This window comes from Streptomyces ambofaciens ATCC 23877 (assembly GCF_001267885.1).
In the GTDB taxonomy this organism is placed as follows: domain Bacteria; phylum Actinomycetota; class Actinomycetes; order Streptomycetales; family Streptomycetaceae; genus Streptomyces; species Streptomyces ambofaciens.
Map to the genome: position 1 here is coordinate 8,134,452 of NZ_CP012382.1, position 57,671 is coordinate 8,192,122.

Here is a 57,671-nt window from a genome sequence, read left to right on the forward strand (position 1 = left end):
CCGCCCCCGCCCGACGCCCCCGCCAAGTGCCCCTGGAAGTGAGGACACCCGTATGTCGCCGTCGATACAGCGCCCGGACGCCGTGACGGTGCCCGAATCGGTCGAGGCGTTCCTGACCGGTACGGCGCTCGTCGCCGCGTTCACGACGCCGCGGCCCAACGGCACGCCGCACGTGGCCCCCGTGCGTTTCACCTGGGACGCGGCCGCCGGCCTCGCGCGGGTGATGACGGTCTCCTCCTCGCGCAAGGCCCGTAACCTGCTCGCGGCGCCCGGCAGCCGGGTGGCGCTGTGCCAGGTGGACGGTTTCCGGTGGGTGACGCTGGAGGGCACCGGCACGGTGGTGACCGACCCCGCGCGGGTGGAACTCGGCGCCCGGCTCTACGCCCGCCGGTACTGGTCCGCCCCGCCCACCCCGCCCGGCCGGGTGGTCATCGAGATCACGGTCGACCACCTGCTCAGCCTCAACGCCTGACCCCCGAACTCCCGGCCCCCGGCCGCCCCGAACTCCCGGCCGCCCCGAACTCCCGGCCGCCCCGAACTCCCGGCCGCCCCGAACTCCCGGGCCCCCGAATTCCCCGGCCCTCGAATCCCGGCGCCTCGGGCCCCGGCCTCCCGGCCCTCCGCCCGGGTCCCCTGAACTCCCGGGCCCCGCACTCTCAGGCCCGCCCCCGGCGGTTCCCGTCCCCCCCGGCGGTTCCCGCACCTACCCGCCCCCGGCCGGTGCCCCCGGCCGGTGCGCCCGGCCCGGCCCCTGCGGCGGGGCACCCTGCCCCGCACGTCCGCGCGGCGGTACCGGACGCTTCCGGTACCGCCGCGCGGACGTGTCAGGTCACCGTGCGGGCGGCGGCGGTGAGCCGTCGGCCCACAGCAGCCGGAACGCCAGCAGGTTCAGCCGCCAGCCCTCGGGGGTGCGGCGGGCCTCGCCGTTGACGAACGTGCCCGTCGCGAAGAGCGGGGGCAGGCTGCCCTGGGGGAGTGCGTGGTGCGCGTGGTGCACGTGGGTGGAGATCAGGTTCGCCCGCAGCGTGGCGCGTGGCCCGTCCAGTTCGACCACGGCCGGGGAGCCCAGGTGCTGGGTCGCCGCGAACGCCGACAGCGCCGAGCGGTGGTAGGCGGCCATGCCGTCGGCGCCCTGGTGCCGGCTGACCGGGAACGCCACGACCGCGTCGTCGGTGAACAGGCCCGCGGTCCAGGCGTCGTCGAGTTCCTCGTCGTCCAGCGAGAGCAGGTACCGGTGCAGCAGGCCGGCGATCTCGGCGCGCGCGCCGGAACCGGAACCGGAGCCGGAGCCGGAGCCGGCTCCGGTGGCGGGCTGATCGTTCGTCACAGTGGAGGTCATTGTTCGAGAATGCCGTCATCCGGCTTCTGCGGGGCAAGACCGTCTGTCGAAGCTCTGACGTACCGGACGTTTTTCTGCCGTTCGCTGCACAAGACCTGTAATAACGCCTATTTACGCCCGCCGTTTTCTCTCTCCATACTGGCGGAACACCAGTGAGAAGAGGGCAGATGGAATTCTACGATTCGGACGTCGTTGTCGTGGGAGCCGGTCCCACCGGTCTTATGCTCGCAGGTGAATTGAGGCTTGCTGGAGTTTCGGTGGTGGTCCTGGACAAACTCGCCGAGCCGATTAAGGAATCCCGGGCGCTGGGATTTTCGGCACGGACCATCGAGGAGTTCGCGCAGCGCGGCCTCATGGACCGGTTCGGTGAGGTCGGAGTCATCCCGGTCGGCCACTTCGGCGGCGTACCGCTCGACTACCAGGTGATCGAGGGCGGTTCGTACGGGGCGCGCGGCATTCCGCAGGCCCGCACCGAAGGCATCCTGGGCGGCTGGGCGCGCGAGCTGGGCGCCGAGGTCCGCCGCGGGTACGAGGTCACCGCGATCGAGGACACCGGCACTTCGGTGACCGTCGAGGCCGCCGGCGCCGACGGCTCTCCCCTTTCCCTGCGCGCCCGCTACGTCGTGGGCTGCGACGGTGCCCGCAGCAGCGTGCGCAAGCTCGCCGGCATCGACTTCCCCGGCACCGAGCCGGCGATCGAGCTGCGTTTCGCGGACGTGGCCGGAGTGCAGCTGCGGCCCCGTTTCAGCGGCGAGCGGGTCCCCGGCGGCATGGTCATGGTCCTGCCGATGGGCCCCGACCGCTGCCGCGTCATCTACTTCGACAGCTCCCAGCCGCTGCGCACCGCCCCGGAGGCGATCACCTTCGAGGAGGTCGCGGACAGCTGGCAGCGGCTGACCGGCGAGGACATCAGCGGCGCCACCCCGCTGTGGGTGAGCTCCGCCACCGACGTCAGCCGCCAGGCCGCCCAGTACCGCAAGGGCCGCGTCTTCCTGGCCGGTGACGCCGCGCACATCCACCTGCCGATCGGCGCGCAGGGCATGAGCGCGGGCGTGCAGGACGCCGTGAACCTCGGCTGGAAGCTCGCCCTGGACATCAGCGGCCGCGCCCCCCAGGGGCTGCTGGACACCTACCACAGCGAGCGCCACCCGGTGGGGCAGCGGATCCTGACCAACACCCTCGCCCAGCGCATCCTCTACCTCGGCGGCGACGAGATCACCCCGATGCGCGAGGTGCTGGCCGAGCTCATGGGCTCCCACGTCTCCGTGCAGCGCCACCTGGCCGGCATGGTCACCGGGCTGGACATCCGCCACGACGTCGGCGAGGGCGACCACCCGCTGCTGGGCCGGCGCCTGCCGGACCGGGAACTGGTCGTCGACGGGGAGAAGATCCCCTTCTACTCGCTGCTGCGCCCGGGGCGGGCCGTGCTCCTGGAGCTCGGCGGCGACCGGGGCCTGCGCACCGCGGCGGCCGGCTGGGCCGACCGCGTCGACCTGGTCGCCGCCGAGTTCGACGGCTGCGAGGCGCCGGTGGACGGCATCCTCGTGCGCCCCGACGGCTACGTCGCCTGGGTCGCCGCCCTGGGGGCCGGCGCCGACGGCCTCACCACCGCCCTGGACCGCTGGTTCGGCCCCACCGCCTGACCCCCCGCCCGGCCCCCGGCCCGGCCCTCCGCCGGGCCGGGCACCCGGCCGGGCACCCCGCCGGGCATCCCGCCGGGCATCCCGTCCGGCATCCGCCCGGTATCCGGCCGGGCATCCCGTCCGATGCCCGGCCGGCACCCCGGCGCGGCCCCGCGCCGCGCCGACCGTGCCGCGACACCCCGTCCGCACCTTGAAGGGAAGCGAAGAAACCCATGCCCATCATCTCCGCCGAGGACAAGCACCTCACCGTCCTGAACCTGTTCACCACGGACACTCCCGAGAAGCAGGGCAAGCTGATCGAGGAGATGACGAAGATCGTCGACGCGGCCACGTACGAGGGCTGGATGTCCTCCACCGTCCACTCCGGCGTCGACTCCCACGGCACCCTCAACTTCATCCAGTGGCGCAGCGGCGAGGACCTGGAAAAGCGGTACGCGGGCGAGGAGTTCAAGCACCGCACGCTGCCGGTCTTCGGTGAGATCACCACCTCGATCCGGCTGATGCAGAACGAGGTCGCCCACACGCTGACCTCCGACGCCCTCGGCGGGAAGATCGAGATCGGCCCCGGCCGCGACGACTACACCGTCTTCACCGTCTTCCCGGTCACCCCCCAGGGCCAGGACGAGGCCCTGGACGCCCTCGGCCCCGGCCAGGCCTTCCTCGCCCAGGTGCCCGGCTTCCGCGCGCACGTCGTCCTCAAGGGGCTGCGCGCCCGCGGCCTGGAGGGCGCCTTCGTCATCTCCTACTCCCAGTGGGACAGCAAGCAGGCCTGGGAGGCCTACCGCGACCAGGCCCCCCAGGACCAGGACGAGGCCCGCAAGGCGGCCGTCGGCCGGGTGCGCGCCGTCGTCGCCGGTGAGCCCTACAGCAACACCTACCAGGTCGTGCACACGCGTTCGGCCGGCGAGTGAGTCCGGCGCGCCGGACGGCGTAGAGGGGCTGCGCATGCCTGGCGGACGTTCGCCCCGCACACCCGGGGCGGGCGTCCGCAGGCATGTGCCCGCCCCAGGGGTGTGCGGCTGCGCCGGACCCCCCGAAGGGCGTGCGGCTCCGCCGGGGCTCAGGCAGGCCCCGTGCGGGGCGCTACCGCCGCACCGCACCGTCGTAGGCGACGGCGTCGTCCCACCCGGCCACCGCGCCGGGCCTGTCCGCGCGCTGCGAGAACCCTTCCGTGCAACCGCCGAGGAGCCAACCCTATGCACAGCACGCTGATCGTCGCCCGGATGGCGGCCGCCTCCAGCAACGACGTGGCGAAGTTGTTCGCCGACTTCGACGCCACCGAGATGCCGCACCGCATGGGCACGCGGCGCCGCCAGCTGTTCTCCTACCGGGGCCTGTACTTCCACCTGCAGGACTTCGACGAGGACAACGGCGGCGAGCTGATCGAGGCGGCCAAGGCCGACCCGCGTTTCGTGGGCATCAGCGAGGACCTCAAGCCGTTCATCGAGGCCTACGACCCCGCCACCTGGCGCTCGCCGGCCGACGCCATGGCCACCCGCTTCTACGACTGGGAGGCCTCCCGTTGAGCAGGCGACGTGTCGTGATCACCGGGATCGAGGTGATCGCGCCGGGCGGGGTGGGCCGGGAGAACTTCTGGAACCTGCTCAGCTCGGGGCGCACCGCGACCCGCGGCATCACCTTCTTCGACCCCGCCCCCTTCCGCTCCCGGGTGGCCGCCGAGGCCGACTTCGACCCCTTCGCGCACGGTCTGAGCCCCCAGGAGGTCCGCCGCCTGGACCGGGCCGCGCAGTTCGCCGTCGTCGCCTCGCGCGGCGCGGTCGCCGACAGCGGCCTGGACGTCGCCGCCCTGGACCCGCACCGCGTCGGTGTCACCGTCGGCAGCGCCGTCGGCGCCACGATGGGCCTGGACGAGGAGTACCGCGTCGTCAGCGACGGCGGCCGCCTGGAGGCGGTCGACCACACCTACGCCGTCCCGCACCTGTACGACTACATGGTGCCCAGCTCGTTCGCGGCCGAAGTCGCCTGGGCGGTGGGCGCCGAGGGCCCCAGCACGGTGGTCTCCACCGGCTGCACCTCCGGCATCGACTCCGTGGGCTACGCCGTGGAACTGGTCCGCGAGGGCTCCGCCGACGTCGTGATCGCCGGCTCCTCCGACGCGCCGATCTCCCCGATCACCATGGCCTGCTTCGACGCGATCAAGGCGACCACCCCCCGCCACGACGAACCCGAGTGCGCCTCGCGCCCCTTCGACAAGACCCGCAACGGTTTCGTCCTGGGCGAGGGCTGCGCCTTCTTCGTGCTGGAGGAGCTGGACAGCGCCCGCAAGCGCGGCGCCCACATCTACGCCGAGATCGCCGGGTACTCCACCCGCTCCAACGCCTACCACATGACGGGGCTGCGCCCCGACGGCGCGGAGATGGCCGAGGCGATCGACCTGGCGCTGGCCGAGGCCCGCCTGAACCCGCAGGCCATCGACTACGTCAACGCCCACGGCTCGGGCACCAAGCAGAACGACCGGCACGAGACGGCCGCGTTCAAGCGCAGCCTGGGCGAACACGCCTTCCGCACCCCGGTCAGCTCCATCAAGTCCATGGTCGGGCACTCGCTGGGCGCGATCGGCTCCATCGAGATCGCCGCCTCGGCCCTGGCCATGGAGTACGACGTCGTCCCGCCCACCGCCAACCTGCACACCGCCGACCCCGAGTGCGACCTCGACTACGTGCCCCTGGTCGCCCGCGACCAGCTGATCGACGCGGTCCTGACCGTCGGCAGCGGATTCGGCGGCTTCCAGAGCGCCATGGTGCTCGCCAGCCCGGAAAGGAGCCTGGTATGACCGCCTCCGTGGTGGTGACCGGCCTGGGCGTCACCGCGCCCAACGGCCTGGGCCTGAAGGACTACTGGGCCGCGACGCTGGGCGGCAAGCACGGCATCGGCCGCATCACCCGCTTCGACCCCACCGGCTACCCGGCCCGCCTGGCCGGGCAGATCGACGGCTTCGAGGCCGACCGGCTGCTGCCCAGCCGGCTGCTGCCGCAGACCGACCGGGTCACCCGCCTGGCGCTGGTGGCCGCCGACTGGGCCCTGGCCGACGCCGGCGCCGACCCCGCACAACTGCCCGAGTTCGACATGGGCGTCATCACCGCCTCCGCCGCCGGCGGCTTCGAGTTCGGCCAGGGCGAACTGCAGGCCCTGTGGAGCCAGGGCAGCCAGTACGTCTCCGCCTACCAGTCCTTCGCCTGGTTCTACGCCGTCAACAGCGGCCAGATCTCCATCCGCAACGGCATGAAGGGCCCCGCCGGCGTCGTCGTCAGCGAAGGCGCCGGAGGACTCGACGCCGTCGCCCAGGCCCGCCGGCAGATCCGCAAGGGCACCTCGCTGATCGTCACCGGCGCCGTCGACGCCTCCCTGTGCCCGTGGGGCTGGGTCGCCCAGCTGGCCGGCGGCCGGCTCTCCACCAGCGACGAACCCGACCACGCCTACCTGCCCTTCGACCGCGACGCCCGCGGCTTCGTCCCCGGCGAGGGCGGCGCGATCCTCATCGCCGAGGACGCGGCCGCCGCCCGCACCCGCGGCGCCCGCCCCTACGGCGAGATCGCCGGCTACGGCGCCACCATCGACCCCCGGCCCGGCAGCGGACGCGAACCCGGCCTGCGCAAGGCGATCGAGACCGCCCTGGCCGACGCCCGGCTGAGCGCCGCCGACATCGACGTCGTCTTCGCCGACGGCGCCGGCGACCCGGCCGGCGACCGCATCGAAGCCGACGCCATCAGCACCGTCTTCGGCGACCGCGGCGTGCCGGTGACCGTGCCCAAGACGATGACCGGACGCCTGTACTCCGGCGGCGCGCCCCTGGACCTGGCCGCCGCGTTCCTCGCCCTGCGCGACGGCGTCATCCCGCCCACCGTGCACATCGACCCGTGCGCCGACTACCCCCTGGACCTGGTCCTGGGCGAGCCGCGCCCGGCCCCGCTGCGCACCGCCCTGATCCTGGCCCGCGGCCACGGAGGCTTCAACTCCGCCATGGCCGTACGCGCCGTATGAGCGGCACACCCGCGCCGCACCACCACCCACGCACCCCGACCGCACGCCGCACGACGAAAGGAACCACCATGGCCACCAAGCTCTTCACCCTCGACGACCTCAAGCGCACCCTGCGCGACGCCGCGGGCGTCGCCGAGGGCGTGGACCTGGACGGCGACATCCTCGACACCGAGTTCGAGGTCATCGGCTACGAGTCCCTCGCCCTGCTGGAGGCCGGCAGCCTCATCGAGCGCGAGTACGGCATCTCCCTCGACGAGGAGGCCGTCGGCGAGGCCAACACCCCCCGCACCTTCATCGAGGTCGTCAACGCCCAGCTCGCGCCCGCCCAGGCCGCCTGAAGGAGCACTCCCATGACCGACACCACCACCCAGCGCGTCGCCGTCATCACCGGCGCCACCAGCGGCATCGGCCTGGCCAGCGCCCGCCTCCTGGGCGCACAGGGCCACCGGGTGTTCATCGGCGCGCGCAGCGCCGACAACGTCGCCGCCACCGTCAAGGAACTCCAGGGCGAGGGCCTGGACGTCGACGGCGCCGTCGTCGACGTCCGCGACACCGCCTCCGTCGACGCCTGGATCCAGGCCGCCGTCGACCGCTTCGGCACCCTGGACGTCGTCGTCAACAACGCCGGCCGCTCCGGCGGCGGCCCCACCGCCGACATCGCCGACGAGCTGTGGGACGACGTCATCGACACCAACCTCAACAGCGTCTTCCGCGTCACCCGCGCCGCCCTGACCCTAGGCGGCCTGCGCGCCAAGGACCGCGGCCGCATCATCAACGTCGCCTCCACCGCCGGCAAGCAGGGCGTCGTCCTGGGCGCCCCCTACTCCGCCTCCAAGCACGGCGTCGTCGGCTTCACCAAGGCCCTGGGCAACGAACTCGCCCCCACCGGCATCACCGTCAACGCGGTCTGCCCCGGATACGTCGAGACGCCCATGGCCCAGCGCGTGCGCCAGGGCTACGCCGCCGCCTACGACACCTCCGAGGAGGCCATCCTCGACAAGTTCCAGGCGAAGATCCCCCTCGGCCGCTACTCCACCCCCCAGGAGGTCGCCGGCCTCATCGGCTACCTGGCCTCCGACACCGCCGCGTCCATCACCTCGCAGGCCCTGAACGTCTGCGGCGGCCTCGGCAACTTCTGACCCCGCCCCTGATTTTTCCGGGCACCCGACCCCGACGAGGAGAAGAGGTCTCATGACGACGCGTGAGGTCGAGCACGAGATCACGATCGGCGCCCCGGCCGCCGCGGTCTACGAACTGCTCGCAGACGTGACCCACTGGCCGCGCATCTTCCCGCCCACCATCCACGTGGACCGCCTCGAGACGAGCGGCGACGAGGAACGCATCCGCATCTGGGCCACCGCCAACGGACAGCCCAAGGACTGGACCTCCCGCCGCACCCTGGACGCCCGCGCCCTGACCATCACCTTCCGCCAGGAGATACCGGCCGCCCCCGTCAAGCACATGGGCGGCACCTGGATCATCGAGGAACTCACCGCGGACACCTCCCGCGTGCGCCTCCTGCACGACTACAGCGCCCTGGGCGACGACCCCCACGACCTGCTGTGGATCGAACAGGCCGTGGACAAGAACAGCACCCAGGAACTGGCCGCCCTCAAGGTCAACGTCGAGGCCGCGCACGCCGCCGCCACCGAGGAACTCACCTTCTCCTTCACCGACACCGTGCACATCGCCGGCGCCGCCAAGGACGTCTTCGACTTCATCAACGAGGCCCACCTGTGGTCCGAGCGGCTCCCGCACGTCGCCGTGGTCCGCCTCACCGAGGACACCCCGGGCCTGCAGGAACTGGAGATGGACACCCGCGCCAAGGACGGCTCGGTGCACACCACCAAGTCCTACCGGGTCGTCTTCCCCCACCACAAGATCGCCTACAAGCAGGTCACCCTGCCCGCGCTGATGACCCTGCACACCGGCGAGTGGACCTTCACCGAGGACGAGCAGGGCACCACCGCCTCCTCCCAGCACACCGTCACCCTCAACACCGCCAACATCGCACGCATCCTCGGCCAGGACGCCACCGTCGCCGACGCCCGCGCCTACGTGCACAGCGCACTGTCCACCAACAGCAGCGCCACCCTCGCCCACGCCAAGGCCCACGCCGAGCAGAAAAAGGCCTGAGCCGTGACAGCGGACCACCTGAGCACCGACGTCGTCGTCGTCGGAGCCGGACCCGTCGGGCTGATGCTCGCCGGGGAACTGGCCCACGGCGGCGTCGACGTCGTCCTCGTGGAGAAGCGGCACGCCCCCAACACCGAGTCCCGGGCCTCCACCCTGCACGCCCGCACCATGGAGATCCTCGACAGCAGGGCACTGCTGCCCGAGTTCGGCGACCCGCCCAACGAGCCCCGCGGCCACTTCGGGGGCCTGCCGCTGGATCTGACCCTGCCCACCTCCCACCCCGGCCAGTGGAAGGTGCCCCAGACCCGCACCGAGGTGATCCTCCAGGAATGGGCGCTGTCCCTGGGCGCCACCCTCAAGTGCAAGCACGAGGTGACCGCCCTCAAGGACACCGGCCACGGCGTGGAGGCCGAAGCCACCGGCCCCGACGGCACCCTCCTGCGGCTGCACTGCCGCTACCTGATCGCCTGCGACGGCGAGGACAGCACCGTCCGCCGCCTCACCGGCGCCCCCTTCCCCGGACAGGACGCCGCACGCGAACTGCTGCGCGCCGACGTCGCCGGCATCGACATCCCCGCCCGCCGCTTCGAGCGCCTGGAGACCGGCCTGGCCATCGCCGCCCGCCGCCCCGACGGGGTGACCCGCGTGATGGTCCACGAGTTCGGCTCCACCGCCCAGCACCGCCCCGGCGGCGACGTCTCCTTCGAGGAGATCACCGCCGTGTGGAAACGCGTCACCGGCGAGGACATCAGCTCCGGCACCCCCCTGTGGGCCAACGCCTTCGGCGACGCCTCCCGCCAGCTCACCCACTACCGCCACGGCCGCATCCTGTTCGCCGGCGACGCCGCCCACCAGCAGATGCCCATCGGCGGCCAGGCCCTCAACCTCGGCGTCCAGGACGCCTTCAACCTCGGCTGGAAACTCGCCCTGGTCGTCCGCGGCAAAGCCCCCCACACCCTCCTGGACACCTACCACAGCGAACGCCACGAGACCGGCCGGCGGGTCCTGGCCAACATCCGCGCCCAGGCCCTGATGCTGCTCGGCCCGCCCCAGGTCGGCCCGCTGCGCGCCCTGCTGGGCGAACTGACCGCCCTGGACGACGTACGCCGGCACCTGGCCGGCATGATCAGCGGCCTGGACGTGCGCTACGACGTCGGCGGCCCCGCCCACCCGCTGCTCGGAGCCCGGCTGCCGTGCACCGAACTGCGGCTGCGCGAGCGCACCGTCACCACCGCACGGCTGGTGCGCTCGGGCGGGGGAGTCCTGCTGGACCTCACCGCCAGAGGATCCGGCCCGCCCGCACCCGCCGAAGGCTGGGCGGACCGCGTCACCGAAGTGGCCGCACAGCCCACCCCCGGCAGCGCCCTGTACGGCACCGAGAGGGTCCTCGTACGCCCCGACGGCCACGTCGCCTGGGCCGGCTCGGGCACCGACGGCCTCACCGAGGCCCTCACCCGCTGGTTCGGCCCTCCCCGCTGACCCGCCGAGCCCCCTCCCGGCAGGGGCACCGGCGCCACCACGACCAGCCGCCCCCCACCACCACCGCCGGGCCCCCGACCCACCCCACCGTTTCAGGAAGGACCACCATGGAAGGGACAACGGCGGACACCGATGTCATCGTCGTCGGCGCCGGCCCCACCGGACTGATGCTCGCCGGCGAACTGCGCCTGGGCGGGGCCCGAGTCGTCGTCATCGAGAAACTGGCCGCGCCCACCGGCCAGTCCCGCGGCCTGGGCTTCACCGCCCGCGCCATGGAGACGTTCGACGAGCGCGGACTGCTGCCGCGCTTCGGCCAGGGCGACACCCTCGCCACCAGCCCCATGGGCCACTTCGGCGGCGCCCAGTTCGACTTCACCGTCCTGGAGGACGCCCACTTCGGCGCCCGCGGCATCCCCCAGGGCGACACCGAAGCCGTCCTGGAGGACTGGGCGGGCGAACTGGGCGCGGACATCCGGCGCGGCTGGGAATTCGTCTCCCTCACCGACGGCTTCCAGGACGGCGACAGCGTCGAGATCACCGTACGCACCCCCCAGGGCGAACAGCGGACACTGCGCGCCGCCCACCTGGTGGGCTGCGACGGCGGCTCCAGCCGCGTCCGCCGGGCCGCCGGCATCGACTTCCCCGGCACCGACGCCACCCAGGGCATGTACCTGGCCGACATCACCGGCGTCCAGCTCACCCCCCGCTTCCTGGGCGAACGCCTCAACGGCGGCATGGTCATGGCCGCCCCGCTGTCCGAGGGCGTGTGGCGCATCATCGTCTGCCCCGACGGCCGCCCCGCCCACGACCGCGAACGCACCGTCACCTTCCAGGAAGTCGCCGGCGCCTGGCACGACATCACCGGCGAGGACATCAGCCACGGCGGCGCGAGCTGGGTCAGCTCCTTCACCAACGCCACCCGCCAGGCCGCCCACTACCGGCGCGGCCGCGTCTTCCTGGCCGGCGACGCCGCCCACATCCACCTCCCCGCCGGCGGCCAGGGCCTGAGCACCGGCGTGCAGGACGCGGCCAACCTCGGCTGGAAACTCGCCGCCGTCATCCGCGGCGACGCCGACGACACCCTGCTCGACACCTACCACGCCGAACGCCACCCCGTCGGCGCCCGCCTGCTGATGAACACCCGCGCCCAGGGCATCGTCTTCCTCGGCGGCCCCGAGTCCGACCCGCTGCGCGAACTGATGGCCGAACTCGTCCAGTACGACGACGTCAAACGCCACCTGGCCGGCATCGTCAGCCACCTCGACATCCGCTACGACCTCACCGGCGACGACACCGGCGACGACACCGGCACGGCGCACCCGCTGGTGGGCCGCCGGATGCCGCCGCGGACCCTGGTCGGCGCCCACGGCGAGACCACCACCGCCCGCCTGCTGCACACCGGACACGGCGTCCTGCTCGACCTGGCCGACGACGCCGGGATACGCCGCGCCGCGGCCGGCCGCCCCGACCGGGTCGACGTCGCCACCGTCCACGCCAAGCCCACCGACGGCCCCGACGCCCTCGCCGGCGCCACCGCCGTCCTGGTCCGCCCCGACGGCTACGTCGCCTGGGCCGGCACCTCACCCCAGGGCCTGGAAGAAGCCCTCCAGCGCTGGTTCGGCCCCGCCCGCTGACCGCCCCACCCCATGCCCCCGGCGCGTGTGCGGCACGCCGGGGGCACCGCACGTTCCCCGGCCGGCCACCGCACCCCGGGGACGGCACCCGCCCCCGCCGGGTGGCACCCCACCCCGGGGACGGCATCCACCCCCGCCGGGCGGCACCGCACCCCGGGGACGGCATCCACCCCCGCCGGGTGGCACCTCGCCCCGGGGACGGCACCCGCCCCCGCCGTGCGGCACCGCACCCCGGGGACGGCACCCGCCCCCGCCGGGCGGCACCCCACCCCCCGGCGGTCACCCACTCCCCGGGGGCGCGCCCCTGGCAGTCACCCACACCCCGGGGGGACGGGCTCGGCAGTCACCCACACCCCCGGGGGAGGGGGGCTCGGCCGGCGGGCCCCGACCCCACGCCCCGGGGCGGCGCACGGGCGGCCGGCCCCTGTGCCCCGGGACGGTGCCTCCAGCGGCCTGGCGACAGCAGACCCTGCTGACCGGCCCCGCCGGACGGGCGGCCGGCAACTCCCGGGCACCACCGCGCCCTTCGGGCAGCCCCGGGAGCCCCTTTCGGAGCCCCGCCGGGCGGGCCCGCCCCACGAACACCGCCGCGCGGCCCCCACTCTTTCTCCCCGAGCGGCAGCACCACCCGCCGCCGGGCACCACCCGCCCATGACGCCCCCCGGCGGCACCGCACCCCCCCGACACCCCCGCGGGACGGCTCCACACCTGCGCACAGCCCCGGCCGGACAGCCGCGGCGCGACAGCCACCGGACAGCCGTGTCCCGGCAGAGGACTCCGCCGGACCGCCGCGTCCCGGCACAGGACTCCGCCGGACAACCGCGCCCCCGGCACAGGCCCCCGCCGGACCGCCGTGCCCCCGGACGGGCCCCGCCCGACAGCACCCCGCCCCCGCGGCCGGCCCCGGCGTGTCCCGGCGCGCGCGGGAAGGCCCCGCCGCGTTCCCTCATCCCGCGGCGGGGCCTTCCGTCCAAGGGGGGCGGATCACACGGGCACGGCCTCCACCAGGGAGATCGCCGCCGCCGTCTCCACGACGCGCTCCAGACGGAACCCGGCACGGGCCAGGAGGTCCGCGTACTGGCCCGGAGTGCGCTCACGGCCGCCGACCAGCAGCATCAGCCACAGGTCGACCAGCTTGCCGGAGTGCGGCTCGTCGCCCTGCTCCGGAATCACCATCTCCGCGATCAGCAGCCGCCCGCCCGGCTTGATCGCCGCGCGCACGTTGCGCAGGATCTGCAGCGCCTGCTCCTCGGGCCAGTCGTGCACGATGTGCTTGAGGACGTAGGCGTCCGCCCCGCCCGGCGGCACCTCGAACAGGTCGCCGGCCACCCGCTCGGTCCGGTCGGCGACCCCCTGCGCGGCGAGGAACTCCGCCGCCCCGTTCTCCTCGACCCGCGGGTCGTACAGGACGCCCCTGGTCGCGGGGGAGGAGGCCAGGATGCCCGCGAGCAGACCGCCCTGGCCGCCGCAGAAGTCCACCACCGTGCCGAACCGCGTGAAGTCGTAGGCCGCGACGATCGGCCCGGTCTCCGAGGCGGACATGCTGCCCATGCCCTCGAAGAACACCTGCCCGTACTCGGCGTTCTTCGTCAGGAACTCGAAGGCGTGCATGCCGCGCAGCTTCGGCAGCGCCGGCTCACCGGTGACCACGGTCTCGGGGAAGCCGCTCCAGTCCTCCCAGTGGATGGGATGACCCATCAGCAGCGCGATGGGGCGCATCGACATCGGGTGATCGGCGCGCAGCGCGTCCGCCATCGGCGTCAGCTCGAACGTGCCGTCCGCACGGGTGGCGAACACCCCGTTGCTCGCCAGCAGGCGCAGCACCCGCCCGAGCGCGTCCGCGTCCGCGCCGACCCGCCCGGCGAGCTCCTCGGCGGACAGCGGCCCCTCGGCGAGTGCCTCGGCCACCTTCAGCTCGGCGACGACGTGCACCGCCCGCGACACCATGACACCCATGATCATTTCCAGCAGGGCGAACGGCGGCGGCGCGAGTTCCCGGCTCTGCCGCTGCAGCTCCGCTCGCGCTTTCTCCGCTTCCCGGACGACGTGCGGGGGCGGCAATTCGGGCATGAGTTTCCTCCGTTGCAGGAGTGCATGATCTGTCCCAACCGCGTCCCACACCGAACCGCCGGAAGGGACCCGGACTACCACGATAGGTAAAAAGGTCGAAGCCGCCTGGAGGGGTACTCGAACGCCGGTGGTTTATGGGTTCGCCCCTCTTTTCCTGCGGAACATTTGACGCGATAAACAAGGTGACTGCCCTATGGTGGCGCTGATTTCGCATCCGCTCTCCGAACAATTGGGGGGAGCAATGAACCGAGGAGAGAAATGCCGAACTCGCGCAGTTCCTGGACGAAGATAATCCTGGCGGCAGGCGTGGCCGGTGCCGTCGCCGTCCCGCTGACCGCCGGTCCCGTCCAGGCGCAGCCCCAGACCCACCGTCACCACCGCACCCACACGCCCGCCGAGGCGACCCTGACCGTCGTGGCCTCCCAGCTGAACAACCCGCGCGGCGTCACCGCGCTGCCCGACGGCGGGGTGCTGGTCGCCGAGTCCGGCACCGGACTGGCCGGCTGCCCGCTCGACCAGACGTGCCTGGGCGCCACCGGCTCCGTCTACAAGGTCAAGGGCAGCTTCAAGGGCCGCGTCGCCACCGGCCTGGCCTCCACCGCCAAGGGCGTCGCCCCCGGCGCCCCCATCTCCGCCAACGGCCCCAGCGACGTCCTGCCCGACCGCTTCGGCGGCTACGTCGTCGCCAGCGCCCTGGGCGGCACCAACGACTCCCGCGCGGCCCTCGGCGAGGGCGCCAAGACCCTGGGCACCGTCTTCCGCACCCGCGACGGCAAGGTCCTGGCCGACCTCACCGACCACGAGACCCGCCTCAACCCCGACGGCGGCGACGTCCACGCCAACCCCTGGCGCCTGGTGCGCAGCGGCAGCGGCTACCTGGTCACCGACGCCGGCGCCAACACCGTCGTGCGCGGCAACAGCGACGGCACCACCACCACCCAGTACCTGCTGCCCAAGAACGAACTGCCCACCGGCGCCGCCGAGACCGTGCCCACCGGCATCACCAAGGCCGCCGACGGCACCGTCTACATCGCCGACATGAGCGGCGGACGCCTGGGCGCCTCCCGCGTGTGGAAGATCGCCCCCGGCCAGCAGCCCCAGGTCCTGGCCACCGGACTGACCAACCTGGTCGACCTCGAGCTGGACCGCGACGGCGACCTGCTCGCCCTGTCCTACAGCTCGGCACAGCTGGCCGGCCCGCCGCAGCCGGGCACCCTGTCCAAGGTCGACACCGCCACCGGCGCCGTCTCCGTGATCCCCACCGGCGACCGGCTGCGCCAGCCCACCGGCCTCGCCGTCGACCACTGCGGCAAGGTGTACGTCACCAACAACACCGTGGGCACCAACGGCGAACTGCTGCGCGTGACCTACTGACCCCGGCGTGCCCCGCGCACGCCACCCTCCAGGCCCCGCCGGCCCCTCCACGGCCGGCGGGGCCCACGCATGCCCGCCCCGCCAACGCCCTGCCCGGTCCGCCCTGCCGGGGCGGGCGGTGGGATCCGGCTCGGCGGCCGCTCGACATCCGGCGGAGGACCGCACCGCCGCCCCGCCCGGCTCGGCATCCTGGCCCCACACCCCCACGCCACCACCACGTCCCACGCCCAGGGAGGCCGCCCGTGACCCCACATGCCACCACCTCAGCCGCCGGTGACACCACCGGCGTGTGGCTGATCGGAGCCCGCGGCTCGGTGGCCACCACAGCGGTGGCGGGCTGCGCCGCGCTGGCGGCCCAACTGCTCGCGCCCACCGGCATGGTCACCGAGACGGACGCCTTCACCGGCAGCGGCCTGCCCGCCCTGGACTCGCTGGTCTTCGGCGGCCACGACACGGCGAGCACCCCGCTGCCCAAACGCGCCGAGGAACTGGCCGCCCAGGGCGTCCTGCCGCCCTGGCTGCCCGCCGCCGTGCACAGCGAACTGGCCGCGGCCGACGCACGCATCCGCCCCGGCGGCCCGGTGGACGGCGACAGCCGCGCCCCCGAGGAACTCATCGCCGACTTCGCCACTGACCTCAGGGACTTCGCCCGCCGCACCGGCGTCGCGCGCACCGTCGTCGTCAACGTCGCCTCCACCGAGCCCGAACCGGCCCCCGGCACCTGGCCGGCCAGCTCCCTGTACGCGGCCGCGGCCCTGCGGGCCGGCTGCGCCTTCGCCGACTTCACCCCCTCCACCGGACTGCGCCACCCCCAGCTGGCAGGGGCGGCCCGCGTGTCGGGCCTGCCCTACGCGGGCCGCGACGGCAAGACCGGGCAGACCCTGCTACGGGCCGTACTGGGCCCGATGTTCGCCCAGCGGGCGCTGGCGGTGCGGGCCTGGTCGGGCACGAACCTGCTGGGCGGCGGCGACGGCGCCGCCCTGGCCGACCCGGCCGCCGCGCGCGCCAAGAACGCCGGCAAGGAACGCGTCCTGGCCGACACCCTCGGCACCACGCCCCAGGGCGAGGTCCACATCGACGACGTGCCCGCCCTGGGGGAGTGGAAGACCGCCTGGGACCACGTGGCCTTCGACGGGTTCCTCGGCACCCGCATGGTTTTGCAGACCATCTGGCAGGGCTGCGACTCCGCGCTCGCCGCGCCCCTCGTCCTCGACCTGGCCCGGCTGCTCGCCCGCGCCCACGAGAAGGGCCTGTCCGGCCCGCGGCCCGAACTCGGCTTCTACTTCAAGGACCCCGACGGCGACGAGTCCGCCCTGACGGAACAGTACGCACACCTCCTCGCCTTCGCCGCACGGCTGGGCCACTCCCGGTGAACACACCCCGCCCCGCCACCCGGACCCACCACCCCCGGCCGGCCCACCTGCCACCCCCCGCCCCCCGCCCCGCCACCGCCGCCCGGATCCGCGCCTGGGCCGAACTGCTGCACGCCCCGGCCCTGTTCACCGTGCCCGGCGACGTCCTGGCCGGCGCCGCCGCCACCGGCCGCCCGCCCACCCGGCGCACCGCCCTGGCCGCCGGCGCCTCCCTGTGCCTGTACGAGGCGGGCATGGCCCTCAACGACTGGGCCGACCGGACTGAGGACGCCGCCGTGCGCCCGCACCGGCCCCTGCCCTCCGGCCGCATCCGCCCCGGCGCCGCCCTCGCCGCCGCGGGCGCCCTGTCCGCGGCCGGCCTCGCCCTCGCGGCCTGCGCCGGGCGCCGCACCCTCGCCCTGGCCGTCCCGCTGACCGCCACCGTCTGGGCCTACGACCTGGGCCTCAAACACACCCCCGCAGGCCCGCCGGCGATGGCCACCGCCCGCGCACTGGACCTGCTCCTGGGCGCGGCCGCCACCACCGGCACCCCCCGCCCCGCCCTCGCCCCGGCCACGGTCCTGGCCGCCCACACCCTGACCGTCACCCTCGTCTCCCGCCGCGAGGCCGAAGGAGGCTCCAGCGCCGCCCCCCTCGCCGCCCTCGCCGCGGCCGGCGCCCTCACCGCCGTCCTCGCCGGCCGCCGCCCCACCGGCACCCTCCTGGGCCGCCACCGGCCCACCCCGGCCCCCGCCGACGCCCTGCCCACCGCCCTGGCCGCCTCCTACGCCACCGCCTACGCCCGCCCCCTGGCCCACGCCGTCCTCAACCCCTCCCCCCAGCTCACCCAGCGGGCCGTCGGCGGCGGCATCCGCGCCACCATCGCCGTCCAGGGCGCCCTCGCCGCCCGGGCCGGCGCGCCCGCGACCGCCGTGCTCACCGCCGCGCTCGCCCCCCTGGCCGCCCGCCTGGCCCGCAAGGTGAGCACCACATGAGCCGGCCGCGCCTGGGCTACGGCACCAACGGGCTGACCGACCTGCGCCTGGACGACGCCCTGACCCTGCTGGCCGACCTCGGCTACGACGGCGTCGGCCTGACCCTCGACCACATGCACCTCGACCCGCTCGCGCCCGGCCTGGCCGCCCGCACCCGCCGGCTCGCCCACCGCCTCGACACGCTCGGCCTGTCCGTCACCGTCGAGACCGGCGCCCGCTACGTCCTCGACCCCCGCCGCAAACACGGCCCCACCCTGCTCGACGCCGACCCCGACGACCGCTTCGCCCGCATCCGCCTGCTGATCCGCGCCGTGCGCGTCGCCGCCGACCTGGGCGCCCACGCCGTGCACTGCTTCAGCGGCATCACCCCGCCGGGCACGGACGAGGACACCGCCTGGCAACGCCTGGCCGATGCCCTCGGCCCGGTCCTGGAGGCCGCCGAGGACACGGGCGTGCCCCTCGCGGTGGAGCCCGAACCCGGCCACCTGCTGGCCACCCTCGCCGGCTTCCACCACCTGCGCCGTCTCCTGGGCGACCCCGCACCCCTCGGTCTGACCCTGGACATCGGGCACTGCCAGTGCCTGGAGCCCCTTTCGCCCGCCGACTGCGTGCGCGAGGCCGCCCCCTGGCTGCGGCACGTGCAGATCGAGGACATGCGCCGCGGCGTCCACGAACACCTGCCCTTCGGCGACGGCGAGATCGACTTCCCGCCCGTCCTCCACGCCCTCGCCGACACCGGCTACCAGGGCCTGACCGTCGTCGAACTGCCCCGCCACTCCCACGCGGGACCCGAACTGGCCGCGCAGTCACTGCGGTTCCTGCGCGACGGAGGAACACGATGACCCTCCAGCCCACCACCCCTAAGGCGGGCCCGCCCCCGCACCTCACCGGCCTCGGCGCCGAAGCACACCACTGGCTGAGCGCCGCCCACGCCGCCGCCACCGCACAAGATGCCCGCTGGGAACTGCACTTCGCCGAAGCCGGCCGCCGCTGCGGCCCCGCCCACGCCGACTCCGCCCGCGTCCTGCTGCTGACCGCGGCCCGCCCCCACCCGGCGACCCTGACCCGGCTCTACCGGCAGGGAACAGCCCCCGAGCGGCGCGCCGTCCTGCTCGCCCTGCACCCCCTGCACTGCGACCCCGCCGTCGGCCTGCCCCTGGTGGAAGACGCCCTGCGCACCAACGACACCACCCTGTTCACGGCAGCCCTCGGCCCCTACACCGCCCGCCACCTCGACGCCCACCAGTGGCGGCACGCCGTACTGAAGTGCCTGTTCACCGACGTGCCCGTGACCCGGATCGACGGCCTCGCCGCCCGCGCCCGCGGGGATGCGGAACTGGCCCGCATGCTGCGCGCCCACGCCGCCGAACGCACCGCCGCCCACCGCGAGATCCCCGCCGGCCTCCCGCACGTGCTCGCCCTGACCCAGGAGCAGTGACCTTGCGCATCTTCGACCCGCACATCCACATGACCTCCCGCACCACCGACGACTACGAGGCCATGTACGCCGCCGGTGTCCGGGCCGTCGTCGAGCCGTCCTTCTGGCTCGGCCAGCCCCGCACCTCGCCCGCCTCCTTCCGTGACTACTTCGACGCCCTGCTGGGCTGGGAGCCCTTCCGCGCCGCCCAGTACGGCATCGCCCACCACTGCACGATCGCGCTCAATCCCAAGGAGGCCAACGACCCGCGCTGCCTGCCGGTCCTGGACGACCTGCCCCGCTACCTCGTCAAGGACCGGGTGGTGGCGGTCGGTGAGATCGGCTACGACTCGATGACGCCGGCCGAGGACACCGCCCTGGAGCAGCAGCTCCAGCTGGCCGCCGACCACGGCCTGCCCGCCCTCGTGCACACCCCCCACCGCGACAAGCTCGCCGGCCTCCACCGCACCCTCGACGTGGTCCGGGGGTCCGCGCTGCCCACCGACCGGGTGCTCGTCGACCACCTGAACGAGACCACCGTCAAGGCCGCCAAGGACAGCGGGGCCTGGCTCGGCTTCTCCGTCTACCCCGACACCAAGATGGACGAGGACCGCATGGTCGCCGTGCTGGGGGAGTACGGACCCGACAAGGTCCTGGTCAACTCCGCCGCCGACTGGGGCAGGAGCGACCCGCTCAAGACCCGCAGGGTCGGCGACGCCATGCTGCGCGCCGGCTTCACCGAGGACGACGTGGACCGGGTGCTGTGGCGCAACCCCGTCGCCTTCTACGGCCTCAGCGGACGCCTCGAACTCGGCGTCGCGGACACCGGCACCACCCACGAGGGCAACTCCGTCCTGCGCGGCGCCCCCGCCACCGAACCGCTCCCCGCAGGCGCGTGACCCGTGCGCTTCCGGCACCCCGACGGGTCCACCGTCCATCTCGCCTACTGCACCAACGTGCATCCCGCCGAGACCCTCGAGGGGGTGCTGGCCCAGCTGCGGGAGCACTGCGAGCCGGTCCGGCGCAGGCTGGGCCGCGACCGGCTGGGCATCGGTCTGTGGCTGGCCCGTGACGCCGCCCACGCCCTGGTCACCGACCCCGCGGCCCTGCGCGCCCTGCGCGGCGAGCTGGAGCGGCGGGGACTGGAGGTCGTCACCCTCAACGGCTTCCCCTACGAGGGATTCGGCGCGGAGGAGGTCAAGTACCGTGTCTACACGCCGGACTGGGCCGACCCCGAGCGCCTGGAGCACACGACATCGCTGGCGCGGGTCCTGGCGGGGCTGCTGCCCGACGACGTCACCGAGGGCACCATCTCCACGCTGCCGCTGGCCTGGCGCACCGCCTACGGCCAGGCCCGCGCCGACCAGGCCCGCGCCGCGCTGCTCACCCTCGCCGAACGCCTCGACGCCCTGGAGGAGCTGACCGGCCGCTCGGTGCGCATCGGCCTGGAACCCGAGCCGGGCTGCGTGGTGGAGACCACCCGTGACGCGATCGCGCCGCTGACCGCCGTCGGCCACGACCGCATCGGTGTCTGTGTCGACACCTGCCACCTGGCCACCTCCTTCGAGGACCCGGACACCGCCCTGGACGCCCTGACCGCCGCCCGCATCCCGGTCGTCAAGTCCCAGCTGTCCGCCGCCCTGCACGCCGAGCAGCCCGCCCTTCCCGAAGTCCGCCGGGCACTCGCCGCCTTCGCGGAGCCGCGGTTCCTGCACCAGACCCGCACCACCACCCCCAGCGGCGCCCTGCACGGCACCGACGACCTCGACGAGGCCCTCGCGGGTGACGCACTGCCGAACGCCGGACCCTGGCGCGCCCACTTCCACGTCCCCCTCCACGCGGCCCCCGCCCCGCCGCTGACCTCGACGACGGAGGTCCTCAAAGCCGTGCTGGCCCGCCTGGTGGGCGGCCCGCACCCCCTCACCCGGCATCTCGAGGTGGAGACCTACACCTGGCAGGCCCTCCCGCCCGAGCTGCGGCCCCGCGCCCGCGCGCAGCTCACCGACGGTATCGCCGCCGAGCTGACCCTGGCCCGCGACCTGCTGACCGACCTCGGCCTGAAGGAACTGCCATGACCGATCCTCTCCAGACCGATGCCGGCCGCGATGGTCGCCCGACCCCGCTCCTCGTCCTGGACGTCGTGGGCCTCACCCCCCGCCTGCTGGACCACATGCCCCACCTCAAGCAACTCGCCCAGGCCGGCTCCCGCGCCCCCCTCGGCACCGTCCTGCCGGCGGTGACGTGTGCCGCCCAGTCGACGTTTTTGACCGGCACGCACCCTGCCGAGCACGGCATCGTCGGCAACGGCTGGTACTTCCGCGAGCTCGGCGATGTCCTGCTGTGGCGCCAGCACAACGGCCTGGTCGCCGGCGACAAACTCTGGGACGCCGCCCGCCGCGCCCACCCCGGCTACACCGTCGCCAACATCTGCTGGTGGTACGCGATGGGCGCCGACACCGACTTCACCGTCACCCCCCGCCCCGTCTACTACGCCGACGGCCGCAAGGAACCCGACTGCTACACCCGGCCCCCCGCCCTGCACGACGAACTCACCGGCAAACTCGGCACCTTCCCCCTCTTCCACTTCTGGGGACCGGGCGCCGACCTCGTCTCCAGCCAGTGGATCATCGACGCCACCCGCCACATCATGGCCACCCGCCACCCCGACCTCACCCTCACCTACCTGCCCCACCTCGACTACGACCTCCAGCGCTACGGCCCCCACGACGCCCGCTCCCTGAAAGCCGCCGCCGACCTCGACGCCGCCCTCGCCCCGCTGCTGGACGACGCCCGCGCCCAGCAACGCACCGTGGTGGTGCTGTCCGAGTACGGCATCACCCCCGTCACCCGGCCCGTCGACATCAACCGCGCCCTGCGCCGGGCGGGGCTGCTGGAGGTCCACACCCAGGACGGTATGGAATACCTCGACCCGATGGCCTCCCGCGCCTTCGCCGTCGCCGACCACCAGATCGCCCACGTCTACGTCCGCCGCCCCGAAGACCTCGACGCCACCCGCGCCGCCCTGACCGGCCTGCCCGGCATCGAGCAGCTCCTGGACGACGAGGGCAAGAAGGCCCACCACCTCGACCACCCCCGCGCGGGCGAACTCGTCGCCGTCGCCGAGCCCGACGCCTGGTTCACGTACTACTACTGGCTCGACGACCGGCGTGCGCCCGACTTCGCGCAGCTCGTCGAGATCCACCGCAAACCCGGCTACGACCCCGTCGAGCTGTTCATGGACCCCCACGACCCCTACGTCAAGGTCAAAGCCGCCGGCGCCCTGGCCCGCAAGAAACTCGGCATGCGCTACCGCATGGCCGTCGTCCCCCTGGACCCCGCACCCATCCGCGGCAGCCACGGCCGCCTCCCCGCCGGCGACGACGACGGACCACTCCTGCTGTGCTCCACCCCCCACGCCCTCGGCGACCGCGTCGCGGCCACCGAAGTGAAACAACTCCTCCTCCAGCTCGCCGGAATCGGCTGACACACCACCACCTTCGGCCCGAGCGGCTCGACCCGGTTCCCATCACCGCTCAGGGCCCGGTCGAGAAGGCCGAACGACCATCTGAGGCATCCCGGTTGTGGCCAGAAGACTCACCCAAAGGGGTTCGAGCTCATGAAAAAAATCGCTTCGCCGGCCGCGCTGTCCGGGCGCGCCGAGCGGATCGCCCAGCGCGACCGTTCCGACGCCTGGAAGAAGCCGCCGCGGCGCATCGAGAAGTCCGAGTGCATCACGTGCGACACGTGCCTGCGCAGCTGCCCCGCTGAGTTCGGTGCCATCTTCGACCGCGGCCTGGACGTAGTGATCATCCCCGAGCTGTGCTCGGGCTGCCCCGCCTGCGTGCTGGAGTGCCCCGTGGACTGCATCTACGTCGACGAGGACTGGACGCCGACCGACGACGCCATGTGGAACCACATCGAGCTCACCGCAAAGGGTGCGTGATGAATGCCTTGCCCGAGCGCGGGGAGTCCCGCCGTGCCGCCAACGCCCGCAAGCGGGTCAGCCGCCGGCCCAGCCGTCTCGGCCTGGTCGCGGGAGCCACACTCAAGCCCGACCGGGTACGGGAGGCCGACGCCGGCTTCCCGGGCCTGCTCAAGCGGGCCTGGCAGCGTGCCGAAGAGGCCGATGACCTGCGGTCGTTCGTCGAGGTGCTGCTGACCCTGGACGGCCACGTACCGGCCGACGTCCAGCTGCGGGCGCTCAGCGCGCCCGAGGAGGCGGCGCTGGCCACCCTGTGCGGCCTGACCTGGCGCACCCAGGAGACCACCACCACCGCCGCGGATGCGGGCGCGGACGGCGACGGCGGCCCGGAGCCCGTCTTCCTCGGCGAGATCGCCCTGGCCACCAGCGGCCGTGTCGTCCTGCGCGTCCCCTCCCAGGCGCCGCTCAAGGCCGACCAGCTGGTGGGCGGCGTACGCCGCGTGCCCTGGACCCAGGCCGACCTCGACGGCTACCGGGAGTATCTGCGCCGCGCCGAGGTGCGGGTGGCCGAGACCGTCGCCGACTGCCGCCGCTGGCTGGACGCCCAAGGGCCCCAGGGCCGTGACGCGCTGCTGGAGCAGGCCAAGGAGGCGGCGCTGCGCACCGCGCCGTTCGTGCTCTACCAGCAGGGCAGGCAGTACACGAACTTCCGCGACCACAACACCCTCACCGGCAAGACGCTGTGGCCGGGCCACCCCGACTGCGCCCTGAGCAGCCTGCAGGGCCTGCCGCTGGAACTGTGGTCCGACCACGACGCGCAGCTGCTGGTCTGCCTCACCCTGCTCGTCCGCTCGGCCGGCCCCGGCCGCGTCGAGGAGGCCAACGGCACCCAGCTCACCGTCGACCACCTCGCCCACATGCTGGAACGCATCCGGCTCGGCTACAACGCCGCCCTGGGCCGTGAGCAGGTGCCGCCCGCCGCCTCCACGTCGGTGGCCGACCTCAACGACCTGGCCGTCGCCCTGCGCACGCACCGGGCGGAGGTCGCCGGCCACGCCCAGCTCTACCGCGAGATCCACGGCGCCCTCATGCACAAGATCGAGAAGGTGGCCCGGCCCTACGCCGATGCGGCCAGGGCCCGCGAGGATGCGGTGGTGGCCCGGCTCACCGACCGGCTGCCGCTGACCGGTGACACCCTTCAGGAACTGGGCCGGGAACTGGCCGCCGCCCCGCACTGGCTCGCCGCCCCGCACGGCGACTTCGCGACCGGACTGGAAGCGCTGGTGTACGCCTCGGCCGGCGCCGCCACCGAGGCGTTCGACGCCGACTTCGCGATGAGCCGCGGCATGCGCTCCCTGCCCGACCTGATCAGCGCGCTGCGCGAGGAGCGGTGGGCGGAGATCTGCGACTGGGAGATCACCCGCTTCTTCTGCTGCGTGGTGCCCGACCCGTCCGCCGCCCGGCACTTCGGCGGCTCCACCGCCGCCCTCGCCGACGCCGCCTGGGCGATGTCCTCGCGCATGCAGTACAACTCCTGGCACTTCATCGCCGGGAACCTGCCCAAGGGCCCCGAGGTCGTCGACCGCGACCACTTCGTGCCGCCCACCATCCCCGACGTCGCCTTCTACTCCGACCAGCACCACCACGGGCACGTCAACAACAACGTGCGGTTCTCCATCCGGTCGCCGCAGTCCGTCGTGGTGGACGGCCGCCGCTTCAACGGCTTCGTCGACCTGCGGCTGCTGCGCTGCGACGGCACCCCCTTCGACGAGCAGGACCTGCTCGCCGCACACCGGGTGTCCGCGTTCACCGCACAGGCCACCGGCCTGGCCGCCGAACTGGCCGCGGCGGGCGAGGAAGTGGAGGTCACCGCCTTCGACTCCCCGTGGCACTGGTCGGCCGTCACCGGCCAGGACAAGCCCGCCAGCCGCGCGTCCTGACCGCACCCCCCCAGCCGCCCGGCGGGTCCTTCCCCCGCCCCGCCGGGCACACGGCCACCCCAGCACCGTCCGCAGCGCCCCTGGACGCCCCCAGGCAGTACAGGAGCAGAAGGGAGTGAGCGATGACCGCCCGCGGCATCCGCCGGACCAAGGAGCTGCTGTCCCGCCGGGAGCTCACCGCCGTCGAACACGTCCACCAGGTGCTGTCGGCCATCCGCGAGCGGGACCACCTGGACGCGTACGTGGCCGTCGCGGGCGACGAGGCGCTGAAGGCGGCCGAACACGCGGACGCCCTGATCCGCGAACGCGGCCGCGAGGCCTGGTGGGACCTGCCCCTGCTGGGCGTGACGGTCTCCGTCAAGGACCTGCTGCAGACCCGCGACCTGCCCACCACGCGAGGCTCCCTGCTGCCCAACACCCGGCCCGCGCAGGACGCCCCGGCCGTGGCCCGGCTGCGCGCGGCCGGCGCGATCGTCGTCGGCAAGACCAGCACCTCCGAGTTCGGCTGGAGCGCCTCCACCGTGGGCCGCGTCGCCCCGCCCACCCGCAACCCCTACGACCCGCGCCTGACCGCCGGCGGCTCCAGCGGCGGAGCCGCCGCCGCCGTCGCGGCCGGCCTGTGCGAGGGCGCGCTGGGCACCGACGGCTCCGGATCGATCCGCATCCCCGCCGCGTTCTGCGGCGTCGTCGGCTACAAGCCCTCCTACGGCCGCGTGCCCTACTACCCCAACGGTGCCGACCGCCTCGCCCACCAGGGCCCCCTCGCCGCCTCCGTCGCCGACGCCGCGCTGCTCGGCCAGGTCATCGCCGGCCCCCACCCCACCGACCCCGACTCCGGTCTCGGCTCGCTGGACTCCCCGCGCGACGTGCGCTCCCTGCGCATCGGCTGGATCGAGTACGAGGGCACCGACCCGGAGATCCGCCGCGTCACCGACACCGCCCGCGACATCCTCCTGGACGAAGGCCACCACGTCGACGAGGTCGAGGTGCGCTGCAACAACCTCTACCCGGCCGTCGTCGACATCCTCGCCGCCAACGAGGCGGCCGGCACCAGCCCCCAGGACGAGCACCTCATCGACCCCGGCCGCCTGCACGTCGTACGCCACGGCCGCACCCTCAGCGGCGTCGCCGTGATCCAGGCCGAGGAGATCCGCCAGAACCTGCGCGCCACCCTGCGCTCGGTCATGGACAACTACGACCTGCTCGCCATGGCCACCGTGCCCGTCGAGCCGTTCGAGGCCGACGCCATCGGCCCCCAGTGGGCCGCCGACGCCCGCGACCTGCTGTGGCTCGCCTGGGCGCCCGCCTCCTACCCGTACAACATGACCGGCCAGCCCGCCGCGTCCCTGCCCGCCGGCCTGACCTCCGCCGGACTGCCGGCCGGGGTGCAGCTCGTCGGCCCGGTCGGCGCCGACGACCTCGTTCTGACCGTGGCCCGCCGCCTGGAGGCGATGCTGGCGCCGCTGCCGCACCCGCCCACCGACCACCTCACCCCCGCTTCCACCGGTACCACCGGCGAAAGGACGTCCTGAACCATGTATGCCCGGTCATGGTCCACGCCCGCCCGCGAAGGCAGCGTCGGGCGCCCGTCCTTCGTCACCGACCACGGACTGTGGGACGAGGAGCGCCTCGCCGCCGCCGAACGCGTCGAAGCCGCCCTCGACGACGTCGACTACGTCCGCCTCGTCTTCGGCGACCCGCACGGACTGGCCCGCTCCAAGACCCTCACCACCGACGCCTTCCGCACCGTGCTGCGCAACGGCATGAACTTCAGCCCCGGCCCGTTCCTCTTCGACACCGGACACGCCGTCGCCGTCGACTTCCTGGGCGAGCACGGCATCGGCGTCGACGAGATCTCCGGCGCGGGCAACTTCCTCCTCGTGCCCGACCCGGTCACCTTCCAGGTGCTGCCCGGACGCGGCCCGCGCACCGCCTGGGTCCTGGGCGACGAGTACCTGCGCGACGGCACCCCCCACCCGCTGTCCTCCCGGGCCGTGCTGCGCCGCGTCCTGGAGCGGTACACCGCCCTGGGCCTGGAACCCGCGCTGGGCCTGGAGGTCGAGTGGTACCTCACCCGCCGCCTGGACGACGAACCCGGCAACCAGGGCAACGGCTTCGGACTCCAGGGCCAGGCCCCGCGCGTGGCCGCGGTCAACGCCGGCTACCAGTTCAACCTCGACGCCGCCTACGACACCGTCGCCCCCATCACCGGCCCGCTCGGCCTGTACCTGCAAAAGCTCGGCCTGCCCCTGCGCTCGCTGGAACACGAGTCCGGCCCCGGCCAGGTCGAGACCACCTTCAGCCCGATGTCGGCCCTGGACACGGCCGACGCGATGCTCCTCTTCCGCACCGTCACCAAGCGGTACTGCGCCCGCCGCGGCCACCACGCCTCCTTCATGTCCCAGCCGCAGCTGGAGGCCGCCGACCCCAGCGGCTGGCACCTGAACCAGTCCGTCGTGGACACCGCCACCGGCCGCAACCTCTTCAGCGCCGAAGGCCTGTCCGGCGGCCTGTCACCCAGCGGAAAGTCCTACGCCGAAGGACTGCTGACCTGGGCACGCGAACTGTTCCTGCTGTCCGTGCCCACCGTCAACGGCTACCGGCGCCTGGCCGCCGAACACGCCCTCGCACCCACCCGCCTGGGCTGGAGCTTCGAGGACCGCACCGCGATGCTGCGGGTCGTGGGCAACGGAGCGGGCGCCCACATCGAGAACCGGATGGGCGAGCCCTGCGCCAACCCCTACCTGAACATCGCCGCCCAGCTGTTCGCCGGACTCGAGGGCCTGCAGGCACAGCCCACCGACCCCGGCCCCGCCGCTCCCGCCGGCCCGCCCCAGCCGCAGACCGTGCCCCAGTCCCTGGAGGAGGCCCTGGACGCCTTCCGCGCCGGCCGCGCCGCCCGGCTCCTGGGAGCACCCCTGGCCGCCTGCATGACCAAGCTCAAGGAGAGCGAACTGCGGCGCTACACCGCCTGGAGCAGCGAACACCCGCCCGTGCCCGGACAGGTCACCGACTGGGAGCAGCGTGAGTACTTCGGCGCGTACTGACCCCCCGGGCGCCCGCGACACCACCCCCCTGGTGTCCCGGGCGCCCGGCCCGCTCCCGTCCACCCCTCCTCCCTCGACGAAGGCCCACCGATGATTCCTCGCTACACGCTGCCCGAGATGGCGGACCTGTTCGCGGACCAGTCCCGCTACGCGACCTGGGTCAAGGTCGAGATCCTCGCCTCCGAGGCACAGGCCCGCCTGGGCCTGGTCCCCGAGCGGGCCGTGCAGGACATGCGCCGCGCCCGGGTGCCGCTGGCCGCACGCGTCGCCGAGATCGAGAAGGAACGCGACCACGAGGTCCTGTCCTTCCTCGCCGCCTACTGCGAGGACATCCCCGAGGACTCCGCCCGCTGGGTCCACCACGGCATGACCAGCTACGACCTCGTCGACACCGCCCTGGGCCACACCCTGGCCCGCGCCACCGACCTGCTCCTGGCCGCCGCCCGCCGCCTGCGCACCACCCTGGTCACCCGCGCCCTGGAGCACTGGGACACCGCCATGGTGGGCCGCACCCACGGCGTCCACGCCGAACCCACCACCTTCGGCCACAAACTCGGCGTCCACGCCTTCGCCGTCCACCGCTCCCTGGCCCGGCTCACCGCCGCCCGCGAAGCCGTCGCCGTGGGCACCGTCTCCGGCTCCGTGGGCACCTACGCCCTCATCGACCCCGCCGTCGAACGCCACGTCTGCGACGCCCTGGGCCTGGGCATCGAACCGGTGCCCAGCCAGGTCGTCGCCCGCGACCGGCACGCCCAGCTGATGCAGGCCGTCGCCGCGCTGGGCGCCTGCATCGAACAGATCGCCCTCGAACTGCGGCTGCTGCAGCGCACCGAGGTCCGCGAGGTCGAAGAACACCGCACCGGCGCCTACCAGGGCTCCAGCGCCATGCCCCACAAACGCAACCCCACCACCAGCGAGCGGCTGTGCGGACTGGCCCGGCTGCTGCGCGGCTACGCCGACACCGCCCTGGAGAACGTCGCCCTGTGGCACGAACGCGACCTCGCCCACCAGTCCGTGGAACGCGTCATCCTGCCCGACAGCCTGTCCGTGGGACACTTCCAGACGGTCGCGGCCACCGACCTGATCGACACCCTCACCGTGCACCCCGACCGGATGCGCGCCCACATCGACACCACCGACGGCCTCGTCCACAGCTCCCGGGTCCTGGCCGACCTCCTCACCCGCGGGGTGGAACGCGAGCACGCCTACCGTTCGGTGCAGGCCGCCGCCACCCACACCCTCACCACCGGCGAGCACTTCGCCACCGGCCTGGCCCGCCAGGGCATCGACCCCGGAAGCCTCGAGGCCGAACGCTTCCTCACCCGACACGACGTGATCCGCACCCGATTGGAGACCCTCCGTGAACTGGACGACTGAGCGGACCGAAGGCAAGGACCTGGACCTGGACGAGGTGCTCGCCGTCTACCGCTCGTCCGGACTGGGCCAGCGGCGGCCCGTGGAGGACCGCGACCGCATGGCCGCGATGCTCGCCGGCGCCAACCTCGTCCTGGTCGCCCGCGACACCGACGGCACCCTGCTCGGCATCGCCCGCAGCATCTCCGACTTCTCCTACGTCACCTACCTGTCCGACATCGCCGTCACCGGCCGCCTCCAGCGCTCCGGCATCGGCCGCGCCCTGATCGACGCCACCCGCAAGGAAGCCCCCACCGCGAAGATCGTGCTGCTGTCGGCGCCCGCGGCCACCGACTACTACCCCCACATCGGCTTCACCCGCCACAACTCCGCCTGGGTCCTCAACCCGTGACCCCCGCCCGGCACCCCGGCCGCCCCTCGACGCGCTCCGGGCCGGGGCTGTACCGGGGCTCGACCACCGGTTTGTAGCGTCCAGGTGGGGTGTACGACAGGGACCGGACCCCCGGGTCCGGTCCCTCGCGCCCCGCCCACGGACGTGCATGACCTTTGGGGGAGGCATGAGCCAGATGTCGCTACCGACGCTGCCGGACCTGCGGACACCCGCGGCGCAGCTGATCCGGCTGGTCCAGGACGGCGCGGCGCCCGCCGCCCCGGCCCCCGGCGGCCGCCGCATCCTCGTCGTGGACGCCGACGTCGACCCCGCCGACTCCCTGGTGACCCAGCTGCGCCGCTACGGCCACGAGCCCCTCGCCGTGCAGTGCGGCAGCCAGGCCCTGCAGGCCCACGCCGACGCCGACCTGGTGCTGCTCGCCCTGGAGCTGCCCGACCTGGACGGGCTGGAGGTGTGCCGCGCCATCCGCGCCGTCAGCCGGGTCCCCGTCGTCATCGTCACCGCCCGCCAGTCCGAACTGGACTGCGTCCTGGGTCTGCAGGCCGGCGCCGACGACTACGTGACCAAGCCCTACGGGCTGCGCGAACTGATGGCCCGCATCGAAGCCGTCATGCGCCGCGCCCACTGGCAGCCGGCCGCCCGCAGGTACATCCGCCGCGGGCGCCTGCACATCGACGTCAACTCCCGCGAGGTCACCGTGGACGGCAGCGGGATACCGCTGACCCGCAAGGAGTTCGATCTGCTGTGTCTGCTCGCCTCGCACCCCGACACCGTCATCCCGCGCAAACAGCTCCTCAAGCAGGTCTGGGGCGACTCCTGGTCCCAGCGCACCGTCGACACCCACGTCAGCAGCCTGCGCGGCAAACTCGGCGGCAGCGGATGGATCGTCACCGTCCGCGGCGTCGGCTTCAAACTGGGCGCCGGATAACCACCGCCGCCCTGGGGCCCACCGGCCGGGGGACACGGTGACCACCTTCGACGACACCTCCGCCGTAGCCGCCCACGGACCGGCGGCCCGCCGCTCCTCCGTACGCGTACTGCTCGTCCCGCTGATCCTCGCGATAATGCTCTCCCAGCTCGACAACATGATCGTCGCCACCGCCCTGCCCACCGTCACCGCCGAACTCGGCGGCCTGGAACACGTCTCCTGGGTGGTCACCGCCTACACCCTGGCCACCGCCGCCTCCACCCCCCTGTGGGGCCGCCTGGGCGACACCCGGGGCCGCAAGGGCGTCCTGCTCGCCGCGATCACCGTCTTCCTCATCGGCTCCGCACTCAGCGGAGCCGCCCAGAGCATGGGCCAGCTGATCGGCTTCCGCGCCCTGCAGGGACTGGGCGCCGGCGGCCTGATGGCCGGCGTCATGGCGACCGTGGCGGAACTGGTCCCGCCCCGCGAACGCGGCCGCTACCAGGGCATGATCTCCGCGGCGATGGCGATCGCGATGATCGGCGGCCCACTGGCCGGCGGCGCGGTCACCGACCACCTCGGCTGGCGCTGGGCGTTCTACCTCAACCTGCCCCTGGGCCTGCTCGCCCTGACGATGATCTGGCTGCTGCTGCGGCTGCCCGAACGCCGCTCCACCGCCCGCCTGGACCACCTGGGCGCCGCCCTGCTGATGACCGGCATCACCGCGGCCGTCCTCCTCACCACCTGGGGCGGCACCCGCTACGCCTGGGACTCGGCCCCCACCCTCGCCCTCGGCGCGACGGCCGGCGCCGCCCTGTGGGCCTTCATCCGCCGCCAGCACCGCACCGCCCACCCGATCATGCCCCCGCACATGTTCCGCGTCCGCAACTTCACCCTGATGTCCGTGATCGGCTTCCTGACCGGCTTCGTGCTCTTCGGCGCCCTGCTGTTCCTGCCGCTGTACCAGCAGGCCGTCCAGGGCGCCTCGGCGACCAACTCCGGACTGCTGCTCCTGCCGATGCTGGCCGCGATGATCGCCACCTCGCTGGCGGCGGGCCGCACCGCCACGGTCAGCGGCCGCTACAAGATGTTCCCGGTGGCCGGCGGCGCCCTGCTCACCGCCGGCACCTGGCTGCTGTCACGGATGGACACCACCACCTCCCGGCCCACCGCCGCCCTGTACATGGCGGTGCTCGGCGCGGGACTGGGCTTCCTCACCCAGATCGTCACCGTCGTCGCGCAGAACAGCGTCGAGGCACACGACCTGGGCGCCGCGTCCGCGGCCATCACCCTCTTCCGCACCCTGGGCAGCTGCCTGGGCGTCGCGGTCATGGGCACCCTGTTCAACCGCGAGGTGCAGCGGGTGATGGCCGAACGCGCCCCCGGCCGCCCCGCCCTGGACAACGCCCAGCTGGACGCGGCCGGCCTGGCCCGCCTGGAACCCGCCCTCCACGAGGCCTACCGCCACGCGACCGCCGCCGGCACCCACGCCGCGTTCGTGCTCAGCGCCCTCGCCGGGATGGCCGTGTGCGCCGCCGCGCTGCTCGTACGGGAGGTCGCCCTGCGCAGGACCGCACAGCCCACCGGCCGGCCCGCCCGCCCGCAACCCGACGGGAGCCGCTGAGCGGGACCGGCCCCTCAAGCGGTCCTCGAGCCCCACCGCCCTGGCGGGAAGAGCCTCCAGCATTCCTCAAGGCCCCTTCGTCCGCGCTCCTGTGTACTGGCCGCGGCCCACGGGACCCCCCACCGGAATCCGTGTCCGGCCATGGCCTGCCCCTGCGAAACGGGAGTTTCCATGAGCGATCCGGCGCAGAGCCCGGGCGCCCGCATGTACGAGGAGTTCGTCGCCATCCACGCGGTGCTGCGGCGCGGCACGCGCCTGGTGGTGGACGCCTACGAACGCCTCGCCGACGGCCACGCCGTCGACACCGCGACGCTGGCCGAGGCCGGCAGGTGGCTGCTCGCCTTCACCCACGCCCACCACAAGGCGGAGGACGACCTGTTCTGGCCCGTGCTCCAGGGGCTGTATCCCGACGCGCACGCACAGCTCAAGGAGCTGTCCGAGGACCACGCGGTCCTCGACGGAAGGCTGAACGCCCTGGAAAGGGCCGTCGAGGACCTCGCGACGGCCACGACGGCAGGGCGGGCCACCGCCGGGACGGACGGCGCCCACGAGGGCGCCGAGGCCGCCCGGCAGGTCCACCAGGTGCTCGACGCGCACCTGAGGGCCGAGGAGGCCGTGGTGGAGGACCTGTTCCCGCAGGTTCCCGCCGACGACATCGACCGGCTGCGCGAGGCGTTCATCCAGGGCTCCCCCCGCTTCGGTGTGCACTTCCTGTTCGGGCTGCTCGACGACCCCGAACCGGCCCGCGGCCGGGACCTGCTGATCGAGAACTTCCCGCCGCAGCTGCGTGCCGCCGCACCCCAGATGACCGGCCGCTACGAGGACAGCAAGCAGGGACTGCGGGGTGGGCCCGCAGGAATTTCCAGCTGACCGGTCACATCCACCGGTCCCCGTTCGTCAAAGCACCGACGGACGCCCACTCCGGCCGCCGGGACCATCCCCGGCGGCTGTCCCAGCGGCTCCCACCAGCACCGCTCTGGCGGGTGGAACCGCGTTCGATGACCCGATCCTGCACCTTTTTGAGGAGTAATCGATGGCTGCCTCCGACGCCACCACGGCCCGGTCAGCACCAGGGGCGGGCCTCAGCCCCGGGCTGATCCTGGCATTCGTCTGCATGGGCCAGTTCATGGTCTTCACCGATGTGTCGATCGTGAACCTCGCCCTGCCGTCCATCCAGGAGGGCCTCGGCATGTCCGAGGTCAGCCTGAACTACATCGTCACGGCCTACGCGACCGTCCTGGGCGGCTTCCTGCTGCTGGGCGGGCGCCTGGCGGACACCTTCGGCCGCCGCCGGCTCATCCAGGTCGGCTTCGTCATCTTCGCCCTGGCGTCGCTGACCTCCGGCCTCGCCGACAGCGGCACGATGCTCATCGCCTCCCGCGCCGTCCAGGGCTTCGGCGCGGCACTGATCACCCCCGCCGCCCTGGCGATCCTGACCAACACCTTCGCCGAGGGCCCCGAGCGCAACAAGGCGCTGGGCGTGTGGGGCTCGCTGTCCGGTATCGCCTCCATCGTCGGCGTGATCCTCGGCGGCGTCCTCGCCGACACCTGGGGCTGGGAGTGGATCTTCTGGATCAACGTGCCGATCGGCCTGACCGCCGCCGTCCTGGCGCCGCGCATCCTGCCCGAGAGCAAGGCCGAGGACCGCGGCAAGTTCGACACCGTCGGAGCGGTCACCCTCACCGCCGGCCTGCTGCTGCTGATCTTCACCCTCGGTGAGGCCACCACCGTCGGCTGGGACACCTTCCGCACCATCGGCTCGCTGGTCGGCGTCGTCGCCCTGCTGACGGCCTTCGTCGTCATCGAGGCCAAGGTCGCCTCGCCGATGATGCCGCTGCGCATCTTCCGGCTGAAGACCATGCGGGTCGCCAACATCTCCGCCGTGCTGGTCTTCGGCACCTTCGGCTCGCTGTTCTTCTTCGCCAGCCTCTTCATGCAGCAGGCGTTCGGCTACTCGCCCCTCAAGGCGGGCTTCGCCTACGTCCCGCTCGCCTTCTCCGTCGCGGCCGGCGCGGGCATCGCCTCGGCCATGGTCACCAAGATGGCGGCCCGCCCGGTCGTGATGATGGGCCTCACGCTCACCGTCGCCGGTCTGCTGCTGATGTGGCGGGCCCCCGCCGACGGCAGCTACGCCGTCGACCTGCTCGCCCCCTTCATCCTGCTCGGCCTCGGCTGCGGCATGGTCTTCGTAACCCTGCAGATCGCCGCGTTCGTCGGCGTCACCGACGAGGACGCGGGCGTCGGCGCCGGCCTGATCAACACCAGCCAGGAAGCCGGCGGCGCGCTCGGCCTGGCCGTCGTGGCGACCATCGCCTACAGCGGCATGAGCTCCGAGATGGCCGCGACCGGCGGCAACCCCGACCTGATCACCGAGGTCCACGAGGCCGCCAACCACGACGCGTTCCTCTCCGGCGCCCTGCTCGGCACGGTCGCGCTGCTGGTGGTGACCTTCATGATGCCCCGCGGCAAGCAGTCCATGAGCTCGGGCCCGGCCGAGGCCGGCGAGGGCCCCGCCCTGGTGAAGGCCGACGCGGAGAAGTAACCCCACCCACCGGGCCGCACCAAGGCCCCCAGACACGGCCCCGCCGGCCATCCCCCGAACCGGCGGGGCCGTCCCACGCCCCGGTACCGCCCCACACCCGGGCACCGCCCCGCACCCCGGCACCGCCCCGCACGCGAGCACCGCAGCGCGCCGCGAGCGCCCCGGCACCGCCCCCGGGCGCCGCCCCGCGCCCCGGCGCCGCCCCGCACCGTCCCGCGCTTGGGGTACCTCATCACCGCCCCGCGCCCGGGCACCGCAGCGCGCCGCGGGCACCCCGGTGCCGTCCCACCCCCGGGCACCGCCGCGCAGCCCGATCGCCCCGGCACCGCCCCGCACCGTCCCGCGCCGCGGGCACCCCAGCGCCGCCCCGCACCCGGGCGCTGCCGGGCACTCTGGCACCGTTCCGCAGCCGGGCGCCGCGAGCGCCCCGGCGCCGTCCCGTATCCGGGTACCGTCCCGCGCTCGGGGCACCTCATCACCGCCCCCATCCCAGCGCCGCCGCGCACCCCAGCACCGCCCCGCATCCAGCGCCGCCGCGCACCCCGGCGCCGTTCCGCGCACCCGGGCACCCCAGCGCCGTCCCGGCGCCGTCCTGCTACACGGGCACCCCAGCGCCGCCCCGCATCTCAGCGCCGCCGCGCACCGGCACCGGTCCGCGCTCCGGGCACCGCCTCGCACCTCGAGTGCCTCGGCACCGCCTCGCACCTCGGGTGCCCCGGCACCGCCTCGCACCGCCCCGGCGCCCACCCGCACAGCCCCGCTCCCGGAGCCCGCGCCGGCCGCCGCCCGGCCTCAGCCCGCCGGCGCCCGGAGCGGACCCGCCCGCCTCGCGGAGCGCCCCGGCCGCACACCTGCCCGCAGCCTCTGGCCCGCCCTGCCGGACCGGCGAGACCACCGCGGACCCGTACCCCGGCGGTGCCCTCCGTGCTCACGGCGGAGCCGTCACCCCCGGCCCCTTCGCCGCCCACAGGCCTCCGAAGACGGCCCGCCCACAGCCGTCACGCCTGACCCCCTTTCCGTCCGCCTGCTGCCGTTGCGGCCCCGCACCCGCCGGAACCGGCGAGACACCACACGCCCGCCCCCGGACGATGCCCTCCCGCACGCCCACACCCAGGCCGAGCCGTCCCGCACCTCCCGGCCGCCGCACGCCCACACCCACGGCGGCCCCCTCCCGCCCCAGGTCCGCCGCACGCGCCCGCCCCCGCGCAGAGCCCTCCCGCCCCCGCGCAGAGCCCCGTCACACCCCCGGCGGAGCCGTCCCGCACCCCCGGCGGAGCCGTCCCGCAGGGCTCCGCCCCCGCCCCGCCCCCGCCCCGCCCGCGGCGCGCCCCGCGGTGCGGCAGGCCGCCTTTGAGACGCCCTGCACTCCGCCTGCAGCGCCGCTCGATCGACGAGGTCTTTCCTGGTCCCTGGCTGCCGCCGCGCACACGGGAGCGGTCCCCAAACGATCTGCGTGAGGAGTACGTCATGGCAAAGGGCGCGATAGTCGTCGGCGCCGGGCCGGTCGGACTGATGCTCGCCGGCGAGCTGCGGCTCGGCGGCGTGGACGTGGTGGTCTACGACAAACTGCCCGCCCCCAGCGGGGAATCGCGTGGCCTGGGCTTCACCAGCCGCACCGCCGAGGTCCTCGACCAGCGCGGGCTGCTCACCGAACTGGGCGACTTCCGCTGGGGCCAGCACGGCCACTTCGGCGGCGTACGCATCGACTTCACGCTGCTGGAGGAGAGCCACTTCGGCGTGATGGGCCTGCCCCAGTCCCGCACCGAGCAGCTGCTCGGCGACTGGGTGGCCCGCCTGGGCGTGCCCGTGCACCGCGGCTGCGAGGTCACCGGCTTCGAGGAGACCGACGACGGCGTCCTCGTGCGCTACGACGGCCCCGAGGGCCCCGGCGAGGACAGCGCCCAGTACCTGATCGGCTGCGACGGCGGCCGCAGCACCGTACGCCGCCTGGCCGGCATCGCCTTCACGGGCGACGCGGCGACCCGCGGCATGTACCTCGCGGACGTCACCGGCGCCGGCATCCGCCCGCGGCCCATCGGTGAACGCGTCGAGGGCGGCGGCATGGTCCTGTCGGTCGGCCTGGGCGACGGCTACGACCGGATCGTCATCCACGAGCCCGGCATCCGCCCCCACCACGGCGAGGGCACGCTGACCTTCACCGAGGTCGCCGACGCCTGGCAGCGCCTGACCGGCGAGTCCATCCACCACGGCCAGACCCGCTGGATGACCGCCCTCACCAACGCCACCGGACTCGCCGAGCGCTACCGCAGCGGCCGCGTCCTGCTGGCCGGTGACGCCGCCCACGACCACGCCCCGCTGGGCGCGCAGGGCGTGAGCGTGGGCCTCCAGGACGCCGTGAACCTCGGCTGGAAGCTGGCCGCGACGATCAACGGCTGGGCCCCCGAAGGCCTCCTGGACACCTACCACGCCGAACGGCACCCGCTGGGCGAGCAGTTGCTGCGCAACGTCCACGCCCAGTCGCTGCTCTACCTCAGCGGCCAGGAGATGGAACCGCTGCGCGCCGTCATGCGCGAACTCGTGCAGATCCCCGACGCCGCCCGCTACCTGGCCGGCCAGGTCAGCGGCCTGCACATCCGCTACGACGTCGGAGCCGGCGAGCACCCGCTGCTGGGCCTGCGCCTGCCGCCGCAGCGCGAACTGGTCCGCGCCGGCGGCACCGCCGTCCGCGTCGCCGACCTGCTGCACGGCGCACGCGGCGTGCTCATCAGCACCGGCGACCCGGCCACCGCCGAGAAGACCGCCGCCGGCTGGTCCGACCGCGTCGACGTCGTCACCGGCACCTGGAGCGAGGACGGCGGACCCGAGGCGGTGCTGCTGCGCCCCGACGGCCACGTCGTGTGGACCGCCCCCGACGGCGGCGAACCGCACGACGCCCTCACCCGCTGGTTCGGCACCGCCACCACCTGAGCCGGCCCCCGCCCGCAGCCCCGCCCGCAGCACCGCGGCGGCCCCGCCGGCCCCCCGGCCGGCCGCCGCGGGGCCGCCGCGGCCGGGTGCCGCACCGCCGGACCGCGCCCCGCACCCCCCGACCCCGGAAAGGCCCTGTCATGACCGTCCTCGTCACCGGCAGCCGAGGCAAGGTCGGCTCCCTGCTCGTGCAGATCCTGCACGAGCGGGGCGTCGCCGTCCGCGCCGCCTCCTCCAGCCCCGAGAAGCTCTCGCCGCCCGCGGGCACCGAGACCGTACGCCTCGCGCTGGACACCCCGGCCGACTTCGCGCCCGCCCTGGACGGAGTCGACTCCGTCTTCCTGTACTGCGAGCCCGCGGCGGTCGACGCCTTCGTCGAGCAGGCCCGCACGGCCGGCGTGGAACACGTGGTGATCATGTCCGCGGACGCGGTGCTGCGCCCCGGCGCCGCCGACGACCCCATCGCCGCCCCCCACCTCGCCGTCGAACAGGCCCTGGCCGCCTCCCCCCTCACCTCCACCCCCCTGAACTGCGGCGCACTGGCCTCCAACGCGCTGCCGTGGGCGTGGTCGCTCAAGGCGCGCGGCGCGGTGGGCCTGCCCTACCCCGACAGCCACGCCGACCCGGTCAACGAGCGCGACATCGCGGAGGCGGCCTGCGCGGTCCTCACCGACCCCGCGCTGCGCGGCCGCTCCTACCACCTCACCGGCCCCCAGTCCCTCACCTTCGCCGAGCACGTCGCCGTCATCGCCGCCGCCGCGGGCCGGGACATCCCCGTCGAGCGGATCCCGCCGCAGGTGTGGCGGGCGAACAAGCCCGGCTTCATGCCGGACGACATCGCCGACGCCCTGCTGGAGCTGTGGGCGGCCAGCACCGAGCCGGTGCCGCTGACCGACCACGTCGAGCGGCTCACCGGCCACCCGGCCCGCCCCTTCACCGAGTGGGCGGCCCAGCACGCCCACGCCTTCCGCTCCTGAAACGGGCAGCACCGGCCAACCGCCACGAGGACATGGGTAGATGACGCTGAACAGACGAAAGATGCTCGCCCTGGGCACGGGCGCGACGGCCCTGGCCGTCACCGGCTCCCCGGCCGCGGCCCACCCCGGCCCGCACCCCGGCCCCGTGCCCTCGGACCGGGAACTGGCCCGCTCGCTGCCCGGCGGCTTCCGCAGCCGCCACGCGAGGGTGGGCGGCGTGCGCCTGCACTACGTCAGCGGCGGCCACGGCGAGCCCCTGCTGCTCGTGCCCGGCTGGCCGCAGACCTGGTGGGCCTACCGCAAGGTCATGCCCCAGCTCGCCCGCCGCTACCACGTCATCGCCGTCGACCTGCGCGGCATGGGCGGCTCGGACAAGCCCGCCGGCGGCTACGACAAGAAGACCATGGCGGCCGACCTGCACGCCCTGGTGCGCGGGCTGGGCCACCGGCAGGTGAACGTCGCCGGACACGACATCGGGTCCATGGTGGCGTTCGCCTTCGCCGCCAACCACCCCGAGGCCACCCGCAAGGTCGCGCTGCTGGACACCCCGCACCCCGACCAGAGCGAGTACGAGATGCGGATCCTGTGCCGGCCGGGGACCGGGACGACCCTGTGGTGGTGGGCGTTCAACCAGCTCCAGGCGCTGCCGGAACAGCTGATGCACGGCCGCATGCGGCACGTCATCGACTGGCTGTACGCCAACTCCCTGGCCGACCAGAGCCTGGTCGGCGACCTCGACCGCGACATCTACGCCAACGCCTACAACAGCCCGCAGGCCGTGCGGGCCGGCACCCGCTGGTACCAGGCCTGCCACCAGGACATCACCGACCAGGCCGGCTACGGCAAGCTGACCATGCCCGTGCTCGGCATCGGCGGCAACTTCACCTTCGAGGACCTGCGGAACAAGCTGACCGCGCAGGCCACCGACGTGCACATGGTGCGGGCGTCGAAGTCGGTGCACTACCTGCCCGAGGAGGAACCCGACGTCGTCGCCGGGGCCCTGCTCGACTTCTTCGGCTGACGCCACCTCCACGGACACGGGCCCGCCCCCGCGCGCGGCACGGTCCCGCCCGCACCCCGGTGCGGAGCTCACGCCATCCATCTGCATGAGGAGTACGAAATGGCAAAGGGCGCGATAGTCGTCGGCGCCGGCCCGGTCGGGCTCATGCTCGCCGGTGAACTGCGGCTCGGCGGTGTGGACGTCGTCGTCTACGACAAACTGCCCGGCCCCAGCGGGGAGTCGCGCGGTGTCGGCTTCACCCGGCGGGCGGCCGAGGTGTTCGAGCAGCGCGGCCTGCTCGAACGCTTCGGCGACGTCGAATGGGCCCAGGGCCACTTCGGCGGCGTACGCATCGACTTCGGCAAGCTGGACGACAACCACTTCAGCGTCCGCGGCGTCCCCCAGTTCCGCACCGAGGAGATCCTCGAGGACTGGCTGGGGGAACTGGGCGTACCCGTACGGCGCCGCCACGAGGTGACCGGCTACCGCGAGACACCCGACGGCGTCGTCGTCGAGTACGAGGGCCCCGACGGCCACGGGGAGGACAGCGCCCAGTACCTCGTGGGCTGCGACGGGGCACGCAGCCTCGTGCGGACCCTGGCGGGCATCGACTTCCCCGGCTGGGGCGCCACCCGCGGCATGTACATGGCCGACCTGGTCGGTGCCGGGGTGCGCCAGCGGCCCATCGGCGAGAAGGTCCCGGGCGGCATGGTGATGGCGTTCAACCTGGAGAACGGCGTGGACCGGATCGTCATCCACGACGAGAACCTGCGCCCGCCGGAGGACAAGAGCGCCCTGAGGTTCGGCGACATCGCCGACGCCTGGCAGCGCATGACCGGCGAGTCGCTGCACCACGCGGAGGTCCGCTGGATCAGCTCCTTCACCGACACCACCCGCCAGGCCGAGCACTACCGCAGCGGCCGCGTCTTCCTCGCCGGCGACGCAACCCACATCCACATGCCGGCCGGCGCGCAGGGCATGAGCGTCGGCGTCCAGGACGCCGCCAACCTCGGCTGGAAACTGGCCGCGGCCGTCAACGGCTGGGCCCCCGAAGGCCTCCTGGACACCTTCGAGAGCGAACGGCACCCGGTCGGCGAGAAGCTGATGCGCAACACCCGCGCCCAGACCCGCCTCTACCTCACCGGCGACGAGATGGAGCCGCTGCGCGCCGTCATGCGCGAACTGGTGGCCCTGCCCGAGGCGGCCCGGCACCTGGCCGGCATCGTCAGCGGCATCGACATCCGCTACGACATGGGCCCCGGCACCCACCCGCTGCTGGGCCTGCGCCTGGCCCCCGGCCACGAGCTGCTGCTCGCGGACGGCACCCGCACCCGGGTGGCCGAACTGCTCCACCCGGCCCGCGGCGTCCTGCTGGTCACCGGCGCGGCGCAGGACACCGCGACGCTGCTCGGGGCCGCCGACGGCCTGAGGGAGCGGGTCCGCACGGTCGTGGCGGAGTGGGCCGACCCCGTCACCCAGGACCGTCCGGCCGCGGTACTGCTGCGCCCCGACGGGCATGTCGCCTGGGCCGATCCGGACGGCGCGGACCTGCTGCGGCAGGCGCTGGAGCGCTGGTTCGGCACCGGCACCGGCGCGGCCGGCCGGCCGCAGGCCGTGGGCGCGGCGAGCCGCTGACCCGCGAGGGTCCCTTCCCACCGGAATTCTTCCCCGACCCTGTCACACCCGCGGGCCGCGCATCGTCAGACAGATGAGGGTCGGGTCCCATCCGGTGCCGCCACCGCACCGTCCGACGGTCAATTCCCCCGCATCGTCGGTGCGGTGCGGTGGCTCACTGGGGACCGGCCTTCACCGCCGGCCCGTGCACGGTCCGCACGGCCGGCCACGGACAGGCACGGACAGGCAGCAAACGGCCGCCGCCCGCGGCCCCCCATCGAGCGGGGCCGCGGGCGGCGGCCGTCACCTGTCCCGGCCCGTTCCGCCCGGGCCGGGCGTCCTGCGGCAGGCCGGTCAGCGGCGCGCCGGGGCCTTCGCCGCCTCGACGAACGCCTCGAACAACGGCACGGTGTCCGCGCCCAGTTCGCCGTGCGCCTGCAGCCCCGCCAGGAACGGCGCCGAGGGGTCCTCGGCCTCCGCCCCCTCGATGACACCGTCGTCCGACCAGGCGGTGGCCACCAGCCCGGCCCCCAGCCGGTCGATGCCCTGGTGGTGATGGCAGTACACGGTCGGCGAGGTCCCCAGCGCACCGCCCAGCACGGAGTCCGGCTTCACCCGGATGGTGCGCGGCTCGTAGCGGCCGGGCACGGCGGGGGAGTGCTCGGGCAGGTGCTGGTCGAGCGTGCCGCCACGGGAGACGGAGATCAGCTGCAGCCCCCGGCACACCGCCAGGACGGGAATGCCCCGCCGCTCCGCCACGGCCAGCGCGGCCAGCTCCGCCGCGTCACGCGCCTGGTGCGGCGGGAAGGTGAACTTCCCCCGCTCGGCCCCGTACAGCGCCGGGTCGATGTCCGCGCCGCCGCTCATCAGCAGGGCGTCCGCCCGCTCCATCACCGCCTCCACCCCCTCCACGAGCGGCGGCAGCAGCACCGGCGCGCCACCCGCCTGCACCACCTTGTCCAGATACGGCTGCGGCAGCAACGAGACCGCCACGTCGCCCCAGATGTTCCAGTTCACTGTCGTCGCGTCGGCGGTCACCGCCACCACGGGTCGCGTCATCGTGCGCCGTCCCTCTCCCTCGAAAAGCCCGGCCCGTTCAGGCCGGGCACACAGTGCATCGCAGCGCACTGGACCAGGGGTCGAGCCCGGGCGGGGGCCACCGCGCACGCCGCCTCACCCCGCTCCGCGGACCGCCGCCGCCCCCACCCGCACGGCCCCCGCCGCCCTGCCCGCCGCCGACAGCGACAGCGCGCGGCGGGCGTAGCCCCGCGCGAGATCGGGGCGGCCCAGCGCGTCATGGGCGCGCGCCAGCCCCTGGAAGGCCCGCGCCTGCTCGGGACGGAACCCCACCTCGCGGGCGAGCGCGAGCGCCGCCTCGTGCCGCTCCGCCGCCTGCCGGGGCGCGCCCAGCGCCAGCGCCGCCTCGCCCAGCGCGTTCAGCGCCTCCGTCTCGTGCCCCCGGTTGCCCAGCGAACGCTGCACCCGCAGGGCACGCAGCGTCAGACCGTGCGCCTGCCCGTAGCGCCCCTGCCGCCCGTGCACCGCCCCCAGACCCACCAGCGCCACCGCCTCACCGCCGGCATCGCCCAGCTCCCGGTACAGCTCGAGCGCCCGGTGGTGATGGCCCCGGGCGGCCTCGTAGCGGCCCAGGCGTTCGTGCACCAGCCCCAGGCCCACCTGGCCGCGGGCCTCGCCGTGCCGGTCCTGGACGGCGCGGGAGAGCCGCAGGGCCGTCAGGAAGCAGTGGTGGGCCTGCTCCTGGTCATGGCCGCGCAGGAACAGGTGGCCCAGGCAGTCCCGCGCCCGCGCCTCACCCGAGCGGTCACCCGCCTGCCGGGCCAGGCGGGCCGCCCGCGCGGCGTGCCGGGCCGCCCGCGCGTCACAGCCCCGCCGCCAGTACAGCCACGCCAGATCGGTCAGGAACCGGCCCTGGGCGGTACGGTCCCCGCTGAGCGCGCTGGCCTGCAGCGCCTGCTCGCCCAGCGCGAGCGCGTCGGCGTGCAGCGCCCGGTCGTACAGGTAACGGTGCAGCGCGGACGCCAGGCGGGCCGTGTGCGCCAGCCACCCGTGCGCGGCCATGTACGCGCCGGCCGCGAGCAGTCCGGCCCGCTCGGCGTCCAGCCACGCCTGCGCCTGCTGCGCGTCGCGCAGCCACGCCACCGCCGTACCGGGCGCGGCGCCGGCCGGGGGAGCGGGGCGGGCGCCGCGGCTGTGGGGGAACAGCAGCGCGGCGGCCGCCGAGGCGCCCGCGACGAAGTGGTCGAAGAGCCGGTCCAGCGCGGCCCGCCGCACGGCGGGGGGCTCCTCGTCCTCGGCCAGGGTGTGCGCGTACCGGCGCAGTAAATCGTGGAAGGTGTAGCGGCCGGCCTCGTGCTGGCGCACCATGTGCGCGTCCAGCAGCTCCTCCAGCAGGCGCTCGGCCCGCTCGGGCGCCACCCCCGCCAGTGCCGCCGCCGCCCGGCCGTCGGCGTCGGGCCCCGGGTGCAGCCCCAGCAGCCTGAACATCCGCCGCTGCTCGGCGTCCAGCTGCTGGTACGACATGGCGAACGCGGCGGCCACCCCCCGCTCGGTGGTGGACAGTTCGGCCAGGCGGCGGCGCTGGTCGCGCAGCCGGTCGGCCAGGTGGGCCGCGCTCCACCGGGGCCGGTGACGCAGCCGGGCGGCGGCGATCCGCACCGCCAGCGGCAGGAACCCGCACAGGTGCAGGATGTCCAGCGCGGCCAGCGGCTCCTCGTCCACCCGCTTGCCCACGATCCGGGTGAACAGCCCGATCGCGTCCGCCGCCGGCAGCGGGTCCAGCGACAGGCACGCCGCCCCGTCCAGGCCCGTCAGCCGCCGCCGGCTGGTGACCAGCAGCAGACTGCGCGTCGTGCCCGGCAGGAACGGCCGCACCTGGTCGGTGCCGGCCGCGTTGTCCAGGATCACCAGCACCCGCCGGTCGGCCAGCTCGGCCCGCCACAGCCCGGCCCGCTCCGCCGCCGAGGGCGGGATCCGCTCGGGCGCAACGCCGAGCTGACGCAGCAGCACTCCCAGCGCGCTGCCCGCGTCCAGGGGCGCCCGCTGCGCCGTGTGCGCCTGCAGGTCGACGAAGAGCTGTCCGTCCGGATACCGCTGGGCGAGCCGGTGCCCGGCGTGCACGGCCAGGGCCGTCTTGCCGATGCCCGCCATGCCGTCGATCAACGACACCGTCACCGGCCCGCCCGCACCGGGCCGCTCGTCCAGCAGCTGCGCCAGCTCGGCGGTGCGCCCGGAGAAGTCCGGCGCGTCGTAGGGCAGGAAGTTCGCCCGCCGCGCACGAGCGGCGCGGTCCGGCGCGGGCCCGGCCGGCGCCGGCCGCACCCCCGCCCCCACCCCCGACCCCGCCGCCGCTGCCGCCGCCGGTGCCGGTGCCGGTGCCGGTGGGAGTGTCGGCGCCGTCGCCAGCGCCAGCGCCGGGTCGTCGTGCAGGATGGCCGCCTCCAGCGCGACGAACGCCCGGCCGGGGTCCAGGCCCTGCTGCTCGGTGAGGGTGCGGCGCAGCCCGCGGGCCACGGCCAGGGCATCGGCCTGCCGGTCCGCCCGGTGCAGGGCCAGCATCAGCCGGCCCGCCAGCCGCTCCCGCAGCGGATGCGCGGCCACCAGCGCGGCCAGCTCGTCGACGATCTCCTCGTGCCGGCCCAGCGACAGCTCCAGCTCCGCCAGCTGCTCGTAGACGGTCAGCTGCCGCTCCTGCAGCCGGGCCCGGGCACTGTCGGCGTAGTCGGCCTTCACGTCCGCCAGCGGCCGCCCCCGCCACAGCGACAGCGCCCGTCTGATCCGGGCCGCGGCCCGTGCGGGGTCGTCGGTCTCCCGCACCTCGCGGAGCTGGTCGGTGAAGTCCTCCAGGTCCAGCTGCCCGGCCTGCGGCGTGATCACGTATCCGGCCGGCCGGGTCTCCAGCAGATGGGCCGCGTCCGCGGTGCGCAGCACCCGGCGCAGCGCCGCGATGGTCGCGTGGACCTGCGCCCGGGCCGTGTCCGGCGGCGCCGGCCCCCACATCGCGTCGATGATCTGCTCCGCGCCGAGCACGGTCCGGGCGTTCAGCAGCAGATAGGCCAGCACCCCCCGGTGCCGGGGCGCCGTCCCGGGCAGGGGCCGCCCCGCCACCGACACCTCCACCGGACCCAGGATCGAAAAACGCACCGTCATGACTGCCGCAGTCCCCTTCCGAAACCGGCCAGGTTGGCCGGCCGGCACCTATAGCGAACGCATCGCGTACCTATGAACGGCCTCGTCCACGCTGGTAGCAGGCCCGAAGGCCACCTTCCGGATGCTGAAGTGGAGAGGCAGGGATGACCGACAAGATCGCTCTCGTCACGGGAGCAAACAAGGGAATCGGTTTCGAGGTTGCGCGCCAGCTCGGCGAACTGGGCATCACCGCCGTCATCGGTGCCCGCGACGGGCAGCGCGGCAAGGAGGCGGGCGAGCAGCTCGGCCAGCCCCACGTCCAGCTCGACGTGACCGACCCGGACAGCGTCGAGGCCGCCGCCCGGTGGATCGAGGCGGAGTACGGCCGGCTGGACATCCTGGTGAACAACGCCGGCGTCACCGTCCCGCCGCCGCTGGGCCTGCCCAGCGCCACCACCACCGAGACGCTGCGCCGCGTCTACGAGACCAACGTCTACGGCGTCGTCACGGTGACCAACTCGATGCTGCCGCTGCTGCGCCGCGCGCCGGCCGCCCGCATCGTCAACCAGTCCAGCGAACTCGCCTCCATGACCCAGGTGATGGTCCAGGACAGCCCGCTGTGGCCGCTGAACAACATGCCGTACAACTCCTCCAAGGCCGCACTCAACATGATCACCGTGACCTACGCCAAGGAACTGTGGGGCACCCCGATCAAGGTCAACGCCTGCGACCCCGGCTACTGCATCACCGACATCAACAACGGCATGGGCTTCATCACGGCCGCCGAGGGCGCCCGGATCGCCGTACGCCTGGCGACGCTGGACGCCGACGGCCCCAACGCCCAGTTCTTCAAGAACGAGGGCCCGCTGCCCTGGTGATGCCCCGGGCCCGCCGAAGCCGGGCGGGCCTGCGCACCACGCGATCCTCGACACCCAGGAAGCGAGACCCGCACCGTGAGCGGACTTCCCCTCATCCAGCCGGAGAACGCCACCGGCGAGGCGGCGGCCCTGCTGGAGGCGGCCCAGCACGCGCTGGGCCTGACGCCCAACCTCACCAAGGCGATGGCGCACAGCCCCGCGGCACTCAGAGGCTTCCTCGACCTGCGGCGCGCCCTGGGCACCGGAACCCTGCCCGCGGCCGCCCAGGAGAGCATCGCGCTGCTGGTCGCGCAGGAGAACGGCTGCGACTACGGCCTGTCCTGGCACACCTACACCGGCACCAAGGTGGCCGGACTGAGCCACCACCAGGCGCACCGCGCCCGCCGGGCGAAGGCCCAGGACCCGCTCACCGGGGCGGCCCTGCTGCTCACCCGCGCCCTGATACGCCACCGGGGCACGCTGAGCGACACCGAACTGGCCGCCGCCCGCGGCAGCGGCCTCAGCGGCGGGCAGATCACCGAGATCGTCGCCCACCTCGCCCTCAACACCCTGACCACCTACGTCGGCAAGACCGCCCGGGTCAGCGTCGACTGGCCCCTCGTACGGCACGACGACACCCACCCCTGACACCCGCGCGGCCGTCCGCCGCGCACCAGCGCATGTCCCGTCCGCACTCACCGAAAGCAGATCCCGATCATGGAAGCACGGATGACCAACCCGGCCGGTGTCCTGCCCGGCGCCACGCAGGCCATCGGCGCCCTGATGAAGGCGACCCGGCAGGGCGGCGTCCCGCAGCCCACACTGGAACTCGTCCACCTGCGCGTCAGCCAGATCAACGGCTGCAGCGCCTGCGTCGACGCCTCCTCCCGCAGCGCCCGCAAGGCCGGCGAGAGCGACGAACGCCTGGCCACCGTGGCGGCCTGGCGCGACGCGCCCTTCTTCACCGACGCCGAACGCGCCGCCCTGGCGCTCGCCGAGCACTCCACCCGCCTCGCCGACCGCGAGGACGCCGTCCCGGACGCCGTCTGGCAGGAGGCCGCCCGCCACTACGACGAGAAGGGCCTGGCCGCGATCGTGATGATGTGCGCGGTGGCCAACTTCTTCAACCGCCTCAACGCCACCACCCGTCAAGTGGCCGGCCAGGCCTGGTGAAAGCCGCCACGGCGGCCCGGTACCCCCTCGCGGATGCCGGGCCGCCGGGCCGCGCCGGCGAACGCCCTCAGGACGCCACCGCACGCCGGGCACGCCGCGAGGAGGAGAACCGCCGGGTGATCGGCCGCTCCACCAGCGCGTACAGCGCCCACGACGCCAGCACGCTGATCACCAGCCCCAGCGCCACCAGCCCGGTGGTCTCGGCGACCGAGAAGGTCCCCTCGAGCTCCTTGCGCATATAGGTCAGCACGATGAAGTGGACCAGGTAGAACGCGAACGAGATCTCGCCCAGCCACAGCATCGTCCGGCCCCGGAACCAGCTCGTCGTGCCCCGGATGTCCGCCGTCGCGGCGGCCGCGATCAGCAGCACGATCGGGATGATGGTCACCGAACGCTGCGAGTACAGGAACGGCACGTGCGAGCACAGCACATAACTGCCCGCCAGCAGCACACCCGACCACACCATGCCGATGTTGAACCAGCGCCCGCGGATCACCGCCTGCGCGACCAGCATGCCCAGCGCGAAGTCCAGCACCCGCGTCACCGGCAGGTTGTAGGCGAACCAGTACTGCTCGGCGGAGACCGTCGCACCCAGCGAGGCACCCGGGAAGTAGGGCTTGTCCGCGATGAACACGTACGCCGCCCACGGCGTGGCGATGATGCCCGCCGTCACCGCCGCGATCCAGTACGTCAGGTGCTCGGCACGGATCCGCGTGAACCAGGAGTGCAGCAGCGGGAAGCACGCGTAGAAGAACGCCTCGCACCCCAGCGACCAGCTCGGCTGGTTCACGCTGGAGAACACGTCGAAGTCCGGCACCCACACGTGCACCATGAACAGGTTGGCGATCGCCGTGCCCGTGGTGGTGTACGCCGACGCGAACAGCACCAGCGCCAGCGCCCAGGTGATCACGTAGTTCGGGTAGATCTTCACCAGCCGGCGACGCATGAACCGCGCGGCGGTGTCCCGCTCACGCGCCGACCACGTCAGGACGAAACCGCTCAGCACGAAGAAGAACGTGACGCCCAGCGCACCCGCGTTGCCGGTCACGTCGAACAGGTTCATCGCCGCCGAGTCCGACTCCAGCAACCGCAGATGGGGGAAGGGCAGGCCGACGTGGTTGAAGAACACCAGCAGCGCCGCACCGAACCGCAGCCCCGTCAGCGAGTCCAGCCGCGCCGAACGGGACCGCCCCGCCTTGTCCGGCCCCTCGGCAGACCCCTGGGCCGGGGCGCCGGGCCCGGCCGCGCCGCCCTCGCCGACCGCCGTCGGCGGAAAACCACCACCGGTCAACTCGTCGTGTGCCACGCGAAAGCCTCCTCGCCCATCGGTACGTGATCCGCAGACGGGGCGGAGCACCGCTGCGCGGGCGATTAGACGGCACACGACTCGAACTTCGCTCGGGCGGCGATCCGCACCCCCTGCAATCAGGCACCGCCCCGAAGACAGACCAACCGCACTGCCTGCGATCGGGACGCCGCCCCGAAGACGGACGATCCGCCCCCTGCACACGGGCGCCGCCCCCAAGACGGACTCGGCCGCGGTGACGACGTCGACGTCCCGCGCCCCCCGCACAACGGGCGCCGCCCCGGGGACAGGGGTACCGGCCCTGCTCCCCGGGGCGGCGCGAGGGGCGCCCGCGACCCTCAGCCCTCCAGCAGCGCCAGGTCCAGGGTCAGCAGCCGCTCCGGATCGGTGATGACGTCGATCTCGGTGATGCAGCCGCCCGCGACGTCGAACGTCATCGCCCGGAAACCCTCCCCGGCGTGCGCGGCGATCACACCGGGCGAACCGTTGATCAGCGCCAGCTGCGCCACCTCCGCGATCCGCGCGAACGCCGCCGCCGTCGACGCCACCGCCGGCGCGCCCCGCGCCCCCAGCCGGCCGTCCGAGCGGGCCACCACACCGGGATCCAGCACGTTCAGCAGCGCCTCGAAGTCCCCGCCGCGCGCAGCGGACAAGAACGCCTCGACCACCTCACGCCGCTTGGCCAGGTCCGGGTCCGGCACCGCGGACCCGCCCCGCACCCGGCGCCGCGCGCGGCTGGCCAGCTGCCGGGCCGCCGCCGGGGTCCGCTCGACGATCGGCGCGATCTCGTCGAACGGCACACCGAACATGTCGTGCAGCACGAACGCCAGCCGCTCCGCCGGGTCCAGCGCCTCCAGCACCACCAGCAGCGCCAGCCCCACCGAGTCCGCCAGCAGCGCGCGCTGCTCCGGATCCCCCTCCTCCTCCTGGACGTAGTCCGGCACGTGGACCACCGACTCGAACGGGTCCTCCCGGCGGATCCGGCGCGACTTCAGCATGTCCAGGCACACCCGGCCCACCACCGTGGTCAGCCACCCGCGCAGGTTCTCGATGTCACTGTCGTAGGCCCGGTTCAGCCGCAGCCACGCCTCCTGCACCGCGTCGTCCGCCTCGGTGAGGGAGCCCAGCATGCGGTACGCGACCGCCCGCAGATGCCCACGGGCGCCCTCGAACTGCTCGGCCAGCCATTCCTGCTCGTCCATGCCAGGTCTCCTCCCGATCGGTTCTCCCCACCTTGACGCACGAGAGCACCCCGATGTGACCGCGCACCCGCTCGGCGCGTGCGCGGCGACCTCGTCCTCCAGCGGGGACCGAGCGCTGATTGAGCGAGGCGGCCGACGGTGGCGCGCACAAGGAGGCGCTGTGGACCGTTCACCTGACGATGGCCCGGGCCGGCTCGCCGGATTCCCGCTCCATCACCCCGACGTCACCGGCCGGAGGACACCGGCCGCCGAGCACAGGAACATGGCGGGCACCGGGCACATGGACCTGTGCATCGTGGGCGCCGGACCGCGCGGACTGTCCGTACTGGAACGGCTGTGCGCCCACGAACGCAAGAACCCGCGCTGGGACCGCGTCACCGTGCACGTGGCCGACCCCTCGCCCCCCGGCTCCGGCCGGGTCTGGCGGCCCACCCAGTCCCGGCACCTGCTGATGAACACCGTCGCCTCCCAGGTCACGGTGTTCACCGACGCCAGCGTCCAGACCGAAGGCCCCCTGGAGGAAGGCCCCAGCCTCCACCAGTGGGCCCGAGCACTGGGCGCCGGCGCCCTGAACACCGGCCCCCACCTCGCCCACGACGAGGAGACCCTCGCCGAGGCACGCGCCCTGGGACCGGACACCTATCCCACCCGCGCCCTGTACGGGCACTACCTGATGTGGGTGTTCCGGCAGGTCATCGCCGAAGCCCCGGCCCACGTCACCGTCCGCGTGCACCCCGCGCGGGCCGTCGCCCTGAGCGAGGAGACGGCCGCCGGGCCCCACCCCGCCCAGAGCGTGCTCCTGGAGGACGGCACCCGCCTGACCGGCCTGTCCGCGGTCGTCCTGGCCCAGGGCCACGTACCGGCCAGGCCCACCGGCACCGAACAGCGGCTCGCCGCCTTCGCCGCCCGCCACGGCCTGACCTACCTCGCCCCCGCCAACCCCGCCGACACCGACCTGACCTGCGTCGCCCCCGGCGAGAAGGTCCTGCTGCGCGGACTGGGCCTGAACTTCTTCGACTACACGGCCCTGTTCACCCAGGGCCGGGGCGGCACCTTCACCCGCACCGGCGGCCGGCTCGTCTACCACCCCTCGGGCCGCGAACCGCGCCTGTACGCCGGTTCGCGGCGCGGCGTGCCCTACCAGGCACGCGGCGAGAACGAGAAGGGCGCCCACGGCCGCTACTTCCCCCGGCTGCTCACCGCCCGCCACGCCCAGGCCCTGCGCGCCCCCGGCGGCCGGCCCCGCCCGGTCCGCTTCACCGCCGACCTGTGGCCGCTGATCGCCAGGGAGGTCGAGAGCGTCTACTACGAGACCCTCCTGACCGCCCGCGGCCACACCCCGGACCAGGTCGCCGAGTTCGCCGGACAGTACCTGCACACCCCGCCCGGCCCCCCGCAGGAACACCTCCTGGACGTCTTCGCCGTCCCCGTCGCCGAGCGCTGGGACTGGTCCCTGGTCTCCCGCCCCTACGGCGAGCGCACCTTCGGCGACCTGGACGCCTTCCGCACCTGGCTGCGCGCCCACCTCGACGACGACGTCCGCCAGGCCCGCCTCGGCAACGTCAGCGGACCCCGCAAGGCGGCCCTGGACATCCTGCGCGACCTGCGCAACGAGATCCGGCTCGCCGTCGACCACGCCGGCCTCGACGCGGCCTCCCACCGCGACGAACTCGACGGCTGGTACACCCCGCTCAACGCCTACCTGTCCATCGGCCCGCCCGCCTCCCGCATCGAGGAGATGGCCGCCCTCATCGACGCGGGCGTCCTGGAGGTCACCGGCCCCGGCATGCGCGTCGAGGCCGACCCCCACGCCCCGGACGGCCCCCGCTTCACGCACACCAGCGACATCCCCGGCGTGCACGTCCACGCCACCACGCTCATCGAGTCCCGGCTGCCGGAGATCGACCTGCGCCGCACCGCCGACCCGCTGATGAACCAGCTGCTGCACACCGGCCAGTGCCGCCCCCACCGCGTCCCCGGCGCGGACGGCCAGGACTACGAGACCGGCGGCCTCGCCGTCTCCGCCCGCCCCTACCACCTGGTGGACGCCGCCGGCACCGCCCACCCCAGGCGCTTCGCCTACGGGGTGCCCACCGAGTCCGTCCACTGGGTGACCGCGGCCGGCATCCGGCCCGGAGTCGGCTCGGTGACCCTGGAGGACTCCGACGCCATCGCGGCAGCCGCCCTCGCCCTGCCCGAACCGGCCCGAGCCGCCGCACCGCCCGCCACGACGACACTCGCGGCCCCCGACACCGCCACCGGCCCCGCACCGGCCAGGAAGGCCTCATGAGCCGCGACCAGCCCGCCCCCGCCGGCCCCGCCTGCCCACCGGACACCGGCCTGCTCTCCCCGGTGCGGGCCGGCACCCGCGTCGAGGCGGCCGTCAGCGACACCGCCTGGCTGCAGGCGATGCTCGACGCCGAGGCCGCCCTGGCCCGCGCCCAGGCCCGGTGCGGCACGGTCCCCTCTGCGGCGGCCCGCACCATCACCGCCTGCGCCCGGGCCGGCCACCTCGACGTGCGCCAGGTGGCCCTCGCCGCCCGCGAGACCGCCAACCCCGTCGTCGCCCTGGTCCAAGCCCTCACCGCGCAGGTCGCGGCACACTCACCCGAGGCCGCCGAATACGTCCACCGCGGCTCCACGAGCCAGGACGTCTTCGACACCGCCGCCATGCTCGTCGCGGCCCGCGCCCTGGACCTGATCACCGCCGACCTGCACGAGACCGCCGCCGCCCTGGCCGGCCTCGCCGCCCGGCACCGAGACACCGTCATGGCGGGCCGCACCCTGACCCTGCACGCCGTACCCACCACCTTCGGCCTGAAGGCGGCCGGCTGGCGCGAACTCGTCCTGGACGCCGCCGAACGCCTGTCCCGCATCACCGCCCACGGCCTGCCCGTCTCCCTCGGCGGCGCGGCCGGCACCCTCGCCGGCTACCTCCAGCACGCAGGCCCCGCCGCCACCCCCCGAGCCCTGATCGAGGACCTGACCGCCGCCTACGCCGAGGAGACCGGCCTGAGCGCACCCGCCCTGCCCTGGCACGCGCTGCGCACCCCCGTCACCGACCTGGGCGCCGCCCTCGCCCACACCGCCGGCGCCCTCGGCAAGATCGCCGCCGACGTGCAGGTACTGACCCGCACCGAGATCGGCGAGGTCACCGAGCCCGCCGCGGCCGGCCGCGGCGCCTCCTCGGCGATGCCCCACAAACGCAACCCCGTCCTGGCCACCCTCATCCGCTCGGCCGCCCTCCAGGTCCCCGCCCTCGCCTCCGTCCTGGCCCACTGCATGCCCGCCGAGGACGAACGCTCCGCCGGCCTGTGGCACGCCGAGTGGCAGCCCCTGCGCGAGGCACTGCGCCTGACCGGCGGCGCCGCCGCCACCGCCGCCGAACTGGCCCGGGGACTGACCGTCCACCCCGACCGGATGCGCGCCAACCTCGAGGCGACCGGCGGGCAGATCGTCTCCGAACGCCTCAGCGCCGTCCTCGCCCCCCGCCTCGGCACGGCCGAGGCGAAGCAACTCCTCACCCACGCCTCCCACCAGGCGGCCGAGACCTCCCGCCCGCTGGCCGACGTCCTGGCCGGACACCCCGCGCTCGAAGGCGTCCTCACCCCCGCGGAACTGGCCGGCCTGCTGGACCCGGCCGCCTACACCGGAGCGGCCGCAGCCCTCGTGGACCGCTCCCTGGCCCGCCCCGCCGCACCGTAGGGACGGGCGAGGGCACACAGCAGCGGGGCACGGTCCGCCCCGCCCCGACCCGCGCCGGTGGTCAGCCGGCGACCGGCCCCGCGGCCTGGCGGGTGGTGGGGATCAGCCGGTGCCACAAGTTGCTCAGACCCGTGGCCAGCAGGATCCCGGCGAGCTGCTGGTCACTGAAGTACTTGGCGGCCTCGGCCCACACCTCGTCCGACACCGCGTCCCCCTGACGGTCGCTCAGCCGCGTCGCCGCCTCGGCCAGCGCCAGCGCGGCACGCTCCTCGGGAGTGAAGAACGGCGTCTCACGCCAGGCCGCGACGGTGCTGATCCGCTCGTCGCTCTCACCGGCCGCCTTCAGGTCGGCGGCGTGCTTGTGCACGTTCCAGCTGGAGCCGTTGATCTGGCTGGCACGCAGGTAGATCAGGTTGATCGTGGCCTCCGGCACACCGGTGTTCTTCACCGCACCGGCCACGCCCAGCAGCGCCGGGATGACCTCGGGACCGGCGACGATCGCGGGGTTGGGCATACGAGCAGTCATGGGTTCCTCCACAAATCCATAAGCGGCCGGTGGCGAACGGCCGCGATGCCTTCACTGCACTGACGACCCGAAAACAGAAAATGTGACCGGCGCCCGCAGAAAACTTCTCCGCCCGCACCGGCCACCGCCAGCATGCCCGCCCCCCGAGGCCCCCCGCCCCGGCCCCCGACCGTTCCTCCAGCGACCCTCGACCCGGAACACCGCCAACAGGCCACACCCCCTCCCCAACCGGCCGGACTACGCCACCGGCGGCAACCCCACCGCACAGCACGCCCCACCCGCCGAAGACGACGCGGAGGGATATAGCGTCGCGATGAGGAGACCGCCGACGGACACCACCACCGACCAGGCGCCGACCGACCCGACCACCCCCGACGACATGCCGGCCACTCAGCCCATCGGCTACTGGAGCGGTCTCGCCCACAGGGCCGTCACCCGGCATCCGCGCGACGCCATGGCCAGGATCGGCCGAGCGGGCAACGGCAGCTCACACGCAGGCAGGTTCCGCAGTGCCGTACCAGGGTGTGCCGCCCAGGGTCACCTGCCCGAAGTAGCAGCCGTTGGGCAGACCGAGCTGCTCCATACCCCCGATGCTGTGCGCGTGCAGCGTGAAGGGGCTGCCGACCCGCACGATCGGACCGTTGTGCTGGACGACCCGTAACTGGACTCCGAAGTACGTGACGCCGCTCTTGTTGTCGACCCACACGTGGGTGGGGATGCCCGGCCCCGTCTTGACGCAGATGCGCAGGTTGCGGTCCACCTGGGCGATGGTGGCGCAGCGCGTCTCGTCCTGCGCCCCGTCAGCTGCCGCGCCGGCGGGACTCGTCGCCACGACGGCGATGACCCCCGCCGCAGCGAGGGCGGTTGCAGCCTTCCGTGCTGTGCGTGCGATGTGCACCGTGTTCTCCGTTCTCGGGATCCCGGCCGGGACGTGCGTCCCGGCATCGTGGCTCGCCGGCTCAGCAGATGACCTCGAACCAGTGCGCCTTGTCGTTCTCGCTCAGCGAGAGGTTGGTCGCGGTCCAGGGGCCCACGTAGCCGATCGGATTCTGGTTCACGTCCCGCAGCTGGACCGGATTCCCGTGCGTGCGGACCGAGGAGATCTTCCCGGCGTACGCGCGGAGGTGGAAGTTCCCACAGGACGTGGGGTAGTTGAAGTCCCCGTCGCCGTTCGAGTCGACGAAGTAGCAGGCCCGGCCGTCGGGGCAGCGGCCGTAACCGTCCGCCGCAGCCGCCGTCCCGCCCGAGGCGAGCACCAGCCCCGAGGCCAACGTGAACGCCGATATCAGGGTCACTCGCGCACGCCTGCCGCCCTTGCCGCTGTGATGTCGCATTGCGCCCTCCCGATGTCTTGGGACCGTCCCCGGTGCAAAAAACGTAGGCGCCGCGGGACGACGGAACCAAAGGATTCGAGCAGGCTCAAAACAGCACCGGCCGGCACGGGAGAAGGCTCCGCGCACCGGCCCCACCGCCGTCGGAGCCTCGCTCCGGTGCCGCGACGGCCTTCGGGCACCCAGTACGCCGGTGGGGCCCCGGACGACTCTGTCCGGGGCCCCACCGATGCTCGCGTCGGTTCGTACTGCGGGTCTACCAGCGATACCAGCGGCCCTTGCGGCCGCCACTGTCCACGGAACGGACGACGAAGCCCAGCAGCCAGACCACCAGCACGATCACGGCGATCCACCACAGCGCCTTCAGCGCGAAGCCCGCGCCGAAGAGGATGAGAGCCAGCAGCAGAACGAGAAGCAGGGGAACCATGTGTATCGACCTCCGCCGCTCCTCGTGCCCGCCGACCGGTGGAACACACGGCCTAATTCCCGGGTTTCTTCACCATTCCTGCGGGCACTGAACCCAGTTGCTCCACATCACGTCGACGAGCCGGCCGCACCGCCCCCGGCGACCTCGGCCGTCAGCCCCTCCCGGGCATGCGACGGGCGTGTACCGGGGGCCCGGCAGCGCGCACGTACCCCTCGAAGGGCGCCGGCCGGGCCCCCTGGCCCGCCGCGGCGGTGTGTGCGACGGTGGAGTGACACGAGACCGGCCGGCACCACAGGTGCCGGCCTTTGGTTTTCGGGAGTCGCCCCCACTCCGGGCACCCGGAACCCGCCATTGCCGGCCCGCCCCGCCACCGAGGGGCGGTCCGCCTTTGGGCTCATCAACCCCCGGAAGGGGGCGCGCCCCGCATGAACATCACCACCACGATCGACGGCACCCGCGCACGGATCAGCCCGCGCGGAGTGATCGACTACGACACCCTGCCCCCGCTGCGGGCAGCCACCGCCGCGCTCCCGGCGGCCGTGACCGACCTGCTGTGGGACATGGGCGAGGCCACGTTCATGGACGTCGCCGGTCTCCACCTCCTCTTCGACCCCGCGCCGCCGGGCGGCCCGCCGCGCACGACGAAGGTGACGGGCCTGGGCCCGCAGCCGCTGCGGCTGCTGGCCCTCGCCGCCGGCCTGGACCCCGCCCTGGACTCCAGCCGCCTGGCCCCCGACACGCCGTAGCAGGCGCGCGGGGGCGGGCACCGGCCCCGGCCGACGGACCGGATCACACCCGAAACGGCCGCCCCTTCCGGGTCCTCTCCCCGCCACTGTCGCCTCAGGGGCGGAAGGTGCGCCGGTAGGTGTCGGGCGGGACGCCGACGGTGCGCTGGAAGTGGCGGCGCAGGGTGGTGGCGGTGCCCATGCCGGCGGCCCCGGCGACGGCGTCGACGGTGGCGTCGGTGGTCTCCAGCAACTCCTGCGCGCGGCGGATGCGTTGGGTGTGGAGCCACTGCAGGGGCGTCGTGCCGGTGAGGTGCTTGAAGTGACGCGCCAGGTGACGTGAGCTCAGTCCCGCCCGGCGGGCCAGGTCCTCGACGGTGAGGGGCTGGTCGAGGCGCTGGAGGACCCAGGGGAAGAGCTCACCGAGGGGATGGCCGCCGCCCGGCTCCGGGACGGGGGTGGCGATGAACTGGGCCTGGCCGCCGTCACGGTGCGGGGGGACGACCAGCCGGCGGGCGATCTTGTTGGCGTCGGCCGAGCCGTGGTCGAGGCGGACCAGGTGCAGG

At 74.0% G+C, this 57,671-nt stretch carries 50 protein-coding genes and 1 pseudogene (1 of these 51 only partly in view); 40 read left to right on the top strand and 11 right to left on the bottom strand.

Annotation, left to right across the window (positions count from 1 at the left end; translation table 11 throughout):
* The first annotated feature begins 52 nt into the window (after positions 1–52).
* The gene (locus tag SAM23877_RS35340; RefSeq protein ID WP_053125879.1) at positions 53–472 is read left to right on the top strand and encodes a pyridoxamine 5'-phosphate oxidase family protein; all 420 of its coding nucleotides are present in this window, start codon (positions 53–55) and stop codon (positions 470–472) included.
* A 357-nt stretch (positions 473–829) separates the two neighbouring features.
* Here the strand turns inward: SAM23877_RS35340 and SAM23877_RS35345 are convergent, their stop codons facing one another.
* Positions 830–1,339: a nuclear transport factor 2 family protein gene (locus tag SAM23877_RS35345; protein WP_079029945.1), complete on the bottom strand. Its 510-nt coding sequence runs from the start codon at positions 1,337–1,339 to the stop codon at positions 830–832.
* Positions 1,340–1,506: 167 nt separating this feature from the next.
* Between SAM23877_RS35345 and SAM23877_RS35350 the strand changes: the two genes are divergently transcribed.
* From SAM23877_RS35350 to SAM23877_RS35395, 10 genes are all read left to right on the top strand, one after another.
* On the top strand, positions 1,507–2,982 hold the full coding sequence (locus SAM23877_RS35350; RefSeq protein WP_053125877.1) for an FAD-dependent monooxygenase: 1,476 nt from the start codon (positions 1,507–1,509) through the stop codon (positions 2,980–2,982).
* Positions 2,983–3,194: 212 nt separating this feature from the next.
* Positions 3,195–3,893: an antibiotic biosynthesis monooxygenase family protein gene (locus tag SAM23877_RS35355; protein WP_053125875.1), complete on the top strand. Its 699-nt coding sequence runs from the start codon at positions 3,195–3,197 to the stop codon at positions 3,891–3,893.
* Between the two features lie 285 nt (positions 3,894–4,178).
* Complete coding sequence (locus SAM23877_RS35360; RefSeq protein WP_053125873.1) at positions 4,179–4,508, top strand: TcmI family type II polyketide cyclase; 330 nt, start codon at positions 4,179–4,181, stop codon at positions 4,506–4,508.
* Positions 4,505–5,776, top strand: a complete 1,272-nt coding sequence (locus SAM23877_RS35365) for a beta-ketoacyl-[acyl-carrier-protein] synthase family protein (RefSeq protein ID WP_053125871.1) — start codon at positions 4,505–4,507, stop codon at positions 5,774–5,776. Before SAM23877_RS35360 ends, SAM23877_RS35365 begins: the two co-directional genes overlap by 4 nt.
* On the top strand, positions 5,773–6,984 hold the full coding sequence (locus SAM23877_RS35370; RefSeq protein ID WP_053125868.1) for a ketosynthase chain-length factor: 1,212 nt from the start codon (positions 5,773–5,775) through the stop codon (positions 6,982–6,984). Before SAM23877_RS35365 ends, SAM23877_RS35370 begins: the two co-directional genes overlap by 4 nt.
* 68 nt (positions 6,985–7,052) lie before the next feature.
* The gene (locus SAM23877_RS35375) at positions 7,053–7,322 is read left to right on the top strand and encodes an acyl carrier protein (RefSeq protein WP_053125866.1); all 270 of its coding nucleotides are present in this window, start codon (positions 7,053–7,055) and stop codon (positions 7,320–7,322) included.
* A gap of 12 nt (positions 7,323–7,334) precedes the next feature.
* Entirely contained in the window at positions 7,335–8,123 is a 789-nt protein-coding gene (fabG, locus tag SAM23877_RS35380; RefSeq protein WP_053125862.1) for a 3-oxoacyl-ACP reductase FabG, read from the top strand.
* Positions 8,124–8,175: 52 nt separating this feature from the next.
* Positions 8,176–9,120 carry an aromatase/cyclase gene (locus SAM23877_RS35385; protein WP_053125858.1) on the top strand — a complete coding sequence of 315 codons (945 nt, stop codon included), beginning with the start codon at positions 8,176–8,178 and terminating at the stop codon, positions 9,118–9,120.
* A gap of 3 nt (positions 9,121–9,123) precedes the next feature.
* Entirely contained in the window at positions 9,124–10,599 is a 1,476-nt protein-coding gene (locus SAM23877_RS35390) for an FAD-dependent oxidoreductase (RefSeq protein WP_053125856.1), read from the top strand.
* A gap of 107 nt (positions 10,600–10,706) precedes the next feature.
* Complete coding sequence (locus tag SAM23877_RS35395; protein WP_053125853.1) at positions 10,707–12,233, top strand: FAD-dependent monooxygenase; 1,527 nt, start codon at positions 10,707–10,709, stop codon at positions 12,231–12,233.
* A 984-nt stretch (positions 12,234–13,217) separates the two neighbouring features.
* Here the strand turns inward: SAM23877_RS35395 and SAM23877_RS35400 are convergent.
* Positions 13,218–14,303 carry a methyltransferase gene (locus tag SAM23877_RS35400; RefSeq protein WP_235614476.1) on the bottom strand — a complete coding sequence of 362 codons (1,086 nt, stop codon included), beginning with the start codon at positions 14,301–14,303 and terminating at the stop codon, positions 13,218–13,220.
* Positions 14,304–14,561: 258 nt separating this feature from the next.
* Between SAM23877_RS35400 and SAM23877_RS35405 the strand changes: the two genes are divergently transcribed.
* From SAM23877_RS35405 to SAM23877_RS35510, 22 genes are all read left to right on the top strand, one after another.
* On the top strand, positions 14,562–15,677 hold the full coding sequence (locus SAM23877_RS35405) for a ScyD/ScyE family protein (RefSeq protein WP_053125848.1): 1,116 nt from the start codon (positions 14,562–14,564) through the stop codon (positions 15,675–15,677).
* Positions 15,678–15,919: 242 nt separating this feature from the next.
* Positions 15,920–17,050 carry an inositol-3-phosphate synthase gene (locus SAM23877_RS35410; RefSeq protein ID WP_053125846.1) on the top strand — a complete coding sequence of 377 codons (1,131 nt, stop codon included), beginning with the start codon at positions 15,920–15,922 and terminating at the stop codon, positions 17,048–17,050.
* Positions 17,047–18,024 (top strand): SCO3242 family prenyltransferase, encoded by a 978-nt coding sequence (locus tag SAM23877_RS35415; RefSeq protein ID WP_053141951.1) that lies wholly within the window; start codon positions 17,047–17,049, stop codon positions 18,022–18,024. The genes SAM23877_RS35410 and SAM23877_RS35415 overlap by 4 nt, the downstream gene beginning before the upstream one ends.
* Positions 18,021–18,866, top strand: coding sequence for a sugar phosphate isomerase/epimerase family protein (locus SAM23877_RS35420; protein ID WP_053125842.1), 846 nt, complete (start codon positions 18,021–18,023; stop codon positions 18,864–18,866). The genes SAM23877_RS35415 and SAM23877_RS35420 overlap by 4 nt, the downstream gene beginning before the upstream one ends.
* Positions 18,863–19,462, top strand: a complete 600-nt coding sequence (locus tag SAM23877_RS35425; RefSeq protein ID WP_053125840.1) for an EboA domain-containing protein — start codon at positions 18,863–18,865, stop codon at positions 19,460–19,462. Before SAM23877_RS35420 ends, SAM23877_RS35425 begins: the two co-directional genes overlap by 4 nt.
* A 2-nt stretch (positions 19,463–19,464) precedes the next feature.
* Positions 19,465–20,340: a TatD family hydrolase gene (locus SAM23877_RS35430; RefSeq protein ID WP_053125838.1), complete on the top strand. Its 876-nt coding sequence runs from the start codon at positions 19,465–19,467 to the stop codon at positions 20,338–20,340.
* A 3-nt stretch (positions 20,341–20,343) separates the two neighbouring features.
* A complete protein-coding gene (gene eboE, locus SAM23877_RS35435; protein ID WP_053125836.1) occupies positions 20,344–21,516 on the top strand; it encodes a metabolite traffic protein EboE in 1,173 nt (390 codons plus the stop codon).
* Positions 21,513–22,925 carry an alkaline phosphatase family protein gene (locus tag SAM23877_RS35440; protein WP_053125834.1) on the top strand — a complete coding sequence of 471 codons (1,413 nt, stop codon included), beginning with the start codon at positions 21,513–21,515 and terminating at the stop codon, positions 22,923–22,925. The genes eboE and SAM23877_RS35440 overlap by 4 nt, the downstream gene beginning before the upstream one ends.
* Positions 22,926–23,057: 132 nt before the next feature.
* A complete protein-coding gene (locus SAM23877_RS35445) occupies positions 23,058–23,384 on the top strand; it encodes a 4Fe-4S dicluster-binding protein (RefSeq protein WP_053125832.1) in 327 nt (108 codons plus the stop codon).
* The gene (locus tag SAM23877_RS35450) at positions 23,384–25,303 is read left to right on the top strand and encodes a hypothetical protein (RefSeq protein ID WP_053125831.1); all 1,920 of its coding nucleotides are present in this window, start codon (positions 23,384–23,386) and stop codon (positions 25,301–25,303) included. Before SAM23877_RS35445 ends, SAM23877_RS35450 begins: the two co-directional genes overlap by 1 nt.
* A gap of 122 nt (positions 25,304–25,425) precedes the next feature.
* On the top strand, positions 25,426–26,835 hold the full coding sequence (locus SAM23877_RS35455) for an amidase (RefSeq protein ID WP_063796765.1): 1,410 nt from the start codon (positions 25,426–25,428) through the stop codon (positions 26,833–26,835).
* Positions 26,836–26,838: 3 nt separating this feature from the next.
* Entirely contained in the window at positions 26,839–28,350 is a 1,512-nt protein-coding gene (locus SAM23877_RS35460; RefSeq protein ID WP_053125829.1) for a glutamine synthetase family protein, read from the top strand.
* A gap of 90 nt (positions 28,351–28,440) precedes the next feature.
* A complete protein-coding gene (gene purB / locus SAM23877_RS35465; protein WP_079029944.1) occupies positions 28,441–29,727 on the top strand; it encodes an adenylosuccinate lyase in 1,287 nt (428 codons plus the stop codon).
* On the top strand, positions 29,711–30,115 hold the full coding sequence (locus tag SAM23877_RS35470) for a GNAT family N-acetyltransferase (RefSeq protein ID WP_053125827.1): 405 nt from the start codon (positions 29,711–29,713) through the stop codon (positions 30,113–30,115). Before purB ends, SAM23877_RS35470 begins: the two co-directional genes overlap by 17 nt.
* 166 nt (positions 30,116–30,281) lie before the next feature.
* Positions 30,282–31,043, top strand: a complete 762-nt coding sequence (locus SAM23877_RS35475; RefSeq protein WP_107291830.1) for a response regulator transcription factor — start codon at positions 30,282–30,284, stop codon at positions 31,041–31,043.
* A gap of 37 nt (positions 31,044–31,080) precedes the next feature.
* A complete protein-coding gene (locus SAM23877_RS35480) occupies positions 31,081–32,646 on the top strand; it encodes an MDR family MFS transporter (RefSeq protein WP_053125822.1) in 1,566 nt (521 codons plus the stop codon).
* Positions 32,647–32,817: 171 nt separating this feature from the next.
* Positions 32,818–33,516: a hemerythrin domain-containing protein gene (locus SAM23877_RS35485; protein ID WP_053125820.1), complete on the top strand. Its 699-nt coding sequence runs from the start codon at positions 32,818–32,820 to the stop codon at positions 33,514–33,516.
* 163 nt (positions 33,517–33,679) lie between these two features.
* Complete coding sequence (locus tag SAM23877_RS35490; RefSeq protein WP_053125818.1) at positions 33,680–35,188, top strand: MFS transporter; 1,509 nt, start codon at positions 33,680–33,682, stop codon at positions 35,186–35,188.
* Positions 35,189–36,655: 1,467 nt separating this feature from the next.
* The gene (locus tag SAM23877_RS35495) at positions 36,656–38,116 is read left to right on the top strand and encodes an FAD-dependent monooxygenase (RefSeq protein WP_053125816.1); all 1,461 of its coding nucleotides are present in this window, start codon (positions 36,656–36,658) and stop codon (positions 38,114–38,116) included.
* A 140-nt stretch (positions 38,117–38,256) separates the two neighbouring features.
* Entirely contained in the window at positions 38,257–39,093 is an 837-nt protein-coding gene (locus tag SAM23877_RS35500) for an NAD(P)H-binding protein (protein ID WP_053125814.1), read from the top strand.
* 40 nt (positions 39,094–39,133) lie between these two features.
* Positions 39,134–40,114: an alpha/beta fold hydrolase gene (locus SAM23877_RS35505; protein ID WP_053125812.1), complete on the top strand. Its 981-nt coding sequence runs from the start codon at positions 39,134–39,136 to the stop codon at positions 40,112–40,114.
* Positions 40,115–40,213: 99 nt separating this feature from the next.
* Positions 40,214–41,728 carry an FAD-dependent monooxygenase gene (locus SAM23877_RS35510; RefSeq protein ID WP_053125810.1) on the top strand — a complete coding sequence of 505 codons (1,515 nt, stop codon included), beginning with the start codon at positions 40,214–40,216 and terminating at the stop codon, positions 41,726–41,728.
* Positions 41,729–42,061: 333 nt separating this feature from the next.
* Here SAM23877_RS35510 and SAM23877_RS35515 read toward each other — a convergent pair whose 3' ends face one another.
* The gene (locus SAM23877_RS35515) at positions 42,062–42,766 is read right to left on the bottom strand and encodes a gamma-glutamyl-gamma-aminobutyrate hydrolase family protein (RefSeq protein ID WP_063480875.1); all 705 of its coding nucleotides are present in this window, start codon (positions 42,764–42,766) and stop codon (positions 42,062–42,064) included.
* Between the two features lie 114 nt (positions 42,767–42,880).
* Positions 42,881–45,874, bottom strand: coding sequence for an AfsR/SARP family transcriptional regulator (locus SAM23877_RS35520; RefSeq protein WP_053125808.1), 2,994 nt, complete (start codon positions 45,872–45,874; stop codon positions 42,881–42,883).
* A gap of 143 nt (positions 45,875–46,017) precedes the next feature.
* On the opposite strand from SAM23877_RS35520, the gene SAM23877_RS35525 reads away from it, so the two are divergent.
* From SAM23877_RS35525 to SAM23877_RS35535, 3 genes are all read left to right on the top strand, one after another.
* A complete protein-coding gene (locus SAM23877_RS35525; RefSeq protein ID WP_053125806.1) occupies positions 46,018–46,731 on the top strand; it encodes an SDR family oxidoreductase in 714 nt (237 codons plus the stop codon).
* 75 nt (positions 46,732–46,806) lie between these two features.
* Positions 46,807–47,358 (top strand): carboxymuconolactone decarboxylase family protein, encoded by a 552-nt coding sequence (locus SAM23877_RS35530; RefSeq protein ID WP_053125804.1) that lies wholly within the window; start codon positions 46,807–46,809, stop codon positions 47,356–47,358.
* 69 nt (positions 47,359–47,427) lie between these two features.
* The gene (locus SAM23877_RS35535; protein WP_053125802.1) at positions 47,428–47,883 is read left to right on the top strand and encodes a carboxymuconolactone decarboxylase family protein; all 456 of its coding nucleotides are present in this window, start codon (positions 47,428–47,430) and stop codon (positions 47,881–47,883) included.
* 67 nt (positions 47,884–47,950) lie between these two features.
* Here the strand turns inward: SAM23877_RS35535 and SAM23877_RS35540 are convergent, their stop codons facing one another.
* Together SAM23877_RS35540 and SAM23877_RS35545 are read right to left on the bottom strand one after the other, a co-directional pair.
* Entirely contained in the window at positions 47,951–49,189 is a 1,239-nt protein-coding gene (locus SAM23877_RS35540) for an acyltransferase family protein (RefSeq protein WP_235614475.1), read from the bottom strand.
* Positions 49,190–49,527: 338 nt separating this feature from the next.
* Positions 49,528–50,391, bottom strand: a complete 864-nt coding sequence (locus SAM23877_RS35545; protein WP_053125800.1) for a sigma-70 family RNA polymerase sigma factor — start codon at positions 50,389–50,391, stop codon at positions 49,528–49,530.
* A gap of 262 nt (positions 50,392–50,653) precedes the next feature.
* On the opposite strand from SAM23877_RS35545, the gene SAM23877_RS35550 reads away from it, so the two are divergent.
* Positions 50,654–52,681, top strand: coding sequence for an FAD/NAD(P)-binding protein (locus tag SAM23877_RS35550; RefSeq protein WP_053125799.1), 2,028 nt, complete (start codon positions 50,654–50,656; stop codon positions 52,679–52,681).
* On the top strand, positions 52,678–54,096 hold the full coding sequence (locus SAM23877_RS35555) for a nitrosuccinate lyase (RefSeq protein WP_053125797.1): 1,419 nt from the start codon (positions 52,678–52,680) through the stop codon (positions 54,094–54,096). Before SAM23877_RS35550 ends, SAM23877_RS35555 begins: the two co-directional genes overlap by 4 nt.
* A gap of 61 nt (positions 54,097–54,157) precedes the next feature.
* On the opposite strand, the gene SAM23877_RS35560 is transcribed toward SAM23877_RS35555, so the two are convergent.
* Positions 54,158–54,622 (bottom strand): carboxymuconolactone decarboxylase family protein, encoded by a 465-nt coding sequence (locus tag SAM23877_RS35560; protein ID WP_053125795.1) that lies wholly within the window; start codon positions 54,620–54,622, stop codon positions 54,158–54,160.
* A gap of 313 nt (positions 54,623–54,935) precedes the next feature.
* Here SAM23877_RS35560 and SAM23877_RS41650 point away from each other — a divergent pair.
* A pseudogene (locus SAM23877_RS41650) lies at positions 54,936–55,088 on the top strand (MarR family transcriptional regulator); the annotation flags it as partial.
* A gap of 21 nt (positions 55,089–55,109) precedes the next feature.
* On the opposite strand, the gene SAM23877_RS39880 reads toward SAM23877_RS41650, so the two are convergent.
* The 3 genes from SAM23877_RS39880 to SAM23877_RS35575 form a co-directional block, all read right to left on the bottom strand.
* Positions 55,110–55,454: a hypothetical protein gene (locus SAM23877_RS39880; protein WP_158520018.1), complete on the bottom strand. Its 345-nt coding sequence runs from the start codon at positions 55,452–55,454 to the stop codon at positions 55,110–55,112.
* Between the two features lie 127 nt (positions 55,455–55,581).
* Positions 55,582–55,956 carry a peptidase inhibitor family I36 protein gene (locus SAM23877_RS35570; RefSeq protein WP_159041956.1) on the bottom strand — a complete coding sequence of 125 codons (375 nt, stop codon included), beginning with the start codon at positions 55,954–55,956 and terminating at the stop codon, positions 55,582–55,584.
* A 253-nt stretch (positions 55,957–56,209) separates the two neighbouring features.
* Positions 56,210–56,380: a hypothetical protein gene (locus SAM23877_RS35575; RefSeq protein WP_053125789.1), complete on the bottom strand. Its 171-nt coding sequence runs from the start codon at positions 56,378–56,380 to the stop codon at positions 56,210–56,212.
* Positions 56,381–56,805: 425 nt separating this feature from the next.
* Here SAM23877_RS35575 and SAM23877_RS35580 point away from each other — a divergent pair, with 425 nt between their 5' ends.
* A complete protein-coding gene (locus SAM23877_RS35580; protein ID WP_053125787.1) occupies positions 56,806–57,126 on the top strand; it encodes an STAS domain-containing protein in 321 nt (106 codons plus the stop codon).
* A gap of 94 nt (positions 57,127–57,220) precedes the next feature.
* Here SAM23877_RS35580 and SAM23877_RS35585 read toward each other — a convergent pair whose 3' ends face one another.
* Positions 57,221–57,671, bottom strand: the final stretch of a protein-coding gene (locus SAM23877_RS35585) for a helix-turn-helix domain-containing protein (protein WP_053125785.1). It continues 488 nt past the right edge of the window; 451 of the gene's 939 nt are visible here — the last part of the coding sequence; its start codon lies off the right edge, out of view; its stop codon occupies positions 57,221–57,223.

Coding starts and splice junctions, on each gene's coding strand:
- SAM23877_RS35440 (WP_053125834.1), top strand. CDS start 21,513: ATGACCGATCCTCTCCAGACCGATGCCGGCCGCGATGGTCGCCCGACC.
- SAM23877_RS35360 (WP_053125873.1), top strand. CDS start 4,179: ATGCACAGCACGCTGATCGTCGCCCGGATGGCGGCCGCCTCCAGCAAC.
- SAM23877_RS35555 (WP_053125797.1), top strand. CDS start 52,678: ATGAGCCGCGACCAGCCCGCCCCCGCCGGCCCCGCCTGCCCACCGGAC.
- SAM23877_RS35500 (WP_053125814.1), top strand. CDS start 38,257: ATGACCGTCCTCGTCACCGGCAGCCGAGGCAAGGTCGGCTCCCTGCTC.
- SAM23877_RS35475 (WP_107291830.1), top strand. CDS start 30,282: ATGAGCCAGATGTCGCTACCGACGCTGCCGGACCTGCGGACACCCGCG.
- SAM23877_RS35560 (WP_053125795.1), bottom strand. CDS start 54,622: ATGACTGCTCGTATGCCCAACCCCGCGATCGTCGCCGGTCCCGAGGTC.
- SAM23877_RS35460 (WP_053125829.1), top strand. CDS start 26,839: ATGTATGCCCGGTCATGGTCCACGCCCGCCCGCGAAGGCAGCGTCGGG.
- SAM23877_RS35450 (WP_053125831.1), top strand. CDS start 23,384: ATGAATGCCTTGCCCGAGCGCGGGGAGTCCCGCCGTGCCGCCAACGCC.
- SAM23877_RS35550 (WP_053125799.1), top strand. CDS start 50,654: ATGGCGGGCACCGGGCACATGGACCTGTGCATCGTGGGCGCCGGACCG.
- SAM23877_RS35345 (WP_079029945.1), bottom strand. CDS start 1,339: ATGACCTCCACTGTGACGAACGATCAGCCCGCCACCGGAGCCGGCTCC.
- SAM23877_RS35515 (WP_063480875.1), bottom strand. CDS start 42,766: ATGACGCGACCCGTGGTGGCGGTGACCGCCGACGCGACGACAGTGAAC.
- SAM23877_RS35425 (WP_053125840.1), top strand. CDS start 18,863: ATGACCCTCCAGCCCACCACCCCTAAGGCGGGCCCGCCCCCGCACCTC.
- SAM23877_RS35580 (WP_053125787.1), top strand. CDS start 56,806: ATGAACATCACCACCACGATCGACGGCACCCGCGCACGGATCAGCCCG.
- SAM23877_RS35375 (WP_053125866.1), top strand. CDS start 7,053: ATGGCCACCAAGCTCTTCACCCTCGACGACCTCAAGCGCACCCTGCGC.
- SAM23877_RS35405 (WP_053125848.1), top strand. CDS start 14,562: ATGCCGAACTCGCGCAGTTCCTGGACGAAGATAATCCTGGCGGCAGGC.
- SAM23877_RS35455 (WP_063796765.1), top strand. CDS start 25,426: ATGACCGCCCGCGGCATCCGCCGGACCAAGGAGCTGCTGTCCCGCCGG.
- SAM23877_RS35535 (WP_053125802.1), top strand. CDS start 47,428: ATGGAAGCACGGATGACCAACCCGGCCGGTGTCCTGCCCGGCGCCACG.
- SAM23877_RS35510 (WP_053125810.1), top strand. CDS start 40,214: ATGGCAAAGGGCGCGATAGTCGTCGGCGCCGGCCCGGTCGGGCTCATG.
- SAM23877_RS35445 (WP_053125832.1), top strand. CDS start 23,058: ATGAAAAAAATCGCTTCGCCGGCCGCGCTGTCCGGGCGCGCCGAGCGG.
- SAM23877_RS35570 (WP_159041956.1), bottom strand. CDS start 55,956: ATGCGACATCACAGCGGCAAGGGCGGCAGGCGTGCGCGAGTGACCCTG.
- SAM23877_RS35355 (WP_053125875.1), top strand. CDS start 3,195: ATGCCCATCATCTCCGCCGAGGACAAGCACCTCACCGTCCTGAACCTG.
- fabG (WP_053125862.1), top strand. CDS start 7,335: ATGACCGACACCACCACCCAGCGCGTCGCCGTCATCACCGGCGCCACC.
- SAM23877_RS35400 (WP_235614476.1), bottom strand. CDS start 14,303: ATGCCCGAATTGCCGCCCCCGCACGTCGTCCGGGAAGCGGAGAAAGCG.
- SAM23877_RS35370 (WP_053125868.1), top strand. CDS start 5,773: ATGACCGCCTCCGTGGTGGTGACCGGCCTGGGCGTCACCGCGCCCAAC.
- SAM23877_RS35505 (WP_053125812.1), top strand. CDS start 39,134: ATGACGCTGAACAGACGAAAGATGCTCGCCCTGGGCACGGGCGCGACG.
- SAM23877_RS35525 (WP_053125806.1), top strand. CDS start 46,018: ATGACCGACAAGATCGCTCTCGTCACGGGAGCAAACAAGGGAATCGGT.
- SAM23877_RS35485 (WP_053125820.1), top strand. CDS start 32,818: ATGAGCGATCCGGCGCAGAGCCCGGGCGCCCGCATGTACGAGGAGTTC.
- SAM23877_RS35420 (WP_053125842.1), top strand. CDS start 18,021: ATGAGCCGGCCGCGCCTGGGCTACGGCACCAACGGGCTGACCGACCTG.
- SAM23877_RS35395 (WP_053125853.1), top strand. CDS start 10,707: ATGGAAGGGACAACGGCGGACACCGATGTCATCGTCGTCGGCGCCGGC.
- SAM23877_RS35545 (WP_053125800.1), bottom strand. CDS start 50,391: ATGGACGAGCAGGAATGGCTGGCCGAGCAGTTCGAGGGCGCCCGTGGG.
- SAM23877_RS35340 (WP_053125879.1), top strand. CDS start 53: ATGTCGCCGTCGATACAGCGCCCGGACGCCGTGACGGTGCCCGAATCG.
- SAM23877_RS35385 (WP_053125858.1), top strand. CDS start 8,176: ATGACGACGCGTGAGGTCGAGCACGAGATCACGATCGGCGCCCCGGCC.
- SAM23877_RS35575 (WP_053125789.1), bottom strand. CDS start 56,380: ATGGTTCCCCTGCTTCTCGTTCTGCTGCTGGCTCTCATCCTCTTCGGC.
- SAM23877_RS35490 (WP_053125818.1), top strand. CDS start 33,680: ATGGCTGCCTCCGACGCCACCACGGCCCGGTCAGCACCAGGGGCGGGC.
- SAM23877_RS35350 (WP_053125877.1), top strand. CDS start 1,507: ATGGAATTCTACGATTCGGACGTCGTTGTCGTGGGAGCCGGTCCCACC.
- SAM23877_RS35520 (WP_053125808.1), bottom strand. CDS start 45,874: ATGACGGTGCGTTTTTCGATCCTGGGTCCGGTGGAGGTGTCGGTGGCG.
- SAM23877_RS35495 (WP_053125816.1), top strand. CDS start 36,656: ATGGCAAAGGGCGCGATAGTCGTCGGCGCCGGGCCGGTCGGACTGATG.
- purB (WP_079029944.1), top strand. CDS start 28,441: ATGATTCCTCGCTACACGCTGCCCGAGATGGCGGACCTGTTCGCGGAC.